The organism is Streptomyces sp. NPDC006435 (genome assembly GCF_040612315.1).
Taxonomy (GTDB): Bacteria; Actinomycetota; Actinomycetes; order Streptomycetales; family Streptomycetaceae; genus Streptomyces.
In genome coordinates this window covers 1-56,657 of record NZ_JBEXPY010000047.1, presented here as the reverse complement: position 1 = coordinate 56,657, position 56,657 = coordinate 1, and the positions used below count along the sequence as shown (strand labels likewise).

At 70.9% G+C, this 56,657-nt stretch carries 51 protein-coding genes, 2 pseudogenes and 1 riboswitch (1 of these 54 running past the window's edge); of the genes and pseudogenes, 20 read left to right on the top strand and 33 right to left on the bottom strand.

Annotated elements, in window-relative coordinates; translation table 11 throughout:
- The 6 genes from ung to ABZZ04_RS32465 form a co-directional block, all read right to left on the bottom strand.
- On the bottom strand, nucleotides 1-447 hold the 5' portion of the coding sequence (gene ung / locus ABZZ04_RS32490; protein WP_356935815.1) for a uracil-DNA glycosylase. It extends 237 nt beyond the left edge of the window; only the first 447 of its 684 coding nucleotides appear in the window; the start codon lies at nucleotides 445-447; the stop codon falls past the left edge of the window.
- 96 nt (nucleotides 448-543) lie between these two features.
- A complete protein-coding gene (locus tag ABZZ04_RS32485; RefSeq protein WP_356935814.1) occupies nucleotides 544-2,124 on the bottom strand; it encodes an ABC transporter substrate-binding protein in 1,581 nt (526 codons plus the stop codon).
- 118 nt (nucleotides 2,125-2,242) lie between these two features.
- Nucleotides 2,243-2,998, bottom strand: a complete 756-nt coding sequence (locus ABZZ04_RS32480; protein WP_356935813.1) for an SDR family oxidoreductase — start codon at nucleotides 2,996-2,998, stop codon at nucleotides 2,243-2,245.
- 19 nt (nucleotides 2,999-3,017) lie between these two features.
- Nucleotides 3,018-3,779, bottom strand: a complete 762-nt coding sequence (gene fabG, locus ABZZ04_RS32475) for a 3-oxoacyl-ACP reductase FabG (RefSeq protein WP_356935812.1) — start codon at nucleotides 3,777-3,779, stop codon at nucleotides 3,018-3,020.
- A 233-nt stretch (nucleotides 3,780-4,012) separates the two neighbouring features.
- Nucleotides 4,013-4,396 (bottom strand): DUF3037 domain-containing protein, encoded by a 384-nt coding sequence (locus ABZZ04_RS32470; protein WP_356935811.1) that lies wholly within the window; start codon nucleotides 4,394-4,396, stop codon nucleotides 4,013-4,015.
- Nucleotides 4,393-5,241: a HipA family kinase gene (locus ABZZ04_RS32465; RefSeq protein WP_187438749.1), complete on the bottom strand. Its 849-nt coding sequence runs from the start codon at nucleotides 5,239-5,241 to the stop codon at nucleotides 4,393-4,395. Before ABZZ04_RS32465 ends, ABZZ04_RS32470 begins: the two co-directional genes overlap by 4 nt.
- A 252-nt stretch (nucleotides 5,242-5,493) precedes the next feature.
- Between ABZZ04_RS32465 and ABZZ04_RS32460 the strand changes: the two genes are divergently transcribed.
- From ABZZ04_RS32460 to ABZZ04_RS32445, 4 genes are all read left to right on the top strand, one after another.
- Nucleotides 5,494-6,201: a TetR/AcrR family transcriptional regulator gene (locus ABZZ04_RS32460; protein ID WP_356935810.1), complete on the top strand. Its 708-nt coding sequence runs from the start codon at nucleotides 5,494-5,496 to the stop codon at nucleotides 6,199-6,201.
- Between the two features lie 156 nt (nucleotides 6,202-6,357).
- Nucleotides 6,358-7,980: an amidohydrolase gene (locus tag ABZZ04_RS32455; RefSeq protein ID WP_356935809.1), complete on the top strand. Its 1,623-nt coding sequence runs from the start codon at nucleotides 6,358-6,360 to the stop codon at nucleotides 7,978-7,980.
- Nucleotides 7,981-8,059: 79 nt separating this feature from the next.
- A complete protein-coding gene (locus ABZZ04_RS32450; RefSeq protein ID WP_356935808.1) occupies nucleotides 8,060-9,547 on the top strand; it encodes an ankyrin repeat domain-containing protein in 1,488 nt (495 codons plus the stop codon).
- Nucleotides 9,548-9,686: 139 nt separating this feature from the next.
- Complete coding sequence (locus ABZZ04_RS32445; protein WP_356935807.1) at nucleotides 9,687-10,148, top strand: Rieske (2Fe-2S) protein; 462 nt, start codon at nucleotides 9,687-9,689, stop codon at nucleotides 10,146-10,148.
- Here ABZZ04_RS32445 and ABZZ04_RS32440 read toward each other — a convergent pair.
- On the bottom strand, nucleotides 10,132-10,785 hold the full coding sequence (locus ABZZ04_RS32440) for a cysteine hydrolase (RefSeq protein ID WP_356935806.1): 654 nt from the start codon (nucleotides 10,783-10,785) through the stop codon (nucleotides 10,132-10,134). The genes ABZZ04_RS32445 and ABZZ04_RS32440 overlap by 17 nt on opposite strands.
- A gap of 109 nt (nucleotides 10,786-10,894) precedes the next feature.
- Here ABZZ04_RS32440 and ABZZ04_RS32435 point away from each other — a divergent pair, with 109 nt between their 5' ends.
- Nucleotides 10,895-11,371, top strand: coding sequence for a pyridoxamine 5'-phosphate oxidase family protein (locus tag ABZZ04_RS32435; protein WP_356935805.1), 477 nt, complete (start codon nucleotides 10,895-10,897; stop codon nucleotides 11,369-11,371).
- Between the two features lie 200 nt (nucleotides 11,372-11,571).
- On the opposite strand, the gene ABZZ04_RS32430 is transcribed toward ABZZ04_RS32435, so the two are convergent.
- The 4 genes from ABZZ04_RS32430 to ABZZ04_RS32415 form a co-directional block, all read right to left on the bottom strand.
- The gene (locus tag ABZZ04_RS32430; protein ID WP_356935804.1) at nucleotides 11,572-12,210 is read right to left on the bottom strand and encodes a response regulator transcription factor; all 639 of its coding nucleotides are present in this window, start codon (nucleotides 12,208-12,210) and stop codon (nucleotides 11,572-11,574) included.
- Nucleotides 12,207-13,439: a sensor histidine kinase gene (locus ABZZ04_RS32425; RefSeq protein WP_356935803.1), complete on the bottom strand. Its 1,233-nt coding sequence runs from the start codon at nucleotides 13,437-13,439 to the stop codon at nucleotides 12,207-12,209. Before ABZZ04_RS32425 ends, ABZZ04_RS32430 begins: the two co-directional genes overlap by 4 nt.
- A 5-nt stretch (nucleotides 13,440-13,444) precedes the next feature.
- Nucleotides 13,445-15,643, bottom strand: coding sequence for an MMPL family transporter (locus ABZZ04_RS32420; protein WP_356935802.1), 2,199 nt, complete (start codon nucleotides 15,641-15,643; stop codon nucleotides 13,445-13,447).
- Between the two features lie 293 nt (nucleotides 15,644-15,936).
- Entirely contained in the window at nucleotides 15,937-16,845 is a 909-nt protein-coding gene (locus tag ABZZ04_RS32415; protein ID WP_356935801.1) for a LysR family transcriptional regulator, read from the bottom strand.
- A 74-nt stretch (nucleotides 16,846-16,919) separates the two neighbouring features.
- Here ABZZ04_RS32415 and ABZZ04_RS32410 point away from each other — a divergent pair, with 74 nt between their 5' ends.
- On the top strand, nucleotides 16,920-17,930 hold the full coding sequence (locus ABZZ04_RS32410) for a DMT family transporter (RefSeq protein WP_356935800.1): 1,011 nt from the start codon (nucleotides 16,920-16,922) through the stop codon (nucleotides 17,928-17,930).
- A 63-nt stretch (nucleotides 17,931-17,993) separates the two neighbouring features.
- Here the strand turns inward: ABZZ04_RS32410 and ABZZ04_RS32405 are convergent, their stop codons facing one another.
- On the bottom strand, nucleotides 17,994-19,325 hold the full coding sequence (locus tag ABZZ04_RS32405) for an aminotransferase class I/II-fold pyridoxal phosphate-dependent enzyme (protein ID WP_356935799.1): 1,332 nt from the start codon (nucleotides 19,323-19,325) through the stop codon (nucleotides 17,994-17,996).
- 35 nt (nucleotides 19,326-19,360) lie between these two features.
- Between ABZZ04_RS32405 and ABZZ04_RS32400 the strand changes: the two genes are divergently transcribed.
- The gene (locus ABZZ04_RS32400; protein ID WP_356935798.1) at nucleotides 19,361-20,053 is read left to right on the top strand and encodes a pyridoxamine 5'-phosphate oxidase family protein; all 693 of its coding nucleotides are present in this window, start codon (nucleotides 19,361-19,363) and stop codon (nucleotides 20,051-20,053) included.
- Nucleotides 20,054-20,070: 17 nt separating this feature from the next.
- Here ABZZ04_RS32400 and ABZZ04_RS32395 read toward each other — a convergent pair whose 3' ends face one another.
- Both ABZZ04_RS32395 and ABZZ04_RS32390 read right to left on the bottom strand, forming a co-directional pair.
- Nucleotides 20,071-21,099, bottom strand: coding sequence for an EamA family transporter (locus tag ABZZ04_RS32395; RefSeq protein WP_356935797.1), 1,029 nt, complete (start codon nucleotides 21,097-21,099; stop codon nucleotides 20,071-20,073).
- 170 nt (nucleotides 21,100-21,269) lie between these two features.
- Nucleotides 21,270-21,842: a Clp protease N-terminal domain-containing protein gene (locus ABZZ04_RS32390; protein WP_356935796.1), complete on the bottom strand. Its 573-nt coding sequence runs from the start codon at nucleotides 21,840-21,842 to the stop codon at nucleotides 21,270-21,272.
- A gap of 247 nt (nucleotides 21,843-22,089) precedes the next feature.
- Here ABZZ04_RS32390 and ABZZ04_RS32385 point away from each other — a divergent pair, with 247 nt between their 5' ends.
- Both ABZZ04_RS32385 and ABZZ04_RS32380 read left to right on the top strand, forming a co-directional pair.
- A complete protein-coding gene (locus ABZZ04_RS32385) occupies nucleotides 22,090-22,311 on the top strand; it encodes a hypothetical protein (protein ID WP_356935795.1) in 222 nt (73 codons plus the stop codon).
- Between the two features lie 61 nt (nucleotides 22,312-22,372).
- Entirely contained in the window at nucleotides 22,373-22,801 is a 429-nt protein-coding gene (locus ABZZ04_RS32380) for an SRPBCC family protein (protein ID WP_356935794.1), read from the top strand.
- A gap of 105 nt (nucleotides 22,802-22,906) precedes the next feature.
- Here the strand turns inward: ABZZ04_RS32380 and ABZZ04_RS32375 are convergent, their stop codons facing one another.
- On the bottom strand, nucleotides 22,907-23,524 hold the full coding sequence (locus ABZZ04_RS32375; protein WP_356935793.1) for a PadR family transcriptional regulator: 618 nt from the start codon (nucleotides 23,522-23,524) through the stop codon (nucleotides 22,907-22,909).
- 664 nt (nucleotides 23,525-24,188) lie between these two features.
- On the opposite strand from ABZZ04_RS32375, the gene ABZZ04_RS32370 reads away from it, so the two are divergent.
- From ABZZ04_RS32370 to ABZZ04_RS32355, 4 genes are all read left to right on the top strand, one after another.
- On the top strand, nucleotides 24,189-25,019 hold the full coding sequence (locus tag ABZZ04_RS32370; RefSeq protein WP_356935792.1) for a hypothetical protein: 831 nt from the start codon (nucleotides 24,189-24,191) through the stop codon (nucleotides 25,017-25,019).
- A 248-nt stretch (nucleotides 25,020-25,267) separates the two neighbouring features.
- A complete protein-coding gene (locus ABZZ04_RS32365; RefSeq protein ID WP_356935791.1) occupies nucleotides 25,268-25,858 on the top strand; it encodes a hypothetical protein in 591 nt (196 codons plus the stop codon).
- Nucleotides 25,859-26,144: 286 nt separating this feature from the next.
- Nucleotides 26,145-27,122, top strand: coding sequence for a pyridoxal-phosphate dependent enzyme (locus ABZZ04_RS32360; protein WP_356935790.1), 978 nt, complete (start codon nucleotides 26,145-26,147; stop codon nucleotides 27,120-27,122).
- A gap of 612 nt (nucleotides 27,123-27,734) precedes the next feature.
- Entirely contained in the window at nucleotides 27,735-28,625 is an 891-nt protein-coding gene (locus ABZZ04_RS32355) for a hypothetical protein (protein WP_356935789.1), read from the top strand.
- Between the two features lie 116 nt (nucleotides 28,626-28,741).
- Here ABZZ04_RS32355 and ABZZ04_RS32350 read toward each other — a convergent pair whose 3' ends face one another.
- The 3 genes and pseudogenes from ABZZ04_RS32350 to ABZZ04_RS32340 all read right to left on the bottom strand — a co-directional run.
- On the bottom strand, nucleotides 28,742-29,131 hold the full coding sequence (locus ABZZ04_RS32350) for a hypothetical protein (RefSeq protein WP_356935788.1): 390 nt from the start codon (nucleotides 29,129-29,131) through the stop codon (nucleotides 28,742-28,744).
- 556 nt (nucleotides 29,132-29,687) lie between these two features.
- The gene (locus ABZZ04_RS32345) at nucleotides 29,688-30,215 is read right to left on the bottom strand and encodes a hypothetical protein (protein WP_356935818.1); all 528 of its coding nucleotides are present in this window, start codon (nucleotides 30,213-30,215) and stop codon (nucleotides 29,688-29,690) included.
- Between the two features lie 196 nt (nucleotides 30,216-30,411).
- A pseudogene (locus ABZZ04_RS32340) lies at nucleotides 30,412-30,513 on the bottom strand (IS5/IS1182 family transposase); the annotation flags it as partial.
- 330 nt (nucleotides 30,514-30,843) lie between these two features.
- On the opposite strand from ABZZ04_RS32340, the gene ABZZ04_RS32335 reads away from it, so the two are divergent.
- Nucleotides 30,844-31,638, top strand: a complete 795-nt coding sequence (locus ABZZ04_RS32335) for a maleylpyruvate isomerase family mycothiol-dependent enzyme (RefSeq protein WP_356935787.1) — start codon at nucleotides 30,844-30,846, stop codon at nucleotides 31,636-31,638.
- Between the two features lie 79 nt (nucleotides 31,639-31,717).
- Here ABZZ04_RS32335 and ABZZ04_RS32330 read toward each other — a convergent pair.
- Nucleotides 31,718-32,568: pseudogene (locus ABZZ04_RS32330) on the bottom strand (hypothetical protein); the annotation flags it as partial.
- Nucleotides 32,569-32,757: 189 nt separating this feature from the next.
- Here ABZZ04_RS32330 and ABZZ04_RS32325 point away from each other — a divergent pair.
- On the top strand, nucleotides 32,758-33,390 hold the full coding sequence (locus tag ABZZ04_RS32325; RefSeq protein ID WP_356935786.1) for an HAD-IA family hydrolase: 633 nt from the start codon (nucleotides 32,758-32,760) through the stop codon (nucleotides 33,388-33,390).
- A 55-nt stretch (nucleotides 33,391-33,445) separates the two neighbouring features.
- On the opposite strand, the gene ABZZ04_RS32320 is transcribed toward ABZZ04_RS32325, so the two are convergent.
- Nucleotides 33,446-35,575, bottom strand: coding sequence for a hypothetical protein (locus ABZZ04_RS32320; protein WP_356935785.1), 2,130 nt, complete (start codon nucleotides 35,573-35,575; stop codon nucleotides 33,446-33,448).
- 248 nt (nucleotides 35,576-35,823) lie between these two features.
- On the opposite strand from ABZZ04_RS32320, the gene ABZZ04_RS32315 reads away from it, so the two are divergent.
- Nucleotides 35,824-36,645 carry a PhzF family phenazine biosynthesis protein gene (locus ABZZ04_RS32315; protein WP_356935784.1) on the top strand — a complete coding sequence of 274 codons (822 nt, stop codon included), beginning with the start codon at nucleotides 35,824-35,826 and terminating at the stop codon, nucleotides 36,643-36,645.
- 166 nt (nucleotides 36,646-36,811) lie between these two features.
- Here ABZZ04_RS32315 and ABZZ04_RS32310 read toward each other — a convergent pair whose 3' ends face one another.
- Complete coding sequence (locus tag ABZZ04_RS32310; RefSeq protein WP_356935783.1) at nucleotides 36,812-37,591, bottom strand: CPBP family intramembrane glutamic endopeptidase; 780 nt, start codon at nucleotides 37,589-37,591, stop codon at nucleotides 36,812-36,814.
- Nucleotides 37,592-37,775: 184 nt separating this feature from the next.
- Between ABZZ04_RS32310 and ABZZ04_RS32305 the strand changes: the two genes are divergently transcribed.
- Nucleotides 37,776-39,566, top strand: coding sequence for a substrate-binding domain-containing protein (locus tag ABZZ04_RS32305; protein WP_356935782.1), 1,791 nt, complete (start codon nucleotides 37,776-37,778; stop codon nucleotides 39,564-39,566).
- A gap of 147 nt (nucleotides 39,567-39,713) precedes the next feature.
- Here ABZZ04_RS32305 and ABZZ04_RS32300 read toward each other — a convergent pair whose 3' ends face one another.
- Nucleotides 39,714-41,219: a glutamate-cysteine ligase family protein gene (locus ABZZ04_RS32300; RefSeq protein ID WP_356935781.1), complete on the bottom strand. Its 1,506-nt coding sequence runs from the start codon at nucleotides 41,217-41,219 to the stop codon at nucleotides 39,714-39,716.
- A 481-nt stretch (nucleotides 41,220-41,700) separates the two neighbouring features.
- On the opposite strand from ABZZ04_RS32300, the gene ABZZ04_RS32295 reads away from it, so the two are divergent.
- Both ABZZ04_RS32295 and ABZZ04_RS32290 read left to right on the top strand, forming a co-directional pair.
- Nucleotides 41,701-42,294, top strand: coding sequence for a hypothetical protein (locus ABZZ04_RS32295; protein WP_356935780.1), 594 nt, complete (start codon nucleotides 41,701-41,703; stop codon nucleotides 42,292-42,294).
- Nucleotides 42,295-42,608: 314 nt separating this feature from the next.
- Complete coding sequence (locus tag ABZZ04_RS32290; RefSeq protein ID WP_356935779.1) at nucleotides 42,609-42,815, top strand: DUF5999 family protein; 207 nt, start codon at nucleotides 42,609-42,611, stop codon at nucleotides 42,813-42,815.
- An 87-nt stretch (nucleotides 42,816-42,902) separates the two neighbouring features.
- Here ABZZ04_RS32290 and gcvP read toward each other — a convergent pair whose 3' ends face one another.
- Complete coding sequence (gene gcvP, locus ABZZ04_RS32285; RefSeq protein ID WP_356935778.1) at nucleotides 42,903-45,788, bottom strand: aminomethyl-transferring glycine dehydrogenase; 2,886 nt, start codon at nucleotides 45,786-45,788, stop codon at nucleotides 42,903-42,905.
- Nucleotides 45,789-45,982: 194 nt separating this feature from the next.
- A riboswitch (glycine riboswitch) is annotated at nucleotides 45,983-46,079 on the bottom strand.
- Between the two features lie 113 nt (nucleotides 46,080-46,192).
- On the opposite strand from gcvP, the gene ABZZ04_RS32280 reads away from it, so the two are divergent.
- On the top strand, nucleotides 46,193-46,561 hold the full coding sequence (locus ABZZ04_RS32280; protein WP_356935777.1) for a PRC-barrel domain-containing protein: 369 nt from the start codon (nucleotides 46,193-46,195) through the stop codon (nucleotides 46,559-46,561).
- On the opposite strand, the gene ABZZ04_RS32275 is transcribed toward ABZZ04_RS32280, so the two are convergent.
- The 10 genes from ABZZ04_RS32275 to ABZZ04_RS32230 form a co-directional block, all read right to left on the bottom strand.
- Nucleotides 46,486-47,946: a DNA polymerase IV gene (locus ABZZ04_RS32275; protein WP_356935776.1), complete on the bottom strand. Its 1,461-nt coding sequence runs from the start codon at nucleotides 47,944-47,946 to the stop codon at nucleotides 46,486-46,488. The two genes, ABZZ04_RS32280 and ABZZ04_RS32275, sit on opposite strands and share 76 nt — an antisense overlap.
- 57 nt (nucleotides 47,947-48,003) lie before the next feature.
- Entirely contained in the window at nucleotides 48,004-48,621 is a 618-nt protein-coding gene (locus ABZZ04_RS32270) for a MerR family transcriptional regulator (RefSeq protein ID WP_356935775.1), read from the bottom strand.
- A gap of 168 nt (nucleotides 48,622-48,789) precedes the next feature.
- Entirely contained in the window at nucleotides 48,790-49,263 is a 474-nt protein-coding gene (locus ABZZ04_RS32265) for a bifunctional nuclease family protein (RefSeq protein ID WP_006123076.1), read from the bottom strand.
- Between the two features lie 53 nt (nucleotides 49,264-49,316).
- On the bottom strand, nucleotides 49,317-50,057 hold the full coding sequence (locus tag ABZZ04_RS32260) for a MerR family transcriptional regulator (protein ID WP_356935774.1): 741 nt from the start codon (nucleotides 50,055-50,057) through the stop codon (nucleotides 49,317-49,319).
- A gap of 41 nt (nucleotides 50,058-50,098) precedes the next feature.
- Nucleotides 50,099-51,016, bottom strand: a complete 918-nt coding sequence (locus tag ABZZ04_RS32255) for an FHA domain-containing protein (RefSeq protein WP_356935817.1) — start codon at nucleotides 51,014-51,016, stop codon at nucleotides 50,099-50,101.
- Between the two features lie 61 nt (nucleotides 51,017-51,077).
- On the bottom strand, nucleotides 51,078-51,890 hold the full coding sequence (locus tag ABZZ04_RS32250) for a DUF881 domain-containing protein (RefSeq protein WP_356935773.1): 813 nt from the start codon (nucleotides 51,888-51,890) through the stop codon (nucleotides 51,078-51,080).
- A 5-nt stretch (nucleotides 51,891-51,895) separates the two neighbouring features.
- Nucleotides 51,896-52,228, bottom strand: a complete 333-nt coding sequence (locus tag ABZZ04_RS32245) for a small basic family protein (RefSeq protein ID WP_003970459.1) — start codon at nucleotides 52,226-52,228, stop codon at nucleotides 51,896-51,898.
- A complete protein-coding gene (locus ABZZ04_RS32240; protein WP_356935772.1) occupies nucleotides 52,225-53,148 on the bottom strand; it encodes a DUF881 domain-containing protein in 924 nt (307 codons plus the stop codon). Before ABZZ04_RS32240 ends, ABZZ04_RS32245 begins: the two co-directional genes overlap by 4 nt.
- A 98-nt stretch (nucleotides 53,149-53,246) precedes the next feature.
- Nucleotides 53,247-55,742 (bottom strand): mannose-1-phosphate guanyltransferase, encoded by a 2,496-nt coding sequence (locus ABZZ04_RS32235; RefSeq protein ID WP_356935771.1) that lies wholly within the window; start codon nucleotides 55,740-55,742, stop codon nucleotides 53,247-53,249.
- 113 nt (nucleotides 55,743-55,855) lie between these two features.
- Entirely contained in the window at nucleotides 55,856-56,464 is a 609-nt protein-coding gene (locus ABZZ04_RS32230; RefSeq protein WP_148837746.1) for a CDP-alcohol phosphatidyltransferase family protein, read from the bottom strand.
- Nucleotides 56,465-56,657: the final 193 nt, after the last annotated feature.

Below are 56,657 nucleotides of genomic sequence, written 5' to 3'. Positions count from 1 at the left end.
CGCGTCGGTGAACTTCTCCCAGCCCTTGCCCTTGTGCGAGTTGGCCTCGCCCGCGCGGACCGTGAGCACGGCGTTGAGCAGGAGCACGCCCTGCTCGGCCCACGGCATCAGATACCCGTTGTCCGGGACCGGCAGGCCGAGCTCCTCCTTCATCTCCTTGTAGATGTTCCGCAGGGACGGCGGCGTCTTCACGCCGGGCCGCACGGAGAAGCACAGCCCGTGCCCCTGCCCCTCCCCGTGGTACGGGTCCTGGCCAAGGACAAGGACCTTCACCTTGTCGTAGGGCGTGGCCTCCAGGGCGGCGAACACCTGGTCGCGCGGGGGGTAGACCGGCCCCTTGGCCCGCTCCTCCTCGACGAACTCGGTGAGCTCCTTGAAGTAGGGCTTCTGCAGCTCTTCGCCGAGGACGCCGCGCCAGGACTCGGGCAGCAGGTCGGTGTCGGTCACGTGAACAACCTCCGGTGAGCAATCGGCATTTCATCCGAGAACCTACCGGGGACCACTGACAACGCCCCCGCCGGTCCGGTTCCGCCCCTTTTCTCCCTACCAGCTGGCCTTGCGATAGAACTCCCACATCTGCATGACCGTCTGCGGGTCCAGGGCGCGCTCACCGCCGCCGATGTCCTCGCCCGAGGCGACGTACAGCTTGCCCTGCCACAGCGGCAGCACCCGCACGTCGTCGACCAGGATCTTCTGGGCCCGCTCGAACTGCTTGACGACCGCGCCCCGGTCGCTCTCCTTGCGGGTCTGCGGCAGCAGTTCCTGGGTGATCTCGTTCTTCATGTACGGCATGCCCGTGACGCTGTCCTTGCCGAGGAACGGGGCGATGAAGTTGTCCGGGTCCGGGAAGTCCGGGAACCAGCCCCGGCCGAACACGGGGTACTCACCCTTGGTGAAACCCTCCTGGAACGTCTTCCAGGGCTTGCTCCTCAGCGTGATCCGGAACAGCCCGGAACCCTCCAGCTGCCGCTTGAGCTCCTCGAACTCGAGGGCCGTGGAGGATCCGTACCGGTCGGTCGTGTACCAGAGCGTCAGCTTGACGGGCTTGGTGATGCCGGCCTTGGTCAGGATCTGCTTGGCCTTGGCCCGGTCCGGGTCCCCGTAGGCGTCGAAGAAGCTGGTGGTGTGCGCCGTGATGCCCTTGGGGACCATGGAGTACAGCGGCTCGGCCGTGCCCTGGTAGACCTTGGCCACCAGCGCGTCACGGTCCACGAGCTGGGCGATGGCCCGCCGCACGGCCACGTTGCCCGCGGCCGGGTCCTCGGGGTTGAAGACCAGGAAACGGATGTCCGCGCCGACCGTCTCGACGATCTGCGGGCTGCCGTCCTTGTTCTGGCCGCCCTCCAGGGCGATGACCTCCTCGGCGGTGAGGCCTCGGTAGATCGCGTCGATCCGGTTCTTCCGGAGTGCCTCGACGACGGGCGCGGACTCCTTGAAGTAACGGATCGTCACGGAATCGTTCTTGCGGTTGGCGAACCCCTTGTAGTCCGGGTTCTTCACCAGTTCGGCGCGCTTTCCCGGCTTGTACGAATCGAGAAGGTACGGACCCGATCCGGTGATCTTCCCGTCACTGCGCAGCTTGTGCTTGGAATAGGCGCCGGGGGCCACCAACGACATGGCGGGCGTGGTGAGAACGAACGGGAAGGTGGCGTCCGGCTTGGTGAGGTGGAAGATGACGATGTCCTCCCCCTTGGTCTCGATCCGGTCGAGCGAACCGAGCATGCCGACCGGGCCGCCCTTGAAATTGATCTCCCTGATCCGGTCGATGGAGTACTTCACGGCCTCGGCATCGAGCGCGTCCCCGTTGGAGAATTTCAGCCCCTTGCGGAGTTTGCACCGGTAGGAGGTGCTGGTGGTATCGGTGAACTTGCACCATTCCGCGGCATCGGGCTGGGGACTCGTACTTCCGGTGGGGAAACTCACCAGGGTCTGGAAGACATTGCGCATCAGCTCCCAGGAGTTGTCCCATGCGGCCGCCGGATCGAGAGTGGAAGGCTCACTGGTCGTACCGACGACTATTTTCTGCTCGACCTCCGATCCACTGTCGGAGAAAAGTCCGCAGCCCGACAGCAGCGAAAGGCAGGCAAAAGCTGCAACGGCCTGACGGCCGGCCCGGTAGAACACGTGAACGCTCCTCGATCAGCCATGGGTCGGCAGACCATACCGCAGCGCCCCGCCAGGTCAATCCGCAGGTCCGGCGGGGCACTTGAGTCAATCAGGGCCAAACCCTCTCAGGCCGTTCTCAGCCCACGCCCGCATTCAGGAAGATTCCCCCGTCGACCACCAGGGTCTGACCGGTGATCCAGTCGGCCTGACTCGACGTGAGAAACGCCGCGGCGCCACCGATGTCCTCGGGGACCCCGAGCCGTCCGAGCGGATAGGCCGCCGCGGCCTCCGCCTCGCGGCCCTCGTACAGCGCCTGGGCGAATTTCGTCTTCACGACCGCGGGAGCAATTGCGTTGACCCGGACGACCGGCGCGAATTCGTGCGCCAGCTGGAGGGTCAGATTGACCATGGCCGCCTTGCTCATGCCATAGGCACCGATGAAGGGCGATGCGGACACACCGGCGATCGAGGCGATGTTGACGATCGCCCCGCCGTTGTCCTTCTGCCACGCCTTCCAGGTCTCCTGCGCGAAACCGAGCGCCGAGATCACATTCGTCTCGAAGACCTTGCGCGCCACGTCGAGGTCGAGTTCGGCGATCGGCCCGAAGACCGGATTCGTACCGGCGTTGTTGACCAGGAAGTCGACCCGGCCGAAGGCCTCCATGGTGCGTTCGACGGCCACCGTGCGGTGTTCCGCGTCGTGCGCCTTGCCCGCCACCCCGATCACCCGGTCGGAACCCAGCCGCTCGACGGCCTCCTTGAGCGCCTCCTCGCCCCGCCCGGTGATGCACACCCGGTCACCCCGGGCCACCAGCGCCTCGGCGATGCCGTAGCCGATGCCCCGGCTCGCGCCCGTGACGAGCGCGACCTTCCCACTGTCCTGCACAGTCATGATTCCGCAGCCCTTCGGGTCAGTTGAGCGGTCCGCCGGCGACGTACATGACCTGTCCGGACACGAAGCCCGCCGCGTCACCCGTGAAGAAGGCGATGGCGTTGGCGATGTCCTCGGGGCGTCCGACGCGCTGCACCGGGATCTGGGTGGCCGCGGCGGCCTGGAACTCCTCGAAGCCCATGCCGATCCGGGCCGCGGTCTGCGCGGTCATCTCAGTGACGATGAAGCCGGGGGCGACGGCGTTGGCGGTGATGCCGAACTTGCCGAGCTCCTTGGCGAGGGTCTTGGTGAAGCCCTGCAGACCGGCCTTGACGGCGGCGTAGTTGGCCTGGCCGCGGTTGCCGAGCGCCGAGGAGGAGGAGAGCGAGACGATCCGGCCGAACCCGGCGTCCACCATGTGCTTCTGGACCGCCTTGGCCATCAGGAACGCACCCTTGAGGTGCACGTTCATCACGATGTCCCAGTCGGACTCGCTCATCTTGAAGAGCAGGTTGTCGCGGAGCACGCCCGCGTTGTTGACGAGGATCGTCGGGGCGCCGAGCTCGGCGGCCACCCGCGCGACCGCGGCCTCCACCTGGGCGCTGTCCGACACGTCGCAGCCGACGGCGAGAGCGGTGCCCCCCGCGGCGGTGATCTTCTCGACGGTGTCCTTGCAGGCCGCCTCGTCGAGGTCGAGTACGGCGACGGCGCGGCCCTCGGCCGCCAGGCGTACCGCGGTGGCGGCGCCAATGCCCCGCGCCGCTCCGGTCACGATGGCGACGCGCTGCTCGGTGGTGGACATGCTTGGTTCTCCTCGCCCTTGGATCGCCGCCCAGCGGACGTCGGGGCGCCCCCGGCACGGGACCTCGTGTGCACGGAACCTTCCCGATGGCTGAGCGACCGCTTAGTACCTTCAGCAGACGAGACGCTAGAAGCCCCGGCACCCGGTGTCAACGGCGCGCGGCGGCCGGGGCGCATGTCACACCCGGTGGCGCCGCCGCCGCGGTGGTCGCGGGCGGCGGCGCGGCGCGGGGGTCAGCGCACCAGCAGGTCGAGCAGCCGTTCCACCTCGGCCTCCGGGTCGGTGGTCAGGCCGCTGTGCACGGGGCCCGGCTGGACGACGGTGGAGCGCGGCGCGATCAGCCAGCGGAAGCGCCGGCCCGCGTCGTCACGGGCGGCCTGGCCCGCGTCCGTTCCACCCAGGCACACTCCCTCGACGGCACGCAGGGCGGCCCGTACACCGACCACGTCGGCGGCCGGGTCCAGGACCTTCAGCTTGGTCTCGTCGAGATGGGTGCGGGCGGCCACGAAGCTCCGGGCGCGGCAGTAGACGATCACGCCCGCGTTGAAGCACTCCCCGCGCTGCACCCGCGGCACCACGCGCAGCAGCGCGTACTCGAAGACATCGCGCTCGCTCACGGCCGGTCGTCCTTCTTCTTGGTGGGGTGCGGCCAGGGGGTGAGGTGTTCGGTGAGCCAGCCGGGGGCCTGGGACGGCTTGGGTTCGGTGGGGGCGTCCATGGTGATCCGCTCGTGGATGGTCGCGGCACGCGGCAGCAGCGCCTCCACATAGGCGCGGCGCAGGTCGTCGGGGGACGCGAAGCCGGGTTCGTCCACCAGCCATTCGTCGGGGACGTCGGACGCGACCTCGGCGAGCAGTTCCTCGGTGACCAGCGGGGCGAGTTCGGCGGCGGCCGACGCGATGTCGGGGGCGAACGGGGCGAGGGCGTGGTCCGAGGCGTTGTACGGCTTGGCGGCGGACGCCTGGGCCCCGGGCCAGTTGTGGTGCCAGATCATGGTGGCGCCGTGGTCGATGAGCCACAGGTCGCCGTGCCAGACCAGCATGTTCGGATTGCGCCAGGACCGGTCGACGTTGTTGATCAGCGCGTCGAACCAGACGACCCGTCCGGCCTCCCGCGCGTCCACCCGGTAGGCCAGCGGGTCGAAGCCGATCGAGCCGGGCAGGAAGTCCATCCCCAGGTTGAGGCCGCCGCTGGCCTTCAGGAGCTCCTGCACCTCCTGGTCGGGTTCGGCCAGTCCGATGACCGGGTCGAGCTGGATCTGCACGAGGTCGGGGACGCGCAGGCCGAGCCTGCGGCCGAGCTGTCCGCAGATGACCTCCGCGACCAGCGTCTTGCGCCCCTGTCCGGCACCGGTGAACTTCATGACGTAGGTGCCGGAGTCGTCGGCCTCGACGATCCCGGGGAGCGAGCCGCCCTCGCGCAGGGGCGTGACGTAGCGGGTCGCTGTCACTTCTGTAAGCATTTCCCCAGGCTATCCATTCGCCCGCGTCCGCCGTCCGGGCGAGCCCCCTGCCGATCCGCCGGGCACCGCCCCTTGAGGCCGGAGGAGGAGAGGGCGTACGGGTGGCCGCCGGGGCGGGTGGGCGGGTCGCACCCGAGGGGACGGCGCCCCGGACGGCAGACGCTCGCGCACGGGTCCGGGATCACGGGGGGCCGGCACACCGGCCGAGCCCACCGGTTGCTTATTGGTCGAGCACTCAATAGCATCGCCGGTATGTCGTCAAGCATGCAGCGGAAGCGGATCCGGAAGTCTCCCTCCGACCGGCGCGCGGAGATCGTCGACGCGGCGGCGACCATCGCCCTGACCGAAGGGCTGGAGTCCATCACCCTGCGCCGGATCGGTGACCGGCTCGGGGTCCGGCCGGGGCTCATCAGCCATTACTTCCCCGCCGTCGAGGATCTCGTGGCCGAGGCGTTCGGCGCCGCGGCCAGTGCCGAACTGGACACGCTCCTGCCCGCGGACCCGGCGGCGGGCCCGCCCACGGAGCGGCTGGCCCGCTTCTTCGCGCTCGCGACGGGGCCCGCGTACGACGACATCAGCCGCCTGTGGATCAACGCCCGGCACCTCAGCCGCTACCGCCCCGTCCTCCGCGGCAGGGTCAACCACCAGGAGGCCCTGTGGCGCGGCAGGCTGGAGGACCTCGTCCGTGACGGAGTCCTCCTCGGCGAGTTCCGGACCGACGACGCCCGTGTGGCGACCATCCAGATCCTGGTCGTCATCGACGGTCTCGGCGCGCACGCCAACACCGCCACCGCCGACCGCCCCGAGGCGGTGACCCGCATGGCCGTCAGCACGGCCGAACGCGAGCTCGGCCTGGCCGGCGGCACGCTCACCGAACTCGCCGCGGGGCTCGACACGGGCCGCCCCGCGACACCGGTGGCGTCCGGCGCCGAGGACGCCCCCGCCGGTCCCGGGGCCTGATCCCTCACGCCCCCCGGTCCACTCCACCAGCCCCCTCCTGCGGCCCGCCCCGACCCGATCCCGCCGTTCGCGACGGCCCGGATCGGGCGGCGGGCCCGCACCACCCCACCCGGCCCGACCGCGACGGGCCGGCCCGCACCACCCCAAGGAGTCCCTGTGCGCACCAGCCTCGTCCTGCTCTCCGCCCGGCTGCTCGACCCGCTCACCGGCGAACCGCTGCCCCAGACGGCCCTGGCCGTCTCCGGGGGGCGGATCGCCGATCTGGGCGACGACCGCCGGATGCGCGGGCTCGCGGACTCCTCGACGACGGTGATCGACCTGAAGGGTGCCGTGGTGACACCCGGCCTCGTCGACGGGCACATCCACCCGGTGACGGGCTCCGACCTCTCGCGCGGGCTGGACCTCTCCGAGTGCGGAGACCTCGACGAGGTGCGGGACGCCCTGGCCCGCGCGGTCCGGTCGCTGGAGCCCGGCGCCTGGCTGCACGGCTGGGGCCTGGACCCCAATGTGTTCGGCGACCGGCCGGTCACCTCGGCCGCGCTCGGGCCCGTGCTGGACGGCGTCCCGGCCCTCCTCCTCCTCTTCGACGCGCACTCGATGCTGGCCAGTGCCCGCGCCCTCGAACTCGCGGGCGTCGACGGCCCGCGCCGGTTCGAGGAGGCGTCCGAGATCGTCTGCGACGACGAGGGCCGGCCCACCGGGCTCCTGCTGGAGGAGGCGGCCTGCGCGGTCGTCGAGGCGGCGGCGCCCCGGCCCAGCCGCGCCGAGCTGCGCGAGCACCTCGCCGAAACCCTGCGGAGCATGGCCGCCACCGGTCTCACCGGCGGCCACGCCATGGACGCCAACGGCGAGAGCCTCGCCCTGTACTCCGAACTCGACGCCGACGACGCCCTCCCGCTCCGGCTCCGGGTCGCCCCCTGGTGCCGCCCGGACACCGACGCGGAGGCGCTGCGCGCGCTCATCGCCGGGCAGGGCGCGGGCGGGCGGCTCTGGCGGACGGAGGGCGTCAAGCTGTTCATGGACGGCACGATCGACAACGGCACGGCCTGGCTGGAACGCCCCGACTGCCACGGCGAGTCCACCCACGCCTTCTGGCCCGACCCCGAGAGGTACACGGAGGTCATCGGGGAGTTCCACCGCGCCGGAGTGCCCACCGCCACGCACGCCATCGGGGACGCCGCCGTACGCCACGTCCTCGACTCCGTGGAGAAGGCCCGCGCCACCGGGAACACCGGGGTGCGGCACCGGATCGAGCACATCGAGACGGTGCCCGACGACGTCCTGGGCCGGTTCCGGGAGCTCGACGTCATCGCCTCCATGCAGCCCACCCACTGCTGCGACTTCACCCGCGCCGACCACACCGACAACTGGTCCCGGCGCCTGGGCGAGGAGCGTGCCGCGCGTGCCTGGCGCTGCCGCGACCTGTGGGACTCGGGCGCCACCGTCGTGCTCGGCTCCGACTGGCCGATCGCCCCCTACCCCCCGCTGACCGTCATGGCGGGCAGCCGGCACCGTCGCCCCACCCGCGACCTGACCCAGCCCCCGCACAACCCCGGGCAGGCGCTGACGCCGCTGGAGGCGCTCCGGGGCATGACCCTCAACCCCGCCCGTGCCGCGGGCGAGGAGGGCCTCGCGGGACGCCTCGCCGTCGGCCACCGCGCCGACCTCGCCGTCTTCGCGGACAACCCGCTCACGGTGCCGGACACCGACCTGTCCGACCTGCCCGTCCTGCTCACCGTCCTCGACGGCCGCCCCACCCACCGCGCCCCCGGCATCTGACGCCTGGTCACTTCACCCTGGACAAGGGCGATCACGGCACGGGGACGGGGTGTCAGAGGCGGCACCTAGAGTCCTGCCCATGAGCGACTTGGCCAACAGAGCACTCCTTGCCGCCGTCACCCCGGCCCCCGACGCCGACCCCGTGCGGCAGGCCGCCGAGGTGCGTGCGCTGACAGCCGACGGAGCGGACCCGTCGGCCCGTGACGAGGAAGGAGCCACCCCTCTCCACCGGGCGGTGAGGGCCCCGTACGAGGGCAGTGGACCGCTGCCGTCCCCGGAGGTCGTCCGGGCGCTGCTGGAGTGCGGTGCCGACGTGCACGCGGTCGACGGGCACGGGGTGACGGCCGCCGGGTGGGCCGTCTGCGCCAACGACTCCGGTCCGAAGGCCGTGGTGGACCGTTCGGTGGAGGTGCTGGGGCTCCTCGTCGGGGCCGGGGCCCGCCTCGACGGGCGCTGTTCCCTCGCCACCGGGGGCTCGTTCGCCCACTACGGCTGTGCGGCGCCCCCGGTCCTCGCGTTCCTGCTCGACCACGGTGCCCCTCTCGAAGCGGTCGACGAGCGCGGCAGGACGCCACTGCACTCCGCGGTCGACCGCGGCCGTCCCCGGCTGGTGGAACTGCTGCTGGAGCGGCACGCCGACACCGGCGCGGTCGACCGTCTCGGCCGGACCCCGCTGGGGGTCGCGCTGCGCCTGCCGCAGCTCAGCCAGGAGCAGCGCAGGACGCGGGCGGAGCTCGTGGCCGCGCTGAAGGCGGCGGGCGCGCCCGTCCGTGTCGAGTACCCCGCGGTGGAGGGCGGTCCGCTGCCCATCGACATGGCGGCCGCCCGCCGGGTCGCCGAGGAGATGCGCGCCGGGCTGTCCGAGGTCTGCCGGGCCGCCGGGGTGCCGGACGACAGCGGCCGGCTGACGGAGCTCACCCAGCCGGACTTCGACAGCTTCCAGGACCTCCTCACCGGGCTGCGCGACGGCATCGACCCCGATCACGTGCCGCTGATACCGGAGCTGTGCGCGCGGACACTCGGCGACGGGGCCCGTACGGACCGCACGCTGACGGGCGACCAGGAGATCCGCGAGCCGTTCTTCCACCACGGGAATCTGCTGGTGGAGGGCCACCTGAACGTGCTGGCTCCGTTCGTGGTCACCGGTTCGCTCACGGTCGGGGGCTGCCTGGCCGACTGCGGCCCCTCCTCCGTCGTCGCCGTGGGCCGTGACGTCACGGCCCACGGGGTGCACACCGACGGCGAGATGTCCGTCGGCGGCGACATCGAGGCCGAGGTCGTCTACGGCTACTACAACGACCAGACGCTCCGGGCGGGGACGATCCGCGCCCGTCTGGTCATCGAGGACGAGCACGAGACGATCGCCGCGGTGGAGGCGGACACCCACTTCGACCTGGACGACTTCCAGCAGGGGTACGGCGAGGGCGTGCAGGAGGAACTGCGCGAGCTGCTGGTGGACGAGGTGTTCGGCAACGAGGAGGACGACGAGGAGGAGGAACAGCTGGACCAGGCGCTCCTCTTCGCCCGGCTGCGCGAGGGGAAGCCGGTCTTTCGCGCGGACGTCTGAGAACCGGCGCCCCGGCCGCTCATGCCGACGCACGGACCTGCCGATGACTTGATGGCCACCGCCCGCGCGCACCGGTTCCCCGCCGAACGCGTCACGGCCGGACGGCGCAGACGTGGACACCTCGGAGGGGAAAGCCGGCATGAGCGCATCGCAGGACCCCGGGGACGGTTCCGGCCGCCGGGCCGTCGTCATGGCGTTCGGGGCCGCACCGCTGGCCGCCGTGCTCGCCGCGTGCGGCGGCCGGGATGAGTCGGGCGGCTCGGACGTGGTGAAGCCCTCCGACGGGGGGACGGGCAGCAGGACGGACGGCGGGACCGTCCTGGCCAGAACGGCCGACATTCCCGAGAACGGCGGAAAGGTCTTCGCCGACCGGGGCGTCGTGGTGACCCGGCCGAAGGCCGACGAGTTCAAGGCGTTCTCGTCGAAGTGCACCCACCAGGGGTGCACCCTGTCGAGAGTGTCCGGCGGCACCATCGACTGCCCCTGTCACGGCAGCAGGTTCGACGCCGCGTCGGGCGCCGTGGTCCACGGACCCGCCACCAAACCGCTGCCGGTCAAGAAGATCGCCGTCACGGACGGCTCGATCACGCTCCTGCCCTGAACCGTGCCCGGTCCGACCAGCATCCGAGCACGTCGTCGGTGGTCGTGACGGTGGCGACGAGGGCGAGCGTGTTGCGGACCATCGCGGGGGTGTACTCGGCCGGTACCCCCGCGATGGCGTCGGACGGCACCACGACCGTGTAACCGAGGTTCACCGCGTCGAACACGGCGTTGGGCACGGCGACGTTGGCGGAGACCCCGGTGACGACGAGGGTCCGGCAGCCGAGGTTGCGCAGCAACGCGTCCACCTCCGTCCCGGCGATGGGCGAGAGCCCGTGCAGCCTGCGCACGATCAGGTCCTCGGGGGCCACCTCGATGGGCGCGGCGACCCGTACCGCCGTGGTTCCGGAGTGCTGCTGCACGGGCAGTCGGCCGGCGGCCCGGAAGAGCCGGGCGTTGTTGTTGGCGCCCCGCCCGTCGGGGCGGCGTTCGGCCACCGCGTGCAGCACCTGCACCCCGGCCCCGTGAGCGGCCCCGACCAGCCGGGCGACCCGGTGGAGGACGCCGGAGGACCTGGCCTGTCCGGCCAGTTCCGGCAGGGCGCTGCAAGGGCCGACGACCCCCTCCTGGCATTCGACCGTCATGAGTGCGGTGGTGGCCGGATCAAGTTGCGCGGCGAGTTGTTCCGTCGACGGCACGGCTGCCCCTTTCGGCGGCGGACGGGGCGCGCGAGGCTATCCGCCATTGCGTGAAGGAGGAAGAGGCCCCATGATTTCTGACACTCAGTCAGCTATGGGAGGGGCACCCATGACCACCGGTCAGCGGCGGGGACGCCGGATCATGATGACGGACGCCGAACGCGACGCCTACCTCTCGCGACAGCGCACCTGCCGGGTCGCCACCGTGTCCGCGGACGGCAGCCCGCACGTCGGCGCCCTCTGGTTCGTCTGGGACGGCGCCTCCCTCTGGCTGTACTCGATCACCCGCAGCCTGCGCTGGTCCCAGCTGTGCGGGGATCCGAGGGTCGCGGTGGTCGTGGACGACGGGGTGGAGTACACCCAGTTGCGCGGCATCGAGCTGCGCGGCGAGGCCGTGCCCGTGGGCGAGGCGCCCCGCACCGGCGAACCGTGTCCCGAACTCGACGTACCGGAACGGCTGTTCGCGGATAAGTACTTCGCGATGGACACCATGCCGCACGACGGCCGCCACGCCTGGCTGCGGCTGACACCGAGAACGATCACCTCCTGGGACTTCCACAAGCTCCCCGGACCGCCCACGGCCTGACCCACGGGGCGGCCGTCGCCGGGCGCACCGGTCAGGTCCGACACTCCCGGCGACGGCCGGTGTACCGGTGGAACCGCCGGTGTCCGGTGTACCGGCGGAACCGTCGGCGACCGGGGCGCGGGGCCGCGCCCCCGTCGTACGGCCGCCGAGGGCCGTACGCACGGACGGCGAGGCCCCGGAGCCCCGTGTCCCGGCCCTCTTCAGGGCCGCCGCAGCAGTCCTCTCTCCATGGCGACCACCACCGCCCGCGTCCGGTCGCTCACGTCGAGCTTGGCGAACAGGCGCAGGAGGTGGGTCTTGACCGTGGCCTCCGCGATGACGAGCCGTCTGCCGATCTCGGCGTTGGTCAGGCCGTCGGCCACCGCCTCCAGCACATCGGTCTCGCGGGCGGTGAGCGGTTCCTGCACCGGCCGGCGCATCCGCGCGATCAGTTTCTCGGCCACCCGGGGCGCGAGGACGGTCTCGCCGCGCGCCGCCGCGCGGATGGCGTCGGCGAGCTGTTCCCGGGTGGTGTCCTTCAGGAGGTAGCCGATGGCACCCGCCTCCACGCCGCGCTCGATGTCCTGATCGGTGTCGTACGTCGTCAGGATCAGGACCCGGGTGCGCGGGTACCGGGCGACGATCCCGGCGGTCGCGCCCACCCCGTCCAGCACCGGCATCCGCAGGTCGACCAGGGCGACGTCGGGGTCGTGTCGTCCGACGAGGTCGAGCGCCGCCCTGCCGTCCCCCGCCTCCCCGACGATCTCGATGCCGTCCTCACCGGCGAGCAGGGCGACGACACCCGCCCGCATGACGGTGTGGTCGTCCACCACGACCACCCTGATCCGTCCGCCGGTCATCGCGTCCCCCCGTTTCCCTCGTCGTTCTCCGTGCCGCCGTCCCCGGGCGCCGGTTCCAGGGGGATCACCCCCAGGATCCTCGTGCCGTCGCCCACCGAGCTGGTGACGGTGAGCCGGCCGCCCAGTTCCGCCAGGCGTTTGCGCATCCCGTCGAGCCCGAAGCCCGTCGACTCCTCCGGGACGAATCCGGTGCCGTCGTCGGTGATCTCCAGTTCCACCCCGTGGGGGCGACGGCTCAGCATCACACCGACCGTGGAGGCGTGCGCGTGTTTGCGGACGTTGGCCAGGGACTCCTGCGTGCAGCGCAGCAGCGCGATCCGGGTCTGCTGGTCGCACTCGACGTCCGTCAGATCACCGTCCACCGTGAGCCCGGTGTCCTCCGCGAAACGGTCCAGGATGCGGCGCAGCGTGTGCGCCACCGACCCGGCGGCCGCTCCGCCGTGCCGCTGGGCCGAGCCCACCAGTTCCCGTGCCTCGGCGAGGTTCTCCCGGGCCGTCGACTCGATCGAGCGCAGTTGCTGGGCGCTTCGCGCCGGGTCCGACGCGAGTGCCGCCCCGGCCGCCTCCGCCAGTACGACGATCGACGCGAGCCCCTGCGCGAGGGTGTCGTGGATGTCCCGCGCCATCCGCTCCCGTTCGTCCGCCGCCCCCTGCCGCTGATGCGCCTCGGACAGTTGTGCCTGGGCCCGTTCCAACTCGACGATCAGCCGGGCGCGTTCGGTGCTCTGCGCGACCACCGCATGCGCCCACAGGCCGATCAGGACCCCCACGGCGACGACGATCAGGGTGGACACCATGGTCTCGCCGAAGAACTGCAGCGACCAGCCCTGCCGGTACCAGCTGCCCGCCAGCGTCGCCGCCGTCGCCAGCCCCAGGAACCCCATCGAGGCCCTGGGGCTGCGCCCGAACATCCAGTAGTGCGGCAGCGTCACCATGAACAGTGCCGCGTAGCCGCCGCGCAGATACGCGAGTCCGCCGAGCGCGAGCACCAGCACGGAGAGGTAGGTGTGCGGCCGTACGACGGGGTTGTCCGGGAGGCGGTCGAGGAGCGCGTAGCAGAGCACCACGCAGCCGAGCAGCGCGAGCGCCACGTACCTGCTCCCGACGGACCCGTCCGTCGTGGCGAGCCCGACCGTCATCGCGGCGAACAGCGCCCAGCACACGGTGTTCCAACGGCGCAGCGACGTGGTCCAGAGGGCGTCGGCGGAGGGCCCGGCGGGAGTGGTCATGCCGATCAACGTACGTCGGCCGGGAGTTCGCCGCGGACGTCCGTGGCCGGTTCGGCCGATTCGGCCGGAACGGGGCGCGACGGCCACCAGGTCGCATCGCCCAGCAGGAGCAGCGCCGCCGGCAGGATCATGACGCGGACGACGAAGGCGTCGAGCAGTACGGCCGCCGCGAGCACGAAACCGATCTGCTTCATCTCGATGATGTGCAGCAGGACGAAGCTCACGAAGACGGTCGTCATCACCACCGCCGCGCTGGTGACCACGCTCGCCGACGTGCGGATTCCGTCGAGGACCGCCTGCCGGGTGGGTACGCCGGCGAGCACCGCCTCCCTGATCCGGCTCACCACGAACACCTGGTAGTCCATGGAGAGCCCGAAGAGGATCACGAAGAGGAAGAGCGGGACGCGCGACCCGATCGAACCGGTGGACGTGAAGCCCAGCAGCCCCTCGGCCCAGGTGCCCTGGAAGACGAGGACGAGCAGTCCGAGGGCGGCCGCGGCGGAGAGCAGGTTGAGCGCGACCCCGATCAGGCCGAGCACCACGGAGCGGAAGGCGTACACGGTCATCGCGAAGGTCACCAGCAGCAGCGCCCCGAGGACGAGCGGGATCCTGCTGTTCTGGTGGGCCGGGTAGTCGGCGTACCGGGCGACGTCCCCGCTGACGCCGTACTCCGCTCCCGCGATCCTTCCGACGGTGGCCGGCAGGTACTCGTCTCGCAGGTGGGCGAGGGAGTCGCGGGCCTGCGGGGAGTTGCCGAGGTACGGCGTCCTCAGCCGCAGCACGCTGATCCGGTGGTCGGCCGAGGTGTCGATGCGCGAGCCACCGGCGAACAGCGGGTCCTTGTCGGCGAGCCGGACGAGTTCGCGCAGCGCCGCGGTGACCTCCCGGCCGCGCGGGGCGTCGGCGCGCACGACGACGTCATGGATGACCCGCTGCTCGGGGAACGCCTCGTTGAGACGGTCGTAGACCCGCATCGCGGGAATCTCGCGGGAGTGCGTGTCCCGGCTCATCTCCGTGATCTTCAGCCCGGTGAGGGGCAGGGCGAGCGCGAGCAGGGCGAGGACCGGGACGCAGAGCGTGGCGAGGGGGTGCCGGCCCGCGGGGCGCAGCAGCGCCGTCCAGATCCGGCCCGTGCCCTCGCGGGCGGGGCGCCGGGGCGGTTTCCCGTGTTCGGCCCGGCGCCGGGCGCGTCGTTCCGCCCGCCGCCCGAGCACGGTCAGCAGCGCGGGCAGCGCCGTCAGGGAGCTGGCCACGGCGACCAGCGTGACCACGATGGTTCCGGTGGCGAGCGAGGAGAAGATCACGTCGGAGGCCAGGTACAGCGTCGCGGTGGAGACGGCGACCGCCAGTCCCGAGACCACGACCGCCCGGCCCGAGGTGGCCGCCGCCAGTTCCACCAGCGCCTCGGTGCTCAGCCGGCCGCCGCTGCGGGCCCGTTCCTCGCGTTCCCGTTTGAGGTGGAAGAGCGTGTAGTCGACGCCGACCGCGAGGCCGATCATCAGGATGACGTTCGTGCCGACCCCGACGTCGGGCGACAGGTGCGAGACCACCATCGACAGGCCGATGGCCGCCGCGATCGAGGAGAGCGCCAGCAGCAGCGGCACCGCGGCCATGACGACGGATCCGAAGACGATCATCAGCGTGACCAGGGTGACCGGCAGGGTGATCTTCTCGGAGAGGGCCAGGTCGTCGTCGCGCTGCTGGTCGACGCCCTTGCTGGTGGAGGGGCTGCCCGTCTGCTCCAGCAGCAGTCCGGGGCGGGACTCCTGAACGGCCGAGGTCTGCGACATCAGCGCGTCGACCTTGTCCCCCGCGTCCCGTTCCTCGCCCTTCAGGGCCACTTCGACCATGAGGATCCGGCCGTCGTCCGACCACAGCGGCGCGGCCACGTCCGCGACCTCCGGGAGCTTCCGCATCCGGGCCGTGAGGTCCCGCGCGGCCGCCTCCGCGGTCGGCCCGTCCACGGTGCCCGAGCGGGCGGATATCAGCACCTGTTCGGTGGAGCGGCGTTCCAGGCCGCCCTCGGCCGCCATGGCCTCGGCCCGGCCCGCCTCGCCGACGCGGTAGTCGGCCGTCCTGGCCTCGTTGGTGCCGACGGCCCCGCCGACGACCAGGCACAGCGCCACGAACGCCAACCAGCCGACGAGTGCCCGCCAGGGGTGCCGGGCGCTGCGGCGCGCCATGCGCACAGTGAGTGAGTTCATGCCCGAAAGCCTTGTTGAACAGGGCAGTTGCCGGACAGAGGTGTCAGGTTGAACCTGCCGTCCACCGATCGATGGACCCGGTTACGGGGGACAGCCCCCGTACGCCACGCCGGCATCCACGGCTCACGGCACGTCCACGGCGCAGGGCACGGCCACAGCCGCGGCCCAGGCGCACCTGCTCGGCTCGGGGCACTCCCGCACCCCGGGCACACCTGCGCGGCTCGGGACACTCCCGCGGCCCAGGCGCACCTGCTCGGCTCGGGCGCGCCTGTGGCTCAGGGCGCTTCCGCGGCTCACGGCACGTCCATGGTCCGGCCGGCCGCGCGCAGGGCGGTCACCGCGGCCCTGATCGACGGGCGCCGGTCCGCGTCGGTGCGCCACACGGCGTGGACGTGCCTGCGCATCTTCTGCCGCACCGGCACGAGCCGTACCCCTTCGGGCACCGGGCCGCGGCCGAGTCTCGGTGCCACGCAGACGCCCATTCCGGCGGCGATCAGGGCGAGTTGGGTGTGGTGTTCGCCCGCCAGGTGCGCGATGCGCGGCTCGATGCCCTTGGAGCGGAGGGTGAACATCAGCCAGTCGTAGCAGAACTCGCCCTCGGGCCAGGACACCCAGTCGTCGTCGGCGAAGTCCTCCAGGTCCACCTCGGTCCGGTCCGCGAGCCGGTGATCGGCCGGCATCGCGATGTCCGGCGCGTCGTCCAGCAGTTCGGCCTTGGCCAGGCCGCCGGGCACGGGCAGTCGCTTGTTGCTCCAGTCCAGCACCACGGCGAGGTCCGTGTCCCCCCTGAGCACCGCGCGGATTCCGTCCTCGGGCTCCAGTTCCCGGGTGCGCACGCGCAGTTCGGGATGGTCCGCGCGCAGTATGCGGAGTGCTGCGGGGAAGAGCCCGCGCGCCGCCGTCGGGAAGGCCGAGAGCAGGATCTCGCCCACCACCTCGCCGCGCTGCGCCTCGATGTCGGACTGGGCCAGCTCGACCTGGGACAGGATCCGGGCCGCGTGGTCGGCGAGCAGCCGGCCGGCGTCGGTGAGCCGGACCCCTCGTCCGTTCTTGGCCAGGAGCTGCTGCCCCACCTCCCGCTCCAGTTTCGCCATCTGCTGGGAGACGGCCGAGGTGGTCACGTGCAGCCCCTCCGCGGCACCGCTGACCGAGCCGTGCCGGGCGAAGGCGTCCAGGGTACGCAGGCGCTCCAGATTCAACATGTAAGCAATGCTACGCAGACACTCGTACAAAATCTCGCTTGTCCTACGCGGTCGTGGCCTCCATCGTTGATCCCATGAGCGCCACCGCCGCACCGGGGACCATGCCTTCCGACGAGTCCCCCGCCTCCGTCCCGGCCCCCGTCCCACCGAAGAACACCGCGACGGGAACGGCCTCCTCGGCCGCCGATCCGGCCCCCGCCGCCCGCCGGACGCTGGACTGGCGGATCCGCTTCGGGGCGCTCTCGCTCATCTGGGGCTTCAGCTTTCTGCTGATCAAGGTCGGCACCGACGGGTATGCCCCGTTCCAGGTCACCCTCGGCCGCCTCGTGGCGGGTACGGCGGTACTGGTGGCCGCGATCGCGATACGACGCGAACGGCTGCCGCGCGGCGCGCGCACCTGGGGCCATCTGGCCGTGGCCGCGTTCTTCCTGAACGCACTGCCGTTCTCGCTCTTCGCCTACGCCGAGCTGAGCATCCCGTCGACGCTGGCGGGCATCTGCAACGCGACGTCTCCCCTGTGGGGCATGGCGCTGTCGCTCGTGGCGCTCTCCGAGGACCGTCCGACCCGTCGCCGCGTCGCCGGTCTCGGGCTCGGCTTCCTCGGGGTGCTGACCGTGCTCGGCGCCTGGCAGGGCTTCTCCGGGCTGGACTTCGGCGGTACGGCCATGGCCCTGCTGGCCTCGCTGAGCTACCCGATCGGCTGGATCTACGTCCGCAGGACGCTGGCGGGCAGCGGTTCGTCGACGCTCGCGCTGACCGGGAGCCAGCTCTTCCTCGGCACGGTGCAGCTCGCCGTGGTGACCCCGCTGTTCACCTCGGCCCCCGACGGCTTCCCGCTGCTGCCGACCCTGGCGGTGTTCGCCCTCGGGGCGCTCGGCACGGGCCTCGCGGTGCTGCTGCAGTACGGCCTGGTGGAGGAGGTCGGGCCGACGACCGCGCAGATGGTCACCTACTTCATTCCGGTCATCGCCACCGCGGCCGGGGTGGCCCTGCTCGGGGAACGGCTGAGCTGGAACACCCCGGTCGGCGCCCTCGTCGTACTGGCGGGTGCCGCCCTCACCCAGAGCAGGGCCCGCAGCCGGTGACGACACCCGGCGACCTCGAAGGCTTCAAAAACCTCGGGGCCCCGGGGGATTCGGCCCCCGGCGTCACCCGTAGTTCAGCGGTTTCGCCGGGCCCGCCGCTGCCGCCACCGCGTCGGCCAGCGGCTCGACGTCGGCCATGGCGAGCGGCGAGACGGTGAGTCTGATCCCCTGGGGCGCGGCCATCCGGAACCGCGCCCCGGGCGCGACGGCCCAGCCGGAGTGCAGCAGTCGCGCCACGGCGCCCGTCTCGTCGCTGACCGGCACCCACACGTTCATCCCGCTGCGCCCGTGGGCCTCCACCCCCCGCTCCTCCAATGCCCGGACGAGGGCGTCCCGCCGCACGCCGTACGCCCGTGCCGTCCTGCCGGGGTCCACGGCCTTTGAGGTCCACAGGTGCACCACGGCCCGTTGCAGCAGTCTGCTGACCCAGCCGGGCCCCAGCCGCTGCCGCCCCGCGACCCGGTCGACGGTGACCGGGTCGCCGGTCAGCACGGCGACCCGCAGGTCCGGGCCGTACGCCTTGGCCACGGAACGCACGAACGCCCAGCGGTCCGTGGCACCCGACAGCGGGTGCAGCGGCAGGTCGACGATGCCGTGCCCGTGGTCGTCCTCGATCAGGAGGACCCCTCGGTGTCCGGCGAGGACGCCCCGCAGTTCGAATGCCCGCCCTGCACCGATCGCCGCTCCGGTCGGGTTCTGGGCCCGGCCGGTGACCACGAGGGCACGGGCCCCGGCCCTCAGCGCCTGTTCGACGGCGTCGGGCAGCGGCCCCTCGTCGTCGAGCGCGACGGGAACGGGGCGCAGCCCCAGCGCGGGCACGAGGTCCAGCATGCTGCCCCAGCCCGGGTCCTCGACCGCCACCGCGTCACCGGGTCTGAGGTGCGCGGCCAGGACCCGCTCGATCGCGTCCAGCGAGCCGGAGGCCGCGACCACGGGTCCGGCCGGCACTCCGTCGGCGTCCAGCGCGGCGCGGGCGAGCGCGGCGAACTCCGGGTCCACCGGGGCCTGTCCGTACAGACCGGGCCGCCGGGCGTACTCCTGCGCGACCGCCGCGAAGGCGTCCCCCAGCGCGGGCAGCAGGGCCGGGTCGGGGTTCCCGTCGCCCAGGTCCCGCACCCCGGGAGGCGCCTCGACCCGGAGCGATCCGCGCGCCGTGCTGGCAGGGCGCGGCCGCACCCTGCTGCCCCGCCGCCCGGCCGTCTCGATCACCCCGCGCTCGCGAAGCGTGCGGTACGCGGCGGCCACCGTGTTCGCGTTCACCCCCAGGCTCTCCGCCAACTCCCGCATCGGCGGCAGCACTTGACCCGGCGCGAGCTCGCCCGACCCGACCCCGCGCTCCACACTGGCGGCGATCTCCGATGCGCGCCGCCCGACAATCCGATACTCTCCTAGCACAAACAAGATTATGCACTAGTGCAATGGAGTGCGCAATGTCGGACACCTCTTCCCCGCAGGCCACGGACCCGGGCGCGACCGAGTACCCGCCGACCGGGCGGACCGTCCCGACCCGTTCCCGGGAGCGCGCGGCATATGACCGGGAGCTGGTCCACTCGATACTCGACGAGGCGTACGTCTGCCATCTCGGCTTCGTCCGCGACGGCGCGCCGGTCGTCCTGCCGACCCTCTACGGCCGGATCGACGACCGGCTCTACGTGCACGGCTCGACCGGCTCCCGTCCGCTGCGCGAGGCGGGCCGCACCGACCCCGGCCTGCCCGTCTGCCTGACGGTGACGCAGGTGGACGGACTGGTGCTGGCCCGTTCCGCCTTCCACCACTCGATCAACTACCGCTCCGTGGTGGTGCACGGCATCGCCCGCACCGTGACCGACCCGCAGGAGCGGCGGACCGCCCTCGACGCGATCGTCGACCACGTGGTGCCGGGCCGGTCGGCGGACTCCCGGCCCGCCGACGAGAAGGAGCTGGCGGCGACGGCGGTGATCCGGCTGGACCTACGGGAGGTGTCCGCCAAGATCCGCACCGGCGGCCCCAACGACGAGGCCCGCGACCTGGCGCTCCCCCACTGGGCGGGGGTCGTCCCGCTCGCCCGCGGCTACGGTGCGCCGCTCCCGTCGGACGACCTCGACCCCGCAATCGGCGTCCCGGACTACATCACGGTGCTCTGACCGGGCGGCGGGATGCCCTACCCTGCGGCCCGACCGGCCGACAGCTCTCCCTCGGCGGCGCCCCGGCCACCGTCCGCTCCCCCGGGGCCCACCCCGCCCGGCCCCGACGCGACGGGCCCCGAAGGGGCCTTCGGGGTCGCCGACTGGGCGATGAAGGCACCGATCAGGACCGTGGCGCCGCCGATGAGCTGGGGTGCGGACAGGTGCTCGCCGAGCATCACCCAGGCGAGCACGGTGGCGATGACCGCCTCCAGACAGGCGACCACCCCTGCCACGGCCGGCGAGAGCAGCCGCACCGAGATCACGCCGGTGACATAGGCGATCACGGTCGCCAGCAGCACGATCCAGACGAGCAGCAGCCAGGCGGGGACCTCCGTGCCGTTCATGGCCGCGCCGCCGCCCAGGACCGCCCAGTCCATGCCCCAGGGCCGCGCGACCAGCGTGAGGACGATCGCACCGACCAGCAGCCCGTACGCGATGACGCCGACCGGATGCGGCGGTTCGACGCCGTCCGCCACGTCCCCGCTGCCCTGGTCCGACAGGACGAAGTAACCGACCTGGCAGCAGGCGGCACCGAGCGCGAGCAGCAGCCCGACGGCGTCGAAGCTCAGCCCCGACCAGATCTCGACCACGCAGGCGAGCCCTCCGACGGCGAGGACCACACCGACCGCGGCCCGCCGGGTGACCGGCCTGCGCTGCACGAACCTGACCCAGCCGAGGACGAGCGCGGGCGCCAGGTACTCGACGAGAAGGGCGACGCCGACGGGGATGCGGGAGATCGCGGCGAAGTAGCAGGCCTGTACGCCCGCGACGGCGAGCAGCCCGAAACCCAGCAGCAGAATCGGCCGACTGCGCACCAGGTCCCGGTGGCGCCAGGCCACGGGCAGCATGATGACGGCGGCACCCGCCACGCGCAGCCACACCACATGGAGCGGGTCGAGCCCGGCCTCGATCAGCGGCTTGGCCGCCACCCCTGAACCACCGAATGCGAAGGCCGAGGCCAGGGCGATTCCCAGGCCGGCGTTTCTCCCCTGAGACGCGTGCATCGGCACATCATGACAGCTGAGGTCAGGAGCGTCACCCCTGTGACCCCTGACTCGCACCCCCCATGGAATGAGTGATTCCACCCCGCCCGGCTCTTGACCGTCCGCCCCTCCGGCCCACCCGGTCACCCTTGGTCCACCCGGTCACCCCTGACCGGCCCGGTCGGCCCCGGTCAGCCGTCGACCTCCCACGGCGCCTCCCGGCCGACGGTCCCCACGATCCGGGCGGCGAGCCGTTCCGCGTCGACCCCGGCCCGCTCCAGCACCTCGACGGCCCGGCACTCGCGGTCCGCGGCGAGCGCCGCGAGCAGATCGAGCCCTCCGGCCCGTACGTCACCGCGCAGCTCCGCCCGCTCCCGCGCCCCGGCCATCGCCGAGGCCGCCGAGGGCGACCAGCCCTCCGCCGCGACGTCCCACACGATGGATTCCGGGTCCGGGACGACCGGAACGGCACCGGAGTCCTCCACCGACCCCTGCCAGCGGAGCCCGTATCCGATGCTGCGCTGGACGAGGTAGCCGAGCACTTTGGCCAGTTGCGGCCCCCCTTCGAAGGCCGACCGCACCTCGGGGTCCGATTCGATGAGAGAGTGCAGCAGATGAGCCGTGTCGATCTGTCGGTCACCGTCGCGAAGCGCACGCCTGCGGGCACCCGTCACCACGACGGCCAGCTCCGCGGTGAGTCTGGCGTCGAGCCCGGCATGGCCGAGGGCAGGCTGCTGGGGGATCCACGACGTCCGGTTCTGCACGTCTCCCACTCCATCAGTTCCCCGGCGCCGGAACATCGCCGGAGGGACCCATTTAGGCATCCCACGCAAGTTGGGCACACCAGAGCGGTTTCTCCTCCTTGCGGATGAGATCTCGCCATTCCTGGATCCGATCGGGAAAAACGGCGCGCGCCGCCTTGCCACGCGCTCCCCGGGCAACCGCGGACAGCCTCCCGTACGTCCCACACAGCCCACACCCCATGCGACAGCCGGAAGGGAGACCGCGGACGTGTCCTGGTTGGTCGCCCTGCCGGCTCTCGACGGGCGGGAGTACGTGTACCGGGTCCACGCGCCCGAGGACGCGCTGCGCGCCGATCTCTTCTGGGCCGCGTTCCACTGCCACGACGACGGCCCGCACCCGCGCGCCTGCGACCGGTTCGACGCGGCCCTGATCTGGCGGGCGGGGGCCGAGGGAACCGGACGAACAGGTCTGACGGTTCATCAGTATTGAATGTTCACGCCGCTGCGGCTACGTTCCGCGACACCGTTACCCGCCGAGAAGGGGTGGTCGCATGGCCGAAGTCAGTGCGGAAGCGCGCATCGGAGCACCGGCCGAGAAAGTGTGGGCCCAGTTGACGGACTTCACCGCGTACGACCGGTGGAACGCCACCCACACCAGCTTTCCCAAGGGCGGCCCCGAGACGCTCGAACTCTCGGCCACCTACGAGGAGAACATGAAGCTCATGGGCTTCCCCGCCGAGGTGACGTGGACGGTGGCGGAGCTGGAGACCGCACGCCTGCTGACCACCCGGGGCAAGGGACCGATGGGGGTCACGCTCGCCATGCGCTACTCCCTGACCCCCGACGGGGACGCGACCACGGTCCGGATAGACGGCGAGTTCACCGGTGCCGCGGTGTCCCTGATGGCGGGCAAGCTCAAGGACTCGGCGACGGCCGCGCTCGTCGAGTCGCTGCGCAAGCTGGACGGCCTCGTCACCTGAGAACGCGAGAACCCTCCACCGGCGCCACCCCGTCCACCGACGGAGAAGGGCCTCGCGACCCGGCCGCGAGGCCCCGGCACCGCACCCGCACCCGCACCCACGGGCTCACTGCTCGTCGGCAAGGATCAGATAGAGCTTCTTGCGGGCGTCGTTGATGACCGTGAGCGCCTTCTGGCGCTGATCGGCGGAGCCGGTCTTCCAGACCTGGCCGAACGCCTCCATCAGACCGAAGCCGGCCTGCCGGATCTCGTTGAGGCTCTCCCAGTCGACACCGCGCCCGACTTCCTCCCAGGGCGCCTCGGCCCCCGACTCGGCCTCGGCACGACCGGCGTCGGTGAGCGTGAACAGCTTCTTGCCGCCCTCGCTCTCACTGACGATGAGCCCTTCGTCCTCCAGCAGCTGGAGGGTCGGGTAGACCGAGCCGGGGCTGGGCTTCCAGGCCCCGCCGCTGCGCTCGCCGATCTCCTGGATCATCTCGTACCCGTGCATCGGGCGGTCCTTCAGCAGCGCCAGGATCGACGCACGCACATCACCACGCCGCGCCCTTCCCCTGCCGCCGCCCCGGCCGTGCCCGCCACCGAAGGGGCCACCCCCGAAGGGCCCGCCACCGAACGGCGGCCCGAACTGCCCGAAGGCCGCACGGTGCCCCTCGAAGTCACCGAATCCCCGATGGGGGCCACCGCGCCCATGCCCGTACTCATGCTCGTGTCCATGCGAACGCATCACTGACACTCCTTCTATCGTTGATCTGTCGCGATGCTTCGACGATATATCGGAACCGATCGCACGGCAATCCCTCCACCCATGCCATCCCTCGCCGAACGTGACGTTCGGGCAGCACGCCCCCTTGCCCCGCCGCCTGCCACGTCGCCGGAAGACCACGTGAAAACCCCTGCGAAAGAATCGATCAATTCGGCCATTCCGGCGCGAAATCGGCCCAGAATCCCTGCTCCGGGCTGATTCCGCGTGCCAGCGTGACGGCGTGAAACCCCTCCGACCTGTGGTCACAGACTGTTGCGACCGGGGCTGACCTGTGTCAGCGATCGGTGATCGATTGCCGGGGCAGGTTGATCAAAGCCGCTTTGTGTCAGCGAAGGTCGACCACTTGGCCGCCTGTGTCGGATACGGCTGATCGTTACGTGTTGCTGCCCTGCGGATCGCTGCCCCGCCTCCGGACCTTCACACCCACAGGCGCCTCCACCACGCCCCCCCGCCTGGCCCGTACGCCCGTACGCCCGTACGCCCGCCAAACGTCTCTGCCGGGGATCCTGGATGGCGGGGGCTCAGGTGCCGAGAGTTCTCCAGGACTCCGCCGCGGTTTTCACGCCGGTCCCGGAAGGACCCGAAGGCCGTGGTCAACCCAGTGTGCACGTGAGAGGTTGAGCACGTGGACAACGACATGGCCATCGCGCTGATCGGTGCGATCGGTGTGGGCGGCACCATCGTCGGAACCTTCGCCGGCACGGTCCTCGGAGCTCGCATCCAAGCCCGCGGCGGACACGACCAAGCCCAAGCCGCACGCGACGCAGCTACCACCACCGCCACCGCCACGGCGCGTCAAGCAATGATCGAACGCCGTTGGGCGACCCTCTCCGAATACCTCCGCGCAGCCGCCGCCCTCCACGAGAGCGCGAATCGGCTTTACGCATCGAGCGCGGACCTCCGTGTCGCCGGAAGTCTGATCACTGTGGACGGACCGGCTCTTGAAGCCGAGGTAGAGGAGCGGCGGCATGCCCTGCTCCACGCGTACGCCGAGGCCGAACTCGGCGCACCCCCCGAGATGCGCCCCCTGGTCTCCGATCTAAAGGACAGAACGTTCTCCCACGTTGAGCAATCCATCCGGGGCAGGGACCTCATCAGCGCGCATACGGCCCTGCGCGGCCTTGCCGCCGCGCAGGGCCACGACTCACCAGCCGGTCGAGCACACCGTGCCGTGACGACGCCGTCCGCGCCTCACCCCGTCGACGACACGACACACGAGGACCTCGCGCGCTGGCGTACCGAGGCCGCGAGGACCTTGGAAGATGTCTGCGAACTGACCCCCGAGCAGAGCCATTTGCTCGCCTACCTCCCTGACGAGGACCAAACCCTCATCGTCATCGAGGCCGGGGACCGGTACACAGAAGCATGGGACGCCTTGGTCACCTCCGCCCGCCAAGCACTGGGGACCGACCCCACTCAGCGGCACGAACAACAGTGCGAGCAGTGCGGCGAGTAAATTCCCGGTCGACATCCTGACGAGCCCCCGGCAGGGCGCCGCAACCATCAAGATCTCCGACAGAGTCCTTGACTGATCAGCCTTGGGTGGCACGAACTGACGTTGCTCACCCTTGAGCGGCAATCGATCGACGATCACCGGCACAGGTCAGGGGCCGATGCCCGTCGTTCCGTGCCGTCGAAGGACGACCGCCCGGGCCCCTGGTGGTCTGACGCCGCCGCTGCCGGGGCCCCGGCTACGGTTGCCGGGTGAACGGATTGGATGCACCAGCCGATGTACCCGCCCGCCACGGCGCATTGCTGCCTCTTCTGGGTGCCGATCAGGAGGTCATCGACTTCTTCGCCGGTGTTGCGGATCTCGACGCGACGGACCCCGCCGACCAGGAGTTGGAAGACGGGGTCCGGCTTGCCTCTGGAGCCCGGCTGGAGCAGTTTGCGCGGGCGGCCTCCGGGGACGCGTCCTGCTTCGTCGGCGAGGGCGGAGAGGAACGCCCCGTGGTGTACGTCAGCCTCGACGGCGAGGCCGGACCACTCGCCCTCGGGCTGCCGGAGCTGGTGCGGCTGTGTCTGGTGGCACCGTGGTGGAGGGATGCTCCCGGGCGGACAGCCGGAGAACTCCAGGCGGTCGCCGACGAGTATCGGGAGGACATACCCGACCTCGACCGGCGACGCGACCGCGCGGCCCGGGCACTCGGCCTCGATCCGGCCGGACTGCCGTCCGAGGCGGCAGCCCTGGCCCGGCTCATGGAGCTCTCCCGAGGACCGGTCGCCGCAGCCTGCCTCGTCGTCGGGTGCGAGGGCGATCCGCTCGATCCCCTGTTCGTCGGCACCCCCGGCTGACACCGGCCGACCGGCCACCCGGGCCCGGAGCCGTGTATGGTCGGCCAGTTGTCCGCAGCCCGGACCACATTCGGCCGGCCACAGGCGAGCAGTCAAACTTCAGTGAGACCGGACACCTCCCTTGTCCCGTCTCGCGCACATCGCTCCCACTCCGGGCGATCCGGTCCGATCCGGTCCGATCTGGCCCGGTCCGGTCCGCTCGTCGCGCCGGGTGGCCGATGCCCCGTCCAGCGGGCCTCGGCAATCACTCATGAAGGGTGGGCCTACGGCGCTAGGCTGCTGTGCCGTGCAGGAGACACGCCTCGACACCGCCCGGATCAGGGCAGCCCGCCGGGTGATCGACCCGATGTTCCTCGACACCCCGCTGTACCGCTGCGAGGCGCTGGAGCCCCACCTCGGGTGCGCGGTGAGCATCAAGCTCGAAACGGCGAACCCGGTCCGCAGCTTCAAGGCCCGCGGCACCGAGGTGATCGCGACCCGGCTCGCCGATGCCGGTTCGCGGGCCGTGGTGTGCGCGAGCGCGGGCAACCTCGGCCAGGCCCTCGCCTGGTCCGGTCGTGGCCGGGGGCTCGACGTCACCGTCGTGGCATCCCGCTTCGCGACTGCGGCCAAGCTCGATCGCATCCGTGCTCTGGGTGCCCGGCTGGAGCTGGTGGACGGCGACCACGAGGCGGCGCGCGAGCGGGCCGCGGACATTGCGCGGCACGACGGCATCCGGCTGGTCGAGGACAGCCTGGACATCGAGACCTGCGAGGGAGCGGCGACCATCGGCCTGGAGCTGGCGGACGCCGCGCCGTCGTTCGACGCCGTCCTGATCGCTCTCGGCGGCGGGGCGCTGGCCACCGGTGTGGGTCATGTGGCGAAGGACCTGATGCCGGGGGTCGAGGTGATCTGCGTCCAGCCGCTCGGCGCACCGGCGATGACACGGTCCTGGCACCGAGGGCGCGTCGTCACCACCGACTCGACCGACACCATCGCCGACGGCGTCGCCGGCCGACGCCCCCTCCCGGCCGTCCTGGACGACCTCCTCCTGGTCGCCGACGACGCCGTCCTGGTCCGGGAGGCATCGATCGTCACCGGTATGCGGATGCTCCTCGACCACGCCGGCCTCGTCGTCGAGCCGTCGGCCGCACTCGGCGTCGCGGCGATCCTCGAGGACCATGACCGCTTCGCCGGCCGGCACGTGGCCACCATCGTGTGTGGCAGCAATGTCGACATGGACGCTTTTCACCGCTGGGCCGGCGCCCCCGTCCACCGGCCTTGACGGTTGTTGCCCCGGCCTGCCCGATCAGTACGAGACCGACTGCGGCGGGGGTGGGGCGCGGCCGCTCGGTGCGCTGACCGCACCAGCGGGTGAGGCGGGGCGTCGGGGTCGCCGAAGACGCCCGGCAACGGCAACCGGCACACCGCGTCCGACGTCAGGAACGCCTCTCGCGTCGGGGTCTCATGGCGGCGCTTCCGGTTTCCGGTGGGCACACGCTTCCGCCCCGGCCCGGAAAGCCGCCCCTGTACCGCCCCCTGAGCGTGCACGCCCCTTCCCGCCACTGGCGGGGCCGCCGACATGCAGGTCCCAACGCTTTCCACGCTCCCAGGGGCCGGGGCCAAGGGCTTCTCGGATGCTCACAGCGGCGCGTGACGCCCTGTACGGCTGCACCCTGTCGCCCTGGCCCGAGCGGTGCACCACTGACAACTCCCGGTACGGAGAGGCCCGCCTGCCCCCCTGCCACCCTTCGGTGCAGGACGGCGCCCGTCAGAGGGGCTCGGTCACATGGGCCCGTACCGCATGGGGGAGGATGCGGTACGGGAGGGGATTTGAATGCGTTCAGAAACACGGGTGCCGGTGCAGACACAGGCGCCGGTGCAGACACAGGCGCGCGTGAGGGACAGGTTCGGCGCGGTGCTGACGGCTTCGATGTCGGTGCTGTCCGTCGAGGCCGTGATCGGGACGATCGCGCTCATCGTGTGGGAACAGACCCAGGAGAGCCCGGGCCTTCCCTACAACGCGTTGGGGATCATCTTCTTGATCGTGCTGGCGCCGTTCATTGCGGTGGCAGGAGCTGCCCTCGGCGCCCTGTTGTCGGTCGGCGTGGTGATGCCGCTCCTGGTCGTGGCCGGGTGGCTCGGTCGCCGGTTCCCGGGGCGCGAGGCATGGTGGTGGGTCCCGGTACTGGCAGCCGCCGGAACCGCCCCGCCGGCCCTGGCCGTGTCGGCGCTCGTGGAGGCCGGTCCCCTGGCAGGTTCCGGCGGATGGCTCGCGGCAACGGCGGCGGTGGCCATCACCGCGCTGGTCGCCCGCAGGCTGTTGTTGCCGGACCGCCCATGGCTCTCCGGCGGCGCGATGTTCGGGTGGGTGGCACTGTACGGAACGCTCGCTGTCGTCACCGTCGGCGTACTCGGCGTCATCGGCCTGTACGCCGGGATCGGATACGAGCCTCCGCGGCTGAGCACGGAACGGGTCGCCGGTACGTGGTCCGACGGAAAGGGCGGCACACTCGTCCTCACGGCGGATGGCAGGGCCACGGCGACCCGCATCGAAACGTTCGGTCTCGACGACTCCTTCGACCCCGTGGTGCACGAGTGCACCGGCACCGGCACCTGGGAGTACGACCCGGGTACCGGACCGTGGTCCCAAGAGGTCGGTGTGTCCTTCGACGACTGCTCCATGGACACCTGGAAGGTTTTTGGGAGCCCCGAGCATCCAAAGCTGTTCGTCTACATCGGTGACCCCGACAGCTGGGACCTCTACATCCTGCGACGCCGCGGCTAGATGACCGATTCCAAGGGATGCCTGCGGAAGGTGTGGGGCGAGTGGCGGTCGAAAGCCACCGCGAGACGGTCAGGCGGCGGGCTGCCGGCCCTGGTTGTCGAGGTGTCGGCGGGCGGTCAGGCGTCGGGGTCGACTTCGGGGTGCGTGAACCGCACAGGCTTGCCCAGCGACCGGGCGTAGGCGATTTCGGCTCGGGTGCTGTCTCCGATGTAGTCGCCGACTACGAGCACCTCATCAGCGAGCCGGATCTTCGCCCGGTGCAGATCGTCGAGTCGAATCTTCAGCGCCCGGGCCTCGACAGGATCGGACCAGAGTTCGTGCGGCGACTTCATGTCACAGCCCGGTTTGACGACGATCCTTCCGGCTCCGGTCTCCCGTAGATCGGCCTCGTTCATCTCGGTCATGAAGCGGGTGGAGCCGCAGATCACGACGATACGCGGGAGGCTCAACAGCCTCTTCGCGTCGGCGAGCTTCTCCTCGGGGGTGAGCAGTTTCGGGGATGACACTGGTTCCTCCTGGTGGTGCGGTCAAAGGAATGCCTACGAAAACGAGAACGAGGGTGTCCAAGGTCGTTCTGTGACGAACGGCGTGGACGCCCTCGCGACAGCGCTCCATGCGACGACCGACAAGATACTGAGGGGGCCATCCCGATTTGGCGCCGTGGCGCCCACAGGCCGGCATTACGTCCCGCCCGAGCGGTGCCGAACTGGTCACCCTCGCCACGATCCAGGCCGTACTCGGCTACACCTCCGAGGCCAAATGGCTCCGCCATGCCCGTGCCCACCTGTGCCGCCTTCCCCTCACCTGCCCCAGCGGCCCGGCTGCGACAAGCGGCTGCGCAAGGCCGCCGGTCCGATGCAAAGCGTCGACTCGATCCTGGCCTTCACCACTTCGGTGCGGAGCAACGACGTATGGGCCGTGAACTCCGCCCCGGTGCAATGCGGCCGACGCACGCAAGCCCCTCCTCGATCTCCTGGCCGCCGAATGCGGGCTTCTGAACGCATCCTCACGCTGACCGCCGCGATCCGGCACAACAACGCCACCGGGCAAACCGTCCTGCTCTCACTGATCACCTACGATCACTGGCCCCTCGGACCAGATCGTCCAAGACACGTCTCCTTGACCGTCCACAGGCCGGGGTGCTTGCGGATGGTCCACGAGGGTGCCATCAGGATTTCGCCCGAAGGCGGCCTCCAGAACGGCGAAGAGGTCTGCCTCGGGAACCGTGGCGCGCACCTCTGCCAGAACCCGGGGGAAGTCGTCATCGTCGATGGCGCCCATGTGCTCCTGACGGAGTCGGCAGACGGTCTCGACGAGTTCCGGTCTCAGCCGCATCCAGGCACGGGAGGTACGGATCTCTTCATCGACATGGTGCATGAACCAGCGCACGACCTCGTACGGGACGTCCACGTGCCCTGCCTGCGGGTTGAAGCACACCGTCGGCTCCCGTGCCGGATCCTCGTCGGGGATGATCGCGGTCATGAGGTTTCGTTGCCCGGCCACAAGATCCAGTTCCAGGTACCAGGCGTCATCGGGCACGGAGTACATCGCGGTGATCGCGTAGTCGCCGTCGGGATGTCGGAAGGCCATGCCGCATGCTGTCACGCTGGATCGAGGAAGCACCTCTCCAAATGTGCGGCCCGACACCCCTGTTGTACGGGCCCGGACGAGGACGGCAGCGAAGTAGAGCGCTGCCCGGCAGGCGATGGCCAGTGCGTCGTTCGCATGGCCGGTCACCCGAGCGGCATCGGTGTCGGCGGTGGCGACGGTCCTGGTAGGACGGCCGGGGAATGGCAGCGCGGATCCCGCGTCGGCGGAGACGCCTCCGGATCGTGCGGGACGGATACGCGTGGTCTGCCGGAACGATGTCCGGTCGGGTTCTCGGTCGATCGGCCCACTGCCGAGGATCGACTCGGGGTCGGCGGTGATCGCCTCGACATCGATCGGGTCGAGGTGACCGAGCACCGTCCGGCCACCGTCAGCGGCACGGAGCGGCCCGGACAGCGATGCGACAACGACGAGGTCTCCGGCCCTCAGAGCGCGCGGGCGAAGCAGCCGAGGCAGTGCGGAACCGGTCACCGACGCGGTATCCCGGCGTGTGCAACGCCCTGCTGCGCATATACCGATCGACCGCCCGGCAGGTCCGGGTCGCAGGCCCGCCGCCTCCGCCGTGAAAAACCATGTCCGGTTTTTCGGAACGCGATGATAGAGAATCCGCGTGACAACAACACTTCGGTTCGACGCACTGCTGCGGTTGATAGACGAACGGTCGGCCGCGTTCCGGGCCGCGGTCGCCTCTGCGCCCGACCTCGACGTGCGGGTACCGACCTGCCCCGAGTGGACGCTGTTCGACCTGGTGCAGCACCTGGGCGAGAGGCGCCGCTTCTGGGCCGATGTCGTCGCCGCGGGGCCCGCCACCGCTCCCCCGGCCGGTTCCGCGACGAAGGACGCCCCGGTCGCACCGCGGGAACCCGAGGCCCTGTCGGCCTGGTTGGCCGAGTCGACGGAACTGATGCTGGACGCGCTGCGCGAGGCCGGTCCGGATCGCGGTTGCTGGACGTGGTGGGGTTCGTCGCAGTCGCCGCAGACCTGTGGCGCCGTCGCCCGGCACCAGCTCCAGGAGATCATGGTGCACGCCTACGACGCCCAGATCACCGTGGGCGCTCCGCAGCCGCTGCCGGACGAGGCGGCACTCGACGGTGTCGAGGATTTCCTGTTCACCTGCTGCGCGACGCCGAGCGCCTGGCCGCACAAGCCCGCCACCATCGACTTCCGTGCCACCGAGGGCCGCTCCTGGCGCCTCTCGCTCTCCGCCGACGGCGCGCACTCCATCCGCCTCGCCACCCCCGGCACCGCTGCGGACGAGGGGCCGGACACGGCCGGCGCCTCCGCTCGGGGAGCGGCCGGTGAGCTGGTCCTCTTCATATACGGCCGGATCCCGGCGGACTCCGTGGAACTCGACGGCGACCGGCAGCTGTTCGACCTGCTCCGCGCCTGGGAGCCGGAGGAATAGGACCTGACGCCGCACCGCCCCGGGCACGCCCGACGGATCGTGGCGCGCAGCACGGGATCCGGCATGTGCTGGTCCCCTCTCAGCGCGGCAGTGTCCGTCCCAGGCATGCGAGAGGGGGCAGGGCCTCAGCAGTGGGGACAGCATCATGTCCGCGGCCGCCACCAGGAGGCCGGTGCGCAGCCTCCATTCCTGCGCGAGGAAGCCGCCGAGCAGCAAGCCGAACGGGGCCGGGCCCATGCCGACGAACGTGACCGTCGCGGCCGCCCGGCCCTGCATCCCGGCCGGAGTCACCGCCTGTCGGACGGCCATGACCGTGACGTTCACCAACCAACCGCCCGCCCGCCCCGAACACGAAACCGATCGCCGCGAGCGACAGCCCGACGGTGGTTCCCGACAGGTGCAGTTCCCGTGGCAGGAGAAGCAGTTGAACGGTCATCACGGCCGCGAAGAAGAACTGGAGGGCGGCCGACGCGAGGCACACGGTCCGCAACGAGGCATCGCCCGCGACGAAACGGAGACCCTCGTGGATCCGCCGTCACACAGGAGGGGGACGTTCCGAACGTTCCACATGCCCCGGTTCATCCGAATGCTCCGGCCACTCTGAATGCTTCGGCCCCTCCGAATGCTCCGGCCACTCTGAATGCTCCGGCCCCTCCGAATGCTCCGGACGCTCCGAATGCTCTGGCATCGCTTCGCGGTGCCGGATCCGCCGGATCGACAGGAACGACAGCGCGAAGAACAACGCCCCGCAGACGGCGGCGATCGGCGCCGACAGCAGTGACGCCAACGCGCTGCCGAGGGCGGAACCGGCGGTCCGGCACCGGCGTCGAACGCCAGGACGGTGAAGAGCATCAGCACCAACAGGCTCGTGTGCTCGCCGAGTTGGGAGGCCGCCGGCCCCACCCAGAGGCTGCGGAAGTCTCCGTCCCGCCACGTCGAACCCGGACACCGGCCTTCGCCGGCCGGTCGGGAAAGGGATTTGTCACCGGGGCGGACGTCCCGTGCTCGGCGCCGCCCCAACGTCGGCGGCACGAGTTCATGACCGCACGCCCCACACCTCACGCCGGACGCCGGGCACCAGGTGCCGGACACCGCCGAGCCCCGTGCTATCCAGGGGCGATGACGACTTCCAGTATCTCCGGCAGGCCCTTCGACGCGGTGCTGTGCGACCTCGACAACGTGATCCGCTTCTACGACACGACGGAGCTGGACCGCCTGGAGCGTGACGCGGGGGTGGCGCAGGGCACGACCATGCGGGTGGCCTACGCACCGGAGACGGACCTTCCGCTGCTTCTCGGCGCGATCACCGAGCGGCAATGGGTGGAGTCCATCACGGCCGGTCTCTCGGGACAGGTGGGGGAGGACCGGGCGCGCGAACTGGGCACCGCGCTCGCCCGGGCGCCGTTCCGGGCCGACGAGGTCGTGGTGGCCATGCTCCGTCGGGTACGGGCGCACGTTCCCCTGGTGCTGGTGACCAATGCGAGCGTGGCGCTGGAGGACGATCTGGTGTCGTTGGGGCTGGCCGACCTCGCGGACCACGTCGTCAGCAGTGCCCGGGTCGAGGTGGCCAAGCCGGACCGGAGGATCTACGAGATCGCGGTCGAGCGAGCGGGGGTCGCCGCGGACCGGTGCCTCTTCGTGGACGACCGGCTCGAGAACGTCGAGGCCGCGGTCGGGCTCGGCATGACCGGCGTGCACTACCGCGAACCCGCCGATCTCCACGGACCGTTGAAGCTCCTGCTGAACGACTGAACGGTTGATCCGCCGTTCTCATCACTCCTGCCGCTCCCCCGCTCCCCCGCTTCCGTCACTCCCGCCGTTCCCCCTGTCGGGGCAGGGCGAGCGCGTCCTCGATCACGGCCCGGAGCTCCTCGTCCTGGAGGAACGCCCGATAGTCCCAGTACGGCGACAGGCGCCCGTCGCGCTCCCGTATCGTCCGAAGGGCGGTACGGGCCGCCGGGGTGATCGTGCCGATCCGGATCAGGGCCCGCAACGCGTCGTCGAAGATTCCGTAACCGTCGTCACCGGCGGCGAACGCCAGGACGAACTCCTCCAGGACCGAAACACTCGGCTCCGGCTCGCCCGTGGCCACCCACAACGCGAGCGCCGCCTGTGTCCGGCGCCATCCTTCGGTGTTCTCCATGATGTGTCGCACCCGGTCGGCGTACGGTGCGACCGCGTCGCCGAAGTCGGCCAGGAGGTGGACCGGCCTGTCGCGCAGGTCCTCCCCGTCCAGCACCGCACCGCCGATGACGCGCAGCGCCGATGCGGCGTCGCCACCCAGACGCCAGGCGACCCATGCCGCCCTCCAGCGGTCCGCCATGTGGTCAAAGGCCATGTACTCGCGCAGGGCGGGTTCGGCTCTCACGGCGGCAGGTCCCATCGCCGCCAGCGTGTCGGCGGCCATCCACGCGCTGCGCGGGTCGTCCAGCAGCGGCAGGACCTCGGGCAGCGCCGACAGCGCGTCCCGCCCCCACTGCTCCAGGACCCGTAGGAAGTCGCCCGTCAACGGACCGTGGCCGCCGCAGCGCGCGGCGTGGTGCCGCATCGTCTCCCGCAGGGACGGCAACAGGACGTCCGCGTGCGCCCGCAGCGGGATGAGCACGTCATCGATGTCCGGAAGCCTCGGATCGCCGCCGCAGTAACCGCGCGAGTAGTGCTCCCGGTACGGCTCGTACAGCCGCTCCACCAGTCCCGGGAGGGCGCGCGTGTCACCGATCCGGACGAGCGCCCAGCGCGCGTAGTCGCCGACGGTGCCCTCGATGTACGTGTGGTCGTCCTCCGACGGGTCGTCGACGAGCCGGGCGAGCCGGTCGGCGTACGGGGCGGCCCGCCGGCCGAGCACCGCCAGGAGGTTCGCCGCCTTGAGCCGTACGGTGCCGTCCGGGTCGGCCAGCAGTCCACCCGCCACCGGCAGCAGCGCGGCCGCGGCGGACGGCCGGAGCACCAGCAGCCGCCACGCCTCGTCCAGCACGGCCCGGCGCAGGACGGTGTCCCCGGTCCGGTCCGCCGCCCCGGCCAGCCGGACCACGAACGCGGCCGCGGCCTGCGGGGCATGGTCGAAGAGCCGCCCCGTCCAGTGGATGACGTCCTCACGGGAGAAGGAGTCCTCGATTCCCTGCTCCCACCAGATCTCCGTGAACCGCGGCCGCGAACCGGGGTCGGTGAGAACCTCCACCAGGACGTCGGCCCGCCGCACCGGCGCGTCCCGGTCCAGGCGCGCCCAGGCGTGCAGGGCCGCGACCTTCATGACGGGCTCACCGTCGCGCAGCACGTCGGCCAGCACAGCCCGCACCTCCCCGACCGGTCCGGCGCCGCTCCCCACCGTCGTGTGCTCCGAAGCGCCGTCCGGGTCCTGCCCCGCCGCCTCCACCTCGGTGGCGGCGGCCGCGCCCAGTTCCAGCAGCACCGTCAGTCGTACCGCCGGATCCGTCTCGGCCCGCCACCGCTCCAGCAGCGGCGCGACACCGGGCACGAGGGGAAGGGCCGCCCGCCGCACCACGGGGTCCGGGTCCGCCCGCAGTGCCCGGACCGCGTCCCGTTGGCGCCGCCATGCCACGGACCACTCCTCGCCGGCCCCTTCCTCGCCGGCCCCTTCCTCGACGGCCGGTCGCGGCCCGTTCGTCGCCGCCCGGTGCAGGCATTCCAGCAGCTCGACGAGTGTGCCGCGTGCGCCCATGCCCGGATCGGCGGCGAGCGCGACCACGAACGGCAGCGCGGCGACCGCCGCCGGGATCACCCGGCCCTCCTCCGCGACGAGACAGGAGAACAGTGGACAGCAGTCCTCCTCCGTCGCGGCCGCGCCCGCCCGTGCGAGGCGGCGCAGCGTGCGCGGCACCTCCGCGACCGGGTGCTGTGGACGTGTCGGCTCCAACCGGTCCCAGGGCACCGCGTCCAGTCGGTCCCACAGCGCCGCGTCCAGCGACATGTCAGCCACACCCACCTCACGATCCCGGCGACCGCCGTCCACGCTTCCGCCCCACGCCCCACGCCCCACGGCCCACAGCCCGCAACCCGGCGGCGTACCGCTCGATCCCACCTCCCCAGGACCGGCGGCTCAACCGATTTTGACCACCGGGCCCCGCCCGGTCGGACCCGCCGCCCGCCCCCGCCAGCCGGTTTTCGGGGCCAATGTCATGGGATTGGCCTTGGCCCGCGGCGCCGCTCCCCGTTTACGTTCACGTCATGAGGATTCGCACCGTCGACACGTTCACCGACCGTCCCTTCACCGGCAACCCCGCGGGAGTCATGATCCTGGACGCCGACACCTTCGCCGACGACGGTCTGCTCCAGCGGATCGCCGCGGAACTGAACCTTTCCGAGACCGCCTTCGTCCGCCCCCTGTCCCCGGGCGGTGAGGCCGACTGGGCGCTGCGCTGGTTCACCCCGGCCGCCGAGGTCGACATGTGCGGGCACGCCACGCTCGCCACCGCGCACGTCCTGCACACCACGGGGGCGGCGAGCGGCACGATGCGTTTCACGGCCCGGTGCGGAATCCTCACCGCGGCCGTCGGACCGGACGGCGCGATCACGCTCGACTTCCCCACGGCCCCGCTGACGCCGGAGCCCGTCCCGGCCGGGCTGGCCGCCGCCCTGGGCGCGCAGCCGCTCTCCGTCCACGACACGGGCCCGTACGTCGGCGACCTGTTGGTCGAGCTGTCCGACGAGGCGACCGTACGGGGGCTGCGGCCCGACCTCGTCGCGCTGGCCGGTCTCTCCCGACGGGGCGTCATCGCCACGGCCGCCGCGCAGGACCCCGCCCTCGGCCACGACTTCGTCTCCCGGGGCTTCTTCCCGCGCCTCGGTATCGACGAGGATCCCGTGACCGGCAGCGCCCACACCGCGCTGGCCCCCTTCTGGTCCGCGCGGCTCGGCCGGGACGAGTTGACCGGGCTCCAGGTCTCCGCCCGTTCCGGCCTGGTCCGCACCTCGCTGCGCGGCGGGCGGACCCTGCTGACCGGCAACGCCGTGACGGTCATCGACGGCGAACTGCTGACGGCGTCCTGAGCCCTGACCGCCCTGTGGCAAACCACGCCGGGTCCGCACGAAAGACTCCCGTACGAAAAGCTCCCGCACGAAAGACTCCCGTGCGGAAGTCTCTCGTGCGGAAGGCCCCTGCACGGAAGGCTCCCGTGCAGGAGGCTCCCGTACGGCCCCGGCGCGGTTTCCCGACTCACGGCGTGGGCAGCCAGCCCACCTTCCCCGCCAGCAGGGCGTATCCGACGAACGCCCCGATGTCCAGCAGCGTGTGCGCCGCGACCAGCGGCCCGACCCGTCCCCAGCGCCGGTACAGCAGCACGAAGACGACGCCCATCACCATGTTGCCGATGAAGCCGCCGATCCCCTGGTAGAGGTGGTACGAGCCGCGCAGCACCGAACTCGCCGCCAGGGAAGCCGTAGGCGTCCACCCCAACTGGTCCAGTCTGCGCAGCAGGTACCCGACGACGATCACTTCCTCGACGACGGAGTTCTGGAGCGCGGACAGGATCAGGACCGGGAACTTCCACCACACGTCGGGCAGGGACTCCGGCACCACCGTCAGGTTGAATCCGGCGGCCCGCGCCACCAGGTAGAAGGCGAGTCCGGCGCTCCCGATGCCTGCCGCGATCATCGTGCCGCGCCCGAGGTCCGACCACGGCCGGGTGCGGTCGAAGCCGATGGCCCGCAGCCCGGATCCCTCTCTGATCAGCAGGTGCGCGACCAGTGCGACGGGCACCAGAGCGGTCGTGATGTCGAAGAGCTGCCAGGCGAGATCCAGCCATGGACGCCCCGGTGCGTACGATCCGTTGAGCGTCGCGGCCTGATCCTTCAAACCACCTGGTTTCGTCAGTGAACCGACAAAACTGATCAGGGCAGACACTCCGCTGGCGCCCAACGAGAGGGCCAGCACGAGCACTGTCTCGGACCGCAGAATTCGTCGCGGCACGGCCTCCCGGGGAAAAGAATCAGCCATAAGCCCCGCCTCCACCTGTACACCTGCCTTGAGTTGTGCATTCACGTTCCGTCCCGCTCCCCGTCCGGTTAAGGTCTCGAATGCAGGTACGAAGATCATGCGCGACTGGCCGGGGGACGACCACCATGGTGATGGGGCGGTCCCCCTTTTTCCTTGTTCATCCTCAAGGAGGGGCACCACCGACATGGGACGTCACAGCTTGCCCGACGACCACGCGAGGGACGGAAGCGGGGACGGGTCACCGCCCCGCCGTCGCCGCACCGTCGTGATCGCGACCGCACTCGTCCTCGCGGTGGCCGCGGGAACGGCGGTCGCCGCCCGGGGCGGTCTGCTGTCGTTCTCGGAATCCTGCGAGGACTCGGCCGTACGGCTGTCCATGATGGCCTCGCCCGACATCGCCCCCTCCGTGCGCGCCCTCGCCGACCGGGCGCGCAAGGACGAGGTGCGGTCCGACGGCCGCTGCCTGTACGTGACGGTGACCGCCCGGGACTCCCACAAGGTCGCCGAGGCCCTTTCCAGGGACACCAGCGCCCCGGACTACCAGATCTGGCTGCCCGACTCCGACCTCTGGCTCGACCGGGCCGAGGGCTCCGGCGACGGCGTCCCGCTGACACCGGGCGATTCCGTCGCCTCCTCCCCCGTGACCATGGCCATGGTGCCGTCCGCGGCCAAGCGGCTCGGCTGGCCGAAGAAGAAGTACTCCTGGGCCGAACTGACGGCCGCGACCATGAAGTCGGACAGGACGGGCCTGGGCTCGGCCGACCCGGCGCGCAGCGCCACCGCGCTGCTCGCCCTCGCCGGCATCGGCACGTCCTCCGGGAAGCAGGACGGCGACAGCGACACCCGGGTCGCGGCGACCGCCAAGCTGCTCGCCCAGCGCATGTCGGACAGCGACGGCGAGGTGCTGAAGACACTGGCGCGGAGCGGCTCGGGCGCCAAGAAGGGCGATGCGGACCGCAATCAGGCACTGCTGCTCTCCGAACAGGCCGCGTTCGCCCACAACGCGGAATCGGCCGACGCCGCGAGGCTCGACCTCTTCTACCCCGAGGACGGCACCCCGCTCCTCAACTACCCGTACACCCTGGTCGACGAGAACAGGATGAGCACGGCCGAGGGCCGGGCGGCGCTGCGGTTCATGACCCTGTTGAACGAGCCGGCCTCGCAGTCCTTCCTGGAGGAACACGGCTTCCGGAAGGTCGACGGAACGGCCGGGGACTCGATGGTCGCCTCGGCGGGCGGCAGGAAGCCCCAGCCGTACGCCACCGCGGCCACCACCCAGCCGACCGCCGAGGAGCTCCAGCAGACACTGGGCATGTGGACGATCACCGTCCAGAGCGCGCGGCTCACCACGGTCGTCGACACCTCGGGATCGATGGCCACGATCGTGCCGGGACGCAACCAGTCCCGGATGGACGTGACCAAGGCGTCCCTGATCCAGGCCCTCGACCAGTTCACCCCGAACGACGAGATCGGGCTCTGGGAGTTCGCCACCACGCTCGACGGCGACAAGGACTACCGCAGGCTGATGCCGACCCACCGGCTCGGCGACCCGGTGAAGGGCGGCGGCACCCACCGGGAGAAGCTCTCCGCCGCCTTCGCCGCGCTGCGGCCCGTGCCGGGCGGCGCGACCGGCCTGTACGACACCGCGCTGGCCGCCTACAAGGACGCCCAGGCGACCTATGTGAAGGGCAAGTTCAACGCCGTGGTGATCCTCACCGACGGATCGAACCAGGACGTCCGCTCCCTGTCCCGCAGCGCCCTGATCGCGGAGCTGAAGCGGATCGCCGATCCGGAACGCCCGGTGCCGCTGCTCGCCATCGCGGTCGGTCCCGAGGCCGACCGCGAAGAACTGCACGAGATAGCGAAGGTGACCGGCGGCGGGGGCTACCAGGTCACCGACCCGGCCGACATCCAGGCGGTGATCCTGCAGGCCATCATGACGGCCGGGCAGAGCGGCCGCGTCACCCAGGAATAGCACCGCACTCCCCGGGCCCGGCACGACGGACGGCACCCGCGGCCCGGGGCACGCCCGTCACGTCGGCCGCACCGCACCCGTACGACGCTGCCGCCACGCCGGACCCGTACGACGCGTCCACCTCGCCGGGCCCGCACGGCACGTCCGTCACGGCCTGGGCGCACCCGTCGGCCAGCTGTGCACCGGTTCTCCGCCGTGCATCAGTTCGGCGTACCGCCGGGTGGTCGCGGCCAGTGCCTCGTGCCGCCCGAGCCCGGCCTCCCGTGCCTCGTGGTAGGTGTCCACCTGCCAGGACGCCCCGTTCACCCGTCGCCTGCAGCGCTCCTCGATGATCCCGAGGTAGCGGTCGCGGTCCGCGGCCTCGATGTTCCAGGCGTCGAGCCCCGCGGCGGCCAGCGGCAGCAGTTCGTCCCGTACGAGCTTGACGGCGGGTACCCGGGCCAGTCCGCCCGTACGGCCGGGACGCGGCCAGATCAGTTCCGCGTCGATGCCCCGGCGACAGGCGGTGTCGAAGTTCTCCGCCGCCGCCTCGAACGGCATCCGGGTCCACACCGGGCGGGACTCCTCGGCCAGTGCCCGCACCAGCCCGTAGTACAGCGCCGCGTTGGCGATCACGTCGGTGACCGTGGGCCCGGCGGGCAGGACCCGGTTCTCCACCCGCAGGTGGGGCACGCCGTCGACCAGGCCGTACACGGGCCGGTTCCAGCGGTAGACGGTGCCGTTGTGGAGCACCAGCTCCTGAAGTCGTGGGGCGTCGCCGTCGTCGAGGACCCTCAGCGGGTCCTCCTCGTCACAGATCGGCAGCAGCGGCGGGAAGTAGCGCACGTTCTCCTCGAAGAGTTCGTACGCCGATCCGGTCCACCCGTCGCCGAACCAGGTCCGGGGCCGCACGCCCTGATTCCGCAGTTCGGGCGGCCGGGTGTCGGTGGCCTGCTGGAAGAGCGGCGGGCGCGATTCCCGCCAGAGCTCCCTGCCGAACAGGAAGGGCGCGTTGGCACCCAGTGCTATCTGCACCCCGGCGACGGCCTGGGCCGCGTTCCACACGGCCGCGAACCGCTCCGGGGTCACCTGCAGATGGAGCTGGACCGAGGTGCAGGCGGCCTCGGGGGTGATCGAGGCGGAGGTGCAGGCCAGTCGCTCCACGCCCTGGATATCGAGTGAGAAAACCTCGCCCCGGGCCGCCACCATTTGATCGTTCAGCAGGGTGTAGCGGTCCGCGTCGGAGAGGTTCGCCGCCACGAGGTCCGTCTGCCCCAGAGTGGGGAGAATACCGATCATCATGATCCCGGCATCGACCTCGCCCGCCTTCCGGTGGGCATATCCGAGACCGGCTCTGAGCTCTTCGGCCAACTGGTCGAAAACTCGCCCCTCCAGGCGGTGCGGGACTATGTTCGCTTCCAAATTGAACATCCCGAGTTCCATCTGGAAATCGCGGCTCGCGATGCGCGGGAGCACCTCCCCATTCAGCATCTTCGGCATCCCGTCGGAACCTGTGAGATTCAGCTCGATCTCCATGCCCATGAGGTTGCGGGGGCGGTCGAACCTCCGCTCCGCCAGAAGCCTCCCCAGTCCCTCCAGGCACTGGTGGAGCTTCTTCCGGTACCTCTGCGGATCGGACAGGTCAAAGGCTCCGGACACGACCTTCTCCCCCATCGGAGCGTCCCTCCCTCAAGTGGGCGACCCACGGCCCAGGCCACTCGCATCACGATCGATAATGCCCAGACCGAGTGATCCATAACGCCTACGCGAACGCCGCGGACCCAGTAGTCTGAGCCCTGCGGCCCGCGGCACATTCCATGGGCATGGAGCAGCACGCGGTATCCCTCCGGGGACGTGGTGAAAACGCCGACGCGATTCGGCCGACCGCGTCGGCGAGGAAACACCAGGCAGTGACTGCGCGGCGGACACGAAAACAGTAGATTCTCCGCATAATAAAGTCCTGATACTGCCTTGTCGGCAATAGCTGCGACGGCTAGTGGAATCACCGCGTGAACGCGTGTCGTATAAACTCCGCGGACGAGGCAGAGAGTTGACGCACCGGATCGGTCACCGGCCCCTCTGGCCCCGCACGCCGACAACGCCGTCTGCACCCGCCCACGCACCACCGTGTCTCCGAAGTGAGAGGCGACCCATCATGCCGCTGCATGTTCCCCCGGCTCCCGCGCCCGCTCTGCGCAGCGTCCTCGCGGCACTCGGTTCACCCACCGCCGTCCGCGAGGCCCGCACGCCTGCCCTCCGGTCCGCCCAGGGACCGCTGAGTCCCGAACTCCCGCTTCCCGTCCATGTGCTGGACCGGATCGGTCCGGGCGGCCTGGCACCCGCCACCGGGCTCGCCGCGTGGCGTTTCCTGATCCGCGGCCCGGAGCAGGCCGTCGCCGCGGCGGACACCGTCCTCACCGCGGACGGCTGGGTCTTCTCGCACTTCTTCGAGGGGCCCTACGTCGCCTCGACCGAACTCGCCCTGCGCCAGGCCGAGGCGGTGACGTCGTCCTACCAGCCGCGGCTGCTGTCCATCCCGGAGCTCTACATGCTGGCGCTGTGGCTGCACGCCGACCCCGAGGCCGACGCCGCCGGCGGCGCGCTGGCCCCCGCCGACCTGCTGGTTCCGCTGGCCCCCGCCCCGCCGGGCATCGCGGCGCACCGCCCGCACCGGGTCGCCGACCTGCTCCGGGTGATGACCCTGCGCATCACGCCCGGCCCCGGCCCCCTGCTCGGATCGCCCGCCTGAGGACGGCCGCGCCGCCGCACCGGCACCCCGTGCCCCGCCCCGAGTGGCGGGGCACGGTGCTGCGGGGGCGCACTCCCGCCCGTCCGGACTAGCCCGCTCAGGCCACCCCGAACCACCCGAAGGGACAGTGCAGTTGCACTGAACCGTCCTCCCGGGTGACGCGTCCTCCGAGTAAGAAGAAGTGCTGCTGCGAAATCCCTGCGGAAAGACGCCCGTGGGGCAACACTGGGACCGGACCGATCGAGACGGGGGCGGCCATGAACAGCTCAGCCAGTCGCAGGACACTCACCACCACGCAGCGAAAGAACCCAGCCATGTGCCAGCACCAGCCACCCTGCCCCACCGCCGACTCAGCCGACCGGGAGGCCGCCCGCCTGGCGGCCCACCATCCGGAACAGGGCTGGAGTCTGCTGTGCAACGGCGTCCTGCTCTTCGAGGACACCGGTGAGCTGCTTCCGGACGGGCAGATCATCGCCCCGCACCGGCCGCTGGAGGCCGGCCGGGTGGTGAAGGCCGCCTGACCGCGGCCGGTACGAACGGGGGCCGGCCCGGAGATCCCTCCGAACCGGCCCCGACGCGCGTGCGCGTCACTCACCCGCGCCGATGACTCAGCTGTCGTACTCGTCCAGCGGCGGGCAGGAGCAGACGAGGTTGCGGTCGCCGAAGGCACCGTCGATCCGGCGCACCGGCGGCCAGTACTTGTCGGCGGCCGAGACGCCCGCCGGGAAGACCGCGGTCTCCCGGCTGTAGCCGTGCTTCCACTCCCCGCCCAGCATCGCCGCGGTGTGCGGGGCGTTGCCCAGCGGGTTGTCGTCCGCGCTCCACTCGCCCGAGGCCACCTTCTCGACCTCGCCGCGAATGGCGATCATCGTGTCGCAGAACCGGTCGAGCTCCGCGAGGTCCTCGCTCTCGGTCGGCTCGATCATCAGCGTCCCGGCGACCGGGAACGACATGGTCGGCGCGTGGAAGCCGTAGTCGATCAGACGCTTGGCGATGTCGTCGACGCTGACGCCGGTGGCCTTGGAGATCGGTCGCAGGTCCACGATGCACTCGTGCGCGACCAGACCGGCCGGGCCGTTGTACAGGATCGGGTAGTGCGGCTCCAGCCGCTTGGCGATGTAGTTGGCGGCCAGCACGGCGACCTGCGTCGCGCGCTTGAGGCCCTCCCCGCCCATGAGGCGGACGTACGCCCAGGAGATCGGGAGGATGCCGGCCGAGCCCCACGGAGCGGCCGAGATCGGTCCGACGCCGGTCTCGGGGCCCGCCGTGGGCTGGAGCGGGTGGTTCGGCAGGTACGGGGCGAGGTGCGCGCGCACGCCGACCGGGCCGACGCCGGGGCCGCCGCCGCCGTGCGGGATGCAGAAGGTCTTGTGCAGGTTCAGGTGCGAGACGTCGCCGCCGAACCGCCCCGGCCGGGCGAGGCCGACCAGCGCGTTGAGGTTGGCGCCGTCGACGTACACCTGGCCGCCGGCGTCGTGCACCTCGGCGCAGATGTCGGCGACGTGCTCCTCGAACACGCCGTGCGTCGACGGGTACGTGATCATGAGCACGGCGAGTTCCTCGCGGTGCTTCTCGATCTTGGCGCGGAGGTCCTCGACGTCGACCTCGCCGTCGTCGGCGGTCTTGACCACGACGACCTTCATGCCGGCCATCACGGCGCTGGCGGCGTTGGTGCCGTGCGCGGAGGACGGGATGAGGCAGATGGTCCGCTGGTCGTCGCCGTTGGCCCGGTGGTACGCCCGTACGGCCAGGAGGCCGGCGAACTCGCCCTGCGAGCCCGCGTTCGGCTGGATGGAGACCGCGTCGTACCCGGTGACCTCGGCGAGTCGCTCCTCCAGCTCACGGATGAGGGTGAGGAAGCCCTGCGCCTGCTCCGCCGGGGCGAAGGGGTGCAGCGCGCCGAACTCGGGCCAGGTGATCGACTCCATCTCGGTGGTCGCGTTCAGCTTCATGGTGCAGGAGCCGAGCGGGATCATGCCTCGGTCCAGCGCGTAGTCCCGGTCGGCGAGCCTGCGCAGGTAGCGGAGCATCGCGGTCTCGGAACGGTGCTGGTGGAAGACCGGGTGGGTGAGGATCTCGTCGGTGCGCAGCAGCCCCTCGGGCAGCGCGTCGGCGGCGGAGGCGTCCAGCGCCTCGATGTCCCCGTCGACGCCGAAGGCGGCCCAGACGGCGGCGATCTGCTCACGGGTGGTGGTCTCGTCGCAGGCGAGGGAGACCAGGTCTGCGTCGACGAGCCGCAGGTTGACCCCGCGCTCGCGGGCGCCCTCGACGACCTCCGCGGCCCGGCCCGGGACGCGCACGGTGAGGGTGTCGAAGTAGGCGCCGGTCACGACGTCGGCACCGGCGGCACGCAGGCCCTCGGCCAGGATCGTCGCGTAACGGTGGGTGCGCCGGGCGATCGTGCGCAGCCCGTCCGGGCCGTGGTAGACGGCGTACATCCCGGCCATGACGGCGAGCAGCACCTGCGCGGTGCAGATGTTGCTGGTCGCCTTCTCGCGGCGGATGTGCTGCTCGCGGGTCTGCAGGGCCAGCCGGTAGGCCTTGTTGCCGTCCGCGTCGACGGAGACGCCGACGAGGCGGCCGGGCAGGCTGCGGGCGAACTTCTCTCGCACGGCCATGAACCCGGCGTGCGGTCCGCCGAAGCCCATCGGCACGCCGAAGCGCTGGGTGGTGCCGACCGCGATGTCCGCGCCCAGGTCGCCCGGCGAGGTGAGCAGGGTCAGGGCCAGCAGGTCGGCGGCGACGGTGACGATCGCACCGAGCCCGTGGGCCTGCTCGACGACCGGCCGGATGTCCCGGACCGCTCCGGAGGCACCCGGGTACTGCACCAGCACGCCGAAGACACCGCGCTCGGCGATCTCCGCCGGGATGCCGTCGGACAGGTCGGCGACGACGACCTCGACACCGGTCGGCTCGGCGCGGGTCTCGATGACCGCGATCGTCTGCGGCAGGGCGTCGGCGTCGACCAGGAAGACGCCGTTCTTCACCTTGCCGACGCGCCGGGAGAGCGCCATGGCCTCGGCGGCCGCGGTGCCCTCGTCGAGCAGGGAGGCGCCGGAGGTGGGCAGCCCGGTCAGCTCGGCGACCATGGTCTGGAAGTTGAGGAGCGCCTCCAGGCGCCCCTGGGAGATCTCCGGCTGGTACGGCGTGTAGGCCGTGTACCAGGCGGGGTTCTCCATGACGTTGCGCAGGATCACCGGCGGGGTGAAGGTGCCGTAGTAACCGAGCCCGATCATCGGGGCCAGCACCTGGTTGCGGTCCGCGAGGGAGCGCAGCTCGGCGAGGACCTCGGCCTCGGTGCGCGCGCCCGGCAGCCGGAGTGCCTCGGTGCTCTTGATGACGTCGGGCACCGCGGCCGCGGTGAGCTCGTCCAGCGAGCCGTACCCGACCTGGGCGAGCATCTTCGACTGCGCCTCGGCGTCGGGGCCGATGTGCCGCTGCTCGAACGGAATGCCCTGCTCCAACTGGGAGAGCGGGGTGCGACGGGGGGTCATGGTGGAGGCCTCCTGGTCTGTCACGACCTGCGAGGGGCACCTCGGCGCGGGTGCCCGGACGGCCTCCCCCTCTGTCATCTCAACCTGAGAGCTTCACCGGCATGCCCTACGGCCTGCCGGCTTTCACCGTCGGTGAGGAAGGGAACCGCTCCGGCACCCGGCCGCACGGAACCCGCCCTGCTTTCCAGAGTGACCTCGTCCGTGCGGTACGGGGGCCTGAGAGATTCCGGGGAGGATTTGCTCCTTCGGCGCCTTCGGATCAGTTCCGGAGGACTCTCCCGCACGGGGTCAGCGGCCGCCACCAGCCTACCAGCGGGGTTCTTCGTCGAACCCTCGAGTGGCCGACCCCCCGAATCTGCCCTTTTGTAGTGCTTGTGGAGTAGCCGCGACCAGTGGGAGGGATCGTGCAGACCGACATCGATCCGCGCAGCCTGATCGGCCGCAAGGCATTCGACCGCAGGGGCACCAAGATCGGAACCGTGGACGAGGTGTACCTCGACGACGCCACCGGGGTGCCCGAATGGGCGGCCGTACGCACCGGACTCTTCAGCCGGGACGCGTTCGTCCCGCTGGAACCCAGCCAATTCGTGGACGACACGCTCCGCGTCCCCTTCGACCGCGCGCTGATCAAGGACGCGCCCGACTTCGGTGTCGGCCGCCATCTCTCGCCGGAACAGGAGCTCCAGCTCTACCGGCACTACGGTCTGGACTCCCCGCCCGAGGAGGTCGGCCCCGACAGGGACTTCGGCAGACTGGCGGGCCAGGAGGAGTAGTCCGCCGGATCGCGCACCAGCGGCAGCGGGTCGGCAGGCCGCAGCGCCGCGTCGTCGATCCGGAACGTGCGCACCCGGCCGGGCGCCGAATCCGGCTCCTCGAACCGCACCGTCACCCGCCCGATGCCGCTGCCCTGCACCCAGCCGTGCCCGTAGGCGTCGTGGTGCACGTCGTGCCCGGCGTGCCAGTGCCGCGCGGCCGGGCCCTCGGGGGTGCCCGGGGACTCCGGTCGCGGGCCGTCCGCCGGCCCGGCCCGGTCGTCCTTCGCCGCCGTCGCCTCCCCGGCCGGTTCCCCGGTCGCGGCCCGCTCGCCCGCGGCCTGGGCGAAGAGGTCCTCCTGCGTGTAGTCGGCGAGCCCCGTGACGCCCACTCCGAGCAGCCGGACGCCCCCAGTGGTGTCCACGGCCTCCAGGAGCCGTGCGGCGGCCTCACGGACCACCGCGGGGTCGTCCGTGGGCCCGCGCAGCGTCTCGGACCGCGTGAGCGTCGAGAAGTCGTACCGGCGCACCTTGAGGACCACCGTCCGCCCGGACCGTCCCGCGCCCCGCAGCCGCTGGACGCACCGGTCGGCCAGCCGCTCCACCTCCGTCCTGACCCTCACCCGGTCGTGCAGGTCGACGTCGAAGGTGTCCTCGACCGACACCGACTTCGCGTCGCGCTCCGCGACCACGGGCCGGTCGTCGTGGCCGAGCGCCATCCGGTGGAGCGAGCCGCCGTGCGCCTTGCCCAGCAGACGCACCAGCTCGGCCTCCCCCGCCGCGACCAGGTCGTCCACCGTCGTCATTCCGGCGCGGCGCAGATGGTCCGCCGTGGCGGGGCCGACCCCGGGCAGGATCCGCACCGGCATGGGCGCGAGCAGCTCCCGCTCCGTGCCCGGCTCGATGACCCGCAGACCGTTCGGCTTCGCCTCCTCCGAGGCGATCTTGGCCAGCATCTTGGAACCGGCGAGCCCGACCGAGCCGGTGAGCCCGGTGACCGCGCCGATGGCGGTACGCAGCTGCTCGCCGATCTCCCGTGCCGAAGCCGTGTCGTCGGCCCTCCCACCGGCCTCCAGGTCGACGAACGCCTCGTCCAGGCTGAGGGGCTCCACCAGCGGGGAGAGCCGCGCGAGCAGCTCCATCACCTGGTTGCTGACCGTCCGGTACAGCTGGAAGCGGGGCACCAGATAGGCCGCGTTCGGCGCCAGCCGCCGCGCCTGCGCGGTCGGCATCGCCGAGTGGACCCCGAAGCGCCGTGCCTCGTACGAGGCGGTAGCCACGACTCCCCTGGGCCCCAGCCCGCCCACCACCACCGGCTTGCCGCGCAGGCTCGGCTTCGCCGCCTGCTCCACGGAGGCGTAGAAGGCATCCATGTCCAGATGCAGGATGGTGGGAACGGTTCTCACATCAACCGATGCTGCACCACGGCACTGACAATCGCCGGGTCCGGGGCCGTGCCGGGGTCAGCCTGCGCGGTTGCGCCGCCGTGCGAGCTCGTCGGTGGGGTTGTTGCCGATCAGCGTCTCACCGGTGTCCACACGCTCGCCGTGCAACTGCGACAGGGCGACGTCGACGTCCTGCCACACCACGCCCACCGCGATGCCGAAGACTCCCTGACCGCCCCGGAGCAGGTCGACGACCTCGTCGGGCGACGAGCACTCGTAGACCGTGGCCCCGTCGCTCATCAGGGTCATCCGCTCCAGGTCCTGGAATCCGCGGGCCCGCAGGTGCTGCACCGTGGTGCGGATGTTCTGCAGGGCGACGCCCGTGTCCAGGAAACGCTTCACGATCTTCAGCAGGACGACGTCCCGGAAGCTGTAGAGCCGCTGCGTACCGGAGCCGTACGCCGGGCGCACGCTCGGTTCCACCAGCCCTGTGCGTGCCCAGTAGTCGAGCTGCCGATAAGTGATGCCCGCGGCCGCACAGGCCGTGGGCCCCCGGTAGCCGATGTCGCCGGCCGATGCCCCGCCGTCCCCCGCCACCGCGGCCGGTTGAACCGGCTGCACGATGGTGTGGTCGGCTGTACTCCCCTGCTGCGGATACGGCCCACCCGCCGCCGTACCGTCGCCGCTGCTTCTCACGCCGACCTCCGTCCTTGACCTGCCATCTCGAAGGTAGGCAGTCACTCGGGGTGCGTCAACGATCGCCACACTCGGCACGCCGAGTGATAATCACCCCGAGGGTGGTTTCCCGTGCCTCTCGAGCGGGAAAGGCTTGCCGGATGTGCTGCTGGCGACCCCATGGACCGGTCATTGGCTGTTGGTACCGAAATCCTCCGGAGAGATCTGATCGAGGAACTCGCGGAACTTCTCCACTTCGTCCTCCTGCTCGTCCGGGATGGCGATGCCCGCGTCGTCGAGCACACCGTCACTGCCGTAGATCGGCGTTCCGGTACGCAGCGCGAGCGCTATGGCGTCGGACGGCCGCGCGCTCACCTCGACACCACTGGCGAACACCAGCTCCGCGTAGAAGACCCCTTCCCGCAGGTCCGTGATGCGGACCTCGGTGAGCTCCTGGCCGACGGCCTCGAGCACGTCCTTGAAGAGATCATGGGTCAGCGGCCTGGCCGGAGCCATGCCCTGCTGGGCGAAGGCGATCGCGGTCGCCTCACCAGGACCGATCCAAATGGGGAGGTACCGGTCGCCTCCCACTTCACGCAGGAGCACGATCGGTTGGTTGGAGGGCATTTCCACCCGGACACCCACAACGTCGAGCTCGTTCACACAGCAACCCTAGGACGTGCTCGGCAGGTTTGGGTAGTCGGGCACCGTCGTGATCAGTGCAGCCGGATTCCCAGAGCGGTCTGGACGAGGGACGAATGAAGCCGCACGGACAACTCCGCCAGCTCCTTCGCAGTGGCCTCCGCATGTGCTCTGGTCTGCGGATTCCGGTGTCGGCGCAGGGGTGCGACCACCTGCTCGATGAGCCCCGCCTCACGATCCGCGGCCGCCCGCATGGCACGCAGGTGACGCGGTTCCAGACCGAACCTGCCCAGATCCGCCACAAGCTTGGCCACCGTGACCATCTCGGCGTCGTAACCGCCTTCGGCCGTCGGAGCGACCAGACCGTACGACTCCCACTCGTCGAGGTCGCTCTCACTGACCTCGGCGGCCGCGAGCAGTTCGGCGCGGCCGATCCGGGCCGCGGTGGGCCGCCCCGGCTCCGTCTCCCGGCCGCCGACGAGCTCCCGCACACCGCCCGTGGCGGGCAGTGCGGACTGCTCGCCGCGGGCGAGGGCGTCGAGGTGCTCGCGGATGACCTTCAGCGGGAGGTAGTGGTCCCGCTGCATGCGCAGCACCTGGGCCAGGCGTTCCACATCGGCGCTGCGGAACTTGCGATAGCCGGAAGGGGTCCGCTGCGGCTCGACGAGCCCTTCGGCCTCCAGGAAGCGAATCTTGGAGATCGTGACCTCGGGGAACTCGTCCCGCAGGCGCAGGAGCACCGTGCCGATGCTCATCGGGCGCTCGTCGGCGGTGGCGGTGCCGGTCACGGCACCGCCCGTCGGTGTTCTCAGCATGGCCCTTCCTGGGGGTCCCCCGACCGGGGTCGGGGGGCGGGTCAGATGCCGCGCTGGCTCGCGTAGAAGACCAGCCGGTACTTGCCGATCTGCACTTCGTCGCCGTTGGACAGCGGCACGGAGTCGATGCTCTCGCGGTTGACGTAGGTGCCGTTCAGACTGCCCACGTCCGCGACCGTGAAGCTGCCGTCGGGGCTCCTGCGGAACTCCACGTGTCGACGCGACACCGTCACGTCGTCGAGGAAGATGTCGCTCTGCGGGTGGCGGCCGGCCGTGGTCAGCTCACCGTCCAGCAGGAAGCGGCTGCCCGAGTTCGGCCCGCGGCGCACCACCAGGAGCGCCGAGCCGAGCGGAAGGGCGTCGACCGCGGCCTGCGCCTCGGGCGAGAGGGACGGTACGGCCGTCTGGCCGGTGACCTCCGCCTCGTACGCCTCGAGACCGGAGATGGAGATGGTCGAGGTCGTCTCCGAGGCACGCTCGGGAACCCCGCCCCTCAGCGGCGCACCGCAGTTGGAGCAGAAACGACTGTCCTCGGCATTGCGGTGCCCGCACCTCGTACAGACCGGCATGGACGAGCCTTCCTGTCCGGGGGTGAACCCTCCACCCGTACTTGAGGTCGACGGTTCTCCGAAACCTATGCGGCCGGGACCGGCAGGGTCAACAGACGACGCGCCGGAAAATCCCGAATTGTCACTGCCCTGACCCGCCACCTCATCACGGAAGAGCGGGCGTTCCGTGCCCTGCTCATCCACCTGGCCATGGCGCGGTGCGCGATGGCGGGCGGCCTCGTCGCGAGCGCTCTTGCCGAACAACTTCCCAAACAACTTCACGGGCGATTCCCCTTGACCGAAATAGACCCGCCCGTGGGGCAGGACGAACCCTGAATGAACACACCTGCCGACCCGGACATCTTCACAACGTCCGTATCCACTCGACAGTTTCCACCACGCGCCACCAATACGATGCGGCGACCCCCCGCAACCTTGTGCCCGTCTCCTCCGGCCCCTTCGCGCCGCGGACTCACGGTGACGACGACCGAGCGTAGTCAGGCTGCTTCGCCGGTCGCAAGGCGTCCACCACGATGTCGTCGGCCCGTGCGACCTGCACGGTGGCCTGCTCCTTCTCCAGCGTCTGCACGACGCCGCCCGGGATGTTCAGCGCCGGCTCCAGATCCTGGGGCTTGCCGATCACCTCGAACACGTACGGCGCGGTGATCTTGCGGCCGTCGACCTTGACGTCGCCCCCGTCACCGGAGAAGTACGTGTTGGCCACCACGCGCACCCCGTTGACCTGGATCGCCTCGGCGCCCGCGGCACGCAGCTCCTGGAGCGCGTCGAGCAGCATGTCCGCCTTGACCCCGTTCCCCGGGTCGTTGACGGTGAGCGTGATCCCGGGGCCGTGAGCCGCCACGGTGCCCGCGAGGATACCGAGTTGCCGCTCCTTCTCCACGGTCTGCTTGCGCGCCTCCTCGGCCTGGTCGGAGCTGTTCTCCAGCTCCGTGCGCTGGGCGTCCAGCCGCTGCTTCTCGTCCTCGAGACGCTGCGTACGGTCGTCCAGCTCGTCGAGGATCCGGACCAGGTCCTCCTGGCGGGCTCCTCGCAGGGCGCTGTTGTCGCTGTTGGACCGCACCTGGATGGCGAGCCCGAGGCCGAGCCCGAACAGCAGCAGCGCGACGATGAGTTGGGCCCGTGTCACCCGGGGCGGCCACAGACCGGCGACCAGCCGCTGGCGCCCGGTGAGCTCCTTGGCGGGGCCGGTCGGCCGCTCGTCCGCGCTGTCCTTGCTCTCCTCGTCCCCGGGAAGCCCGCCGTCGGGGAGTTCTTCGTTGCTCATCGGCCTCAGGCCCTGAAGACGTGCCGGCGGATGGCCGCGGCGTTGGAGAAGATCCGGATCCCGAGCACGACCACCACACCGGTGGACAGCTGCGCTCCGACGCCCAGCTTGTCACCCAGGAACACGATCAGGGCCGCCACCACGACGTTCGACAGGAACGACACGACGAACACCTTGTCGACGAAGATCCCGTCGAGCATGGCCCGCAGGCCGCCGAAGACCGCGTCGAGGGCGGCCACGACGGCGATGGGCAGGTAGGGCTCGACCACCGCCGGCACCTCGGGCCGGACCAACAGTCCGACCACGACTCCCACGACGAGGCCCAGTACGGCGATCACGATGTGCCCTTCCCTGTGTCTGCCGCACCACTGCCGGTGTCTGCGGCCCTGTGAGGCTCTGCTGTACGTACGATCAGGCTCGGCGCGACCGGAAGGCTCACCTTCTGCTGCACGGACAGGCTCGTCCGGATGTCGAAGGTGTCCTTGAGCGCCTGCAGGTACTGGCCGTCGTCGCTCTCCCGGAACGCGTTGCCGAGCTGCTTGCCGTTGCCCACCGCCAGCACCGTGTAGGGCGGCACGAGCGGTCTGTTGTCGACCAGTATGGCGTCGCCCGCCGCGCGGATCGCGGACAGGGCCGTCAGACGCTGGCCGTTGATCGCGATCGCCTCCGCGCCGGACTGCCACAGGCCGTTGACGAACCGCTGGAGGTCCCGGTCGCGCACCCGCCCGGTGTCGGCGAACCCGCTGGTCTCCCTGGGCCCTCCGCCGCCCTGGGCGGTGTCCTTGGCGTCGTCGACGACGAGCTTCACCCCGGGCCCCTCCACGGGGGTGGCCCCGGCGAGCAGCGCCACCCGTTCGCCCTGGTCCCCGCCATGCTTCTCCAGCGCCTTGCGCTGGCGCCTGCCCACGTCGGCCCGGAGCTTGTCCACCTGGGACTCCAGGCCGTCGGCCGCCTCCGTCTCGTCGCCGATCCGGTCGATCAGTTCCTGGCGCTCCTTGGCGAGGACCGGCGCGGCGACGCGTGCCTCCGCGGCACCGAGCGTGACGACGAGGGCGGCGAGCACCAGACAGGCGGCGAGGCCGAGCTTCGCCTTGAGCGTGCGGGGCATGCCCGCGCTTCCGTCCGCCTTGCGACGTGCCGAGGCTTCGGCGTATCCGTCGTCCAGGCTGTGGTCCATCACATTGGTCAGCAGCGACATGGACGCGTCGGGACGCGCGGGCGGGGAGGCTGTACTCCGATCGGGGGGCTGCTGCGACATGCCGCACATCGTCGCACGTCGTCGCCGCTACCGCCGAATGGCCCCACCGGTGTGCCCGAAGGCGTTGCCGGACGCCTCCGGACACACCGGGCGGACCCCTACTGACCTGCGCTCTCCACGACCGCCGCCCATTCGTCCAGCAGTGCCTGCGCGGAGGTGTCGTCCGGGCCCTCGGCCCACAGATGGGTGATCGCCTCGGCCCGGTCCGGCAGCACCATCACCCAGCGCCCGTCGGCCTCGACGACCCGCACGCCGTCCGTCGTGTCGACGCTGCGGTCACCGGCCTCCTCCACTACCCGGCGCATGACCAGGCCCTTGACGGCCCAAGGGGTGGCGAGGTCACGGCGCAGGACGTGGGCGCGGGGGATGCGGGCGTCGATCTGGCTAAGGGTGAGCTGGGTCCGGGCGACGAGTCCGAGGAGTCTCACGAACGCTGCGGATCCGTCGAAGACGCTGCTGAATTCGGGAACGATGAAGCCGCCGCGGCCGTCTCCACCGAAGATGGTTCCTTCCTCGCGTCCGACGCGCGTCAGGTCGTCGGGCGACGTCGTCGTCCACTCGACCTGCGTGCCGTGGTACGCCGCGACCTGCTCGGCCACGCGTGTCGTGGTGACCGGCAGTGCCACCCGTCCGCTGCGCCGCTCGGCCGCCACGAGGTCGAGCAGCACCAGGAGGGCCCGGTCGTCCTCCACGATCCTGCCCCGCTCGTCGACCAGGGAGAGCCGCTCGCCGACCGGGTCGAACCGCACCCCGAACGAGGCCCGTGCCGAGGAGACGATCTCGCCCAGCCGCACCAGCCCGGAGCGCCGGGACTCGGCGGTCTCGGTGGGCCGGGACTCGTCGAGGCCGGGGTTGATGGTCAGCGCGTCCACGCCAAGCCGTCCCAGCAGGCTGGGCAGTACGAGTCCGGCGCTTCCGTTGGTCGCGTCGACGACCACCTTGAGCCCCGCGTCGGCGATCCCCGTGGTGTCCACGTTCCGCAGCAGGGCCCCGGTGTACGAGTCGAAGACGCTGGACGGGAAGTGCAGGTCCCCGATCTCCCCGGGGAAGGCCCGCCGGTACTCCTGGCGTGCGTAGACCCGGTCCAGCTTCCGCTGCCGTGCCTGGGAGAGGTCCGCTCCCCGCTCGTCGAAGAACATGATGTCGACCGAGTCCGGCACTCCGGGGGATGTGCGGATCAGGATCCCGCCGGCGCTGCCCCGGGCGGTCTGCTGGCGGGCGACGGGCAGCGGTACGTTCTCCAGGTCCCGGACGTCGATGGCGCTGGCCTGGAGGGCCGAGATCACCGCCCGTTTCAGGGCGCGGGCGCCGCGGGAGTGATCACGTGCGGTGGTGACCGTGGAGCCCTTCTTCAGAGTCGTGGCGTACGCTCCGGCGAGCCGGACCGCCAGCTCGGGCGTGATCTCCACGTTCAGGATCCCGGACACTCCCCGGGTACCGAAGAGGTGTGCCTGTCCTCGCGACTCCCAGATGACCGATGTGTTGACGAAGGCACCGGCCTCGATGGTCTTGAACGGGTAGACGCGGACGTTGCCCTGGATGATCGACTCCTCGCCGATCAGGCATTCGTCCCCGATGACCGCGCCGTCCTCGATGCGGGTGGCCCGCATGACGTCGGTGTTCTTGCCGATGACGCAGCCGCGCAGGTTGCTCTGCTGGCCGATGTAGACGTTGTCGTGCACCACGGCCCTGTGCAGGAACGCGCCGCTCTTGACGACCACGTTCGATCCGATGACCGTGTGTTCGCGGATCTCCGCACCGGCTTCGACCTTTGCGTAGTCGCCGATGTAGAGCGGGCCGCGCAACACCGCGTCGGGGTGTACTTCCGCGCCTTCCGCGACCCATACGCCCGGCGAGATCTCGAATCCGTCGATGTCGACATCGACCTTGCGTTCGAGAACGTCGGCCTGGGCCTTCACATAGCTCTCGTGGGTGCCGACGTCCTCCCAGTAGCCCTCGGCGACATAGCCGTAGATGGGCTTGCCCTCCTTCATGAGCTGCGGGAAGACGTCACCGGACCAGTCCACCGACACGTCGGCCTCGACGTAGTCGAACACCTCGGGTTCCATGACGTAGATGCCGGTGTTGACGGTGTCCGAGAAGACCTGGCCCCAGGTGGGCTTCTCCAGGAAACGTTCGACCTGCCCGCCCTCGTCCACGATGGTGATGCCGAATTCCAGGGGGTTGGGCACCCGGGTCAGGCACACCGTGACGAGGCCGCCCTTTTCCTTGTGGAAGGCGATGAGCTCGGTGAGGTCGAAGTCGGTGAGCGCGTCACCGGAAATGACGAGGAAGGTGTCGTCCTTCAGCGCTTCCTCGGCGTTCTTCACGCTCCCGGCGGTGCCGAGCGGCTTCTCCTCGTTGGCGTAGCTGAGCTCCATCCCGAGCTCTTCGCCGTCCCCGAAGTAGTTCTTGACCAGCGAGGCGAGGAACTGGACAGTCACGACGGTCTCATTGAGCCCGTGCCGCTTCAGCAGCCGAAGCACATGCTCCATGATCGGCCGGTTGGCTACGGGCAGAAGCGGCTTGGGCATGCTCGAGGTCATGGGGCGAAGGCGAGTGCCTTCGCCACCAGCCATCACGACGGCCTTCATGTCGGAAACGTCCTCCTTGAAGAGACGACGGTTGGCCGACTTCGCCCGTCGGGGGCATCATCCGGTTCATCAGCGGCGGGCCGGCCACACTGCGCGGCACCGCGTCAACGAGCTCAATCGGCTACTGCATCCGCCTTGACGAGCCGGCGGACCTGAACCACGTAGAGGATCCCTGCCCACCAATAGAGCGTTGTACCCCAACCTGCGAACGCCCATCCGAAAATGGCGGCCAGCGATGCAAGCCAACCACTTCCGTCGCTGAGCAGCAACAAGGGGAAGGCGTACATCAGATTGAACGTGGCCGCCTTGCCCAGGAAGTTCACCTGGGGCGGCGGGTAACCGTGCCTGCGCAGGATTCCGACCATCACGAGGAGCATCAGTTCGCGGGCGAGAAGCGCCGCGGCGAGCCACAGCGGGAGGATCTCGCGCCAGGTCAGGCCGACGAGCGTGGAAAGGATGTAGAGGCGGTCCGCAGCGGGGTCCAGGAGCCGGCCGAGACTGCTGATCTGGTTCCACCGACGTGCGAGCTTGCCGTCGAGATAGTCGCTGACACCGCTGAGCATCAGCACCAGCAGCGCCCAGCCGTCGCTCTTGGGCCCGCCGAACTCGGGGCGGAGGATCAGCCACAGGAAGAGCGGAACCCCGGCAAGGCGAGCCATGCTGAGGATGTTGGGGATGGTGAGCACCCGGTCCGTCTGAACCCGAGTCTCCTGAACCTCCACCCGGGGGCCTCCCGTGAAGAACGTGCCAATGATGCCCCCTGACCCTACCTTCAGCTGCCACGGGGAGGGCCACAGGGGTGACGGAAACGTTCACGAGGTGGGTGGTGAACGCAGGAAAGCCCCGTACCTTGCGGTACGGGGCTTTCCCGGAAAAATTGTTCGGCGGCGTCCTACTCTCCCACAGGGTCCCCCC

Bases quoted from the DNA above. Each gene is read 5' to 3' on its own strand.
- ABZZ04_RS32480 (WP_356935813.1), bottom strand. From the start codon at position 2,998: ATGACTGTGCAGGACAGTGGGAAGGTCGCGCTCGTCACGGGCGCGAGC.
- fabG (WP_356935812.1), bottom strand. From the start codon at position 3,779: ATGTCCACCACCGAGCAGCGCGTCGCCATCGTGACCGGAGCGGCGCGG.
- ABZZ04_RS32465 (WP_187438749.1), bottom strand. From the start codon at position 5,241: ATGCTTACAGAAGTGACAGCGACCCGCTACGTCACGCCCCTGCGCGAG.
- ABZZ04_RS32460 (WP_356935810.1), top strand. From the start codon at position 5,494: ATGTCGTCAAGCATGCAGCGGAAGCGGATCCGGAAGTCTCCCTCCGAC.
- ABZZ04_RS32450 (WP_356935808.1), top strand. From the start codon at position 8,060: ATGAGCGACTTGGCCAACAGAGCACTCCTTGCCGCCGTCACCCCGGCC.
- ABZZ04_RS32445 (WP_356935807.1), top strand. From the start codon at position 9,687: ATGAGCGCATCGCAGGACCCCGGGGACGGTTCCGGCCGCCGGGCCGTC.
- ABZZ04_RS32435 (WP_356935805.1), top strand. From the start codon at position 10,895: ATGACCACCGGTCAGCGGCGGGGACGCCGGATCATGATGACGGACGCC.
- ABZZ04_RS32430 (WP_356935804.1), bottom strand. From the start codon at position 12,210: ATGACCGGCGGACGGATCAGGGTGGTCGTGGTGGACGACCACACCGTC.
- ABZZ04_RS32425 (WP_356935803.1), bottom strand. From the start codon at position 13,439: ATGACCACTCCCGCCGGGCCCTCCGCCGACGCCCTCTGGACCACGTCG.
- ABZZ04_RS32420 (WP_356935802.1), bottom strand. From the start codon at position 15,643: ATGAACTCACTCACTGTGCGCATGGCGCGCCGCAGCGCCCGGCACCCC.
- ABZZ04_RS32415 (WP_356935801.1), bottom strand. From the start codon at position 16,845: ATGTTGAATCTGGAGCGCCTGCGTACCCTGGACGCCTTCGCCCGGCAC.
- ABZZ04_RS32410 (WP_356935800.1), top strand. From the start codon at position 16,920: ATGAGCGCCACCGCCGCACCGGGGACCATGCCTTCCGACGAGTCCCCC.
- ABZZ04_RS32400 (WP_356935798.1), top strand. From the start codon at position 19,361: ATGTCGGACACCTCTTCCCCGCAGGCCACGGACCCGGGCGCGACCGAG.
- ABZZ04_RS32395 (WP_356935797.1), bottom strand. From the start codon at position 21,099: ATGCACGCGTCTCAGGGGAGAAACGCCGGCCTGGGAATCGCCCTGGCC.
- ABZZ04_RS32380 (WP_356935794.1), top strand. From the start codon at position 22,373: ATGGCCGAAGTCAGTGCGGAAGCGCGCATCGGAGCACCGGCCGAGAAA.
- ABZZ04_RS32375 (WP_356935793.1), bottom strand. From the start codon at position 23,524: ATGCGTTCGCATGGACACGAGCATGAGTACGGGCATGGGCGCGGTGGC.
- ABZZ04_RS32345 (WP_356935818.1), bottom strand. From the start codon at position 30,215: ATGGCCTTCCGACATCCCGACGGCGACTACGCGATCACCGCGATGTAC.
- ABZZ04_RS32325 (WP_356935786.1), top strand. From the start codon at position 32,758: ATGACGACTTCCAGTATCTCCGGCAGGCCCTTCGACGCGGTGCTGTGC.
- ABZZ04_RS32315 (WP_356935784.1), top strand. From the start codon at position 35,824: ATGAGGATTCGCACCGTCGACACGTTCACCGACCGTCCCTTCACCGGC.
- ABZZ04_RS32310 (WP_356935783.1), bottom strand. From the start codon at position 37,591: ATGGCTGATTCTTTTCCCCGGGAGGCCGTGCCGCGACGAATTCTGCGG.
- ABZZ04_RS32305 (WP_356935782.1), top strand. From the start codon at position 37,776: ATGGGACGTCACAGCTTGCCCGACGACCACGCGAGGGACGGAAGCGGG.
- ABZZ04_RS32300 (WP_356935781.1), bottom strand. From the start codon at position 41,219: ATGGGGGAGAAGGTCGTGTCCGGAGCCTTTGACCTGTCCGATCCGCAG.
- ABZZ04_RS32295 (WP_356935780.1), top strand. From the start codon at position 41,701: ATGCCGCTGCATGTTCCCCCGGCTCCCGCGCCCGCTCTGCGCAGCGTC.
- ABZZ04_RS32290 (WP_356935779.1), top strand. From the start codon at position 42,609: ATGTGCCAGCACCAGCCACCCTGCCCCACCGCCGACTCAGCCGACCGG.
- gcvP (WP_356935778.1), bottom strand. From the start codon at position 45,788: ATGACCCCCCGTCGCACCCCGCTCTCCCAGTTGGAGCAGGGCATTCCG.
- ABZZ04_RS32260 (WP_356935774.1), bottom strand. From the start codon at position 50,057: ATGCTGAGAACACCGACGGGCGGTGCCGTGACCGGCACCGCCACCGCC.
- ABZZ04_RS32250 (WP_356935773.1), bottom strand. From the start codon at position 51,890: ATGAGCAACGAAGAACTCCCCGACGGCGGGCTTCCCGGGGACGAGGAG.
- ABZZ04_RS32240 (WP_356935772.1), bottom strand. From the start codon at position 53,148: ATGTCGCAGCAGCCCCCCGATCGGAGTACAGCCTCCCCGCCCGCGCGT.
- ABZZ04_RS32235 (WP_356935771.1), bottom strand. From the start codon at position 55,742: ATGAAGGCCGTCGTGATGGCTGGTGGCGAAGGCACTCGCCTTCGCCCC.